Source organism: Acinetobacter bouvetii DSM 14964 = CIP 107468 (assembly GCF_000368865.1).
Lineage (GTDB): Bacteria > Pseudomonadota > Gammaproteobacteria > Pseudomonadales > Moraxellaceae > Acinetobacter > Acinetobacter bouvetii.
On the sequence record NZ_KB849730.1, the window covers coordinates 26,594 to 82,598 of the forward strand.

General features: G+C 47.6%; 65 protein-coding genes, 4 tRNA genes and 1 pseudogene (1 of these 70 only partly in view). 16 read left to right on the forward strand and 54 right to left on the reverse strand.

Annotated elements, in window-relative coordinates; genetic code table 11:
- Positions 1–127 precede the first annotated feature (127 nt).
- From F941_RS14665 to F941_RS14685, 5 genes are all read right to left on the reverse strand, one after another.
- Positions 128–204: transfer RNA gene (locus tag F941_RS14665), tRNA-Arg, on the reverse strand.
- Positions 205–447: 243 nt separating this feature from the next.
- Complete coding sequence (locus tag F941_RS14670) at positions 448–1,047, reverse strand: dihydrofolate reductase family protein (protein ID WP_005012928.1); 600 nt, start codon at positions 1,045–1,047, stop codon at positions 448–450.
- Positions 1,048–1,178: 131 nt separating this feature from the next.
- A tRNA-Arg gene (locus F941_RS14675) sits at positions 1,179–1,255 on the reverse strand.
- 48 nt (positions 1,256–1,303) lie between these two features.
- Positions 1,304–1,380: transfer RNA gene (locus F941_RS14680), tRNA-Arg, on the reverse strand.
- Positions 1,381–1,395: 15 nt separating this feature from the next.
- Positions 1,396–1,485 (reverse strand) — tRNA-Ser (locus tag F941_RS14685).
- A 266-nt stretch (positions 1,486–1,751) separates the two neighbouring features.
- Here F941_RS14685 and rnr point away from each other — a divergent pair.
- The 4 genes from rnr to F941_RS14705 all read left to right on the forward strand — a co-directional run bounded on the left by rnr (position 1,752) and on the right by F941_RS14705 (position 7,382).
- On the forward strand, positions 1,752–4,211 hold the full coding sequence (rnr, locus tag F941_RS14690; protein ID WP_026253389.1) for a ribonuclease R: 2,460 nt from the start codon (positions 1,752–1,754) through the stop codon (positions 4,209–4,211).
- Between the two features lie 441 nt (positions 4,212–4,652).
- A complete protein-coding gene (locus tag F941_RS14695; RefSeq protein WP_005012932.1) occupies positions 4,653–6,683 on the forward strand; it encodes a M3 family metallopeptidase in 2,031 nt (676 codons plus the stop codon).
- Between the two features lie 48 nt (positions 6,684–6,731).
- Entirely contained in the window at positions 6,732–6,941 is a 210-nt protein-coding gene (locus tag F941_RS14700) for a YheV family putative zinc ribbon protein (protein WP_171065538.1), read from the forward strand.
- 15 nt (positions 6,942–6,956) lie between these two features.
- Entirely contained in the window at positions 6,957–7,382 is a 426-nt protein-coding gene (locus F941_RS14705; RefSeq protein WP_005012936.1) for a hypothetical protein, read from the forward strand.
- Between the two features lie 358 nt (positions 7,383–7,740).
- On the opposite strand, the gene F941_RS14715 is transcribed toward F941_RS14705, so the two are convergent.
- From F941_RS14715 to F941_RS14735, 5 genes are all read right to left on the reverse strand, one after another.
- Positions 7,741–9,939, reverse strand: coding sequence for a TRAP transporter large permease subunit (locus F941_RS14715; protein WP_005012938.1), 2,199 nt, complete (start codon positions 9,937–9,939; stop codon positions 7,741–7,743).
- Positions 9,940–10,163: 224 nt separating this feature from the next.
- Complete coding sequence (rrtA, locus tag F941_RS14720) at positions 10,164–10,748, reverse strand: rhombosortase (protein WP_005012940.1); 585 nt, start codon at positions 10,746–10,748, stop codon at positions 10,164–10,166.
- Between the two features lie 75 nt (positions 10,749–10,823).
- A complete protein-coding gene (locus tag F941_RS14725; RefSeq protein WP_005012944.1) occupies positions 10,824–11,867 on the reverse strand; it encodes a hypothetical protein in 1,044 nt (347 codons plus the stop codon).
- Positions 11,868–12,382: 515 nt separating this feature from the next.
- Positions 12,383–12,766, reverse strand: a complete 384-nt coding sequence (locus F941_RS14730) for a hypothetical protein (RefSeq protein ID WP_005012946.1) — start codon at positions 12,764–12,766, stop codon at positions 12,383–12,385.
- Complete coding sequence (locus F941_RS14735) at positions 12,759–13,016, reverse strand: FAD assembly factor SdhE (RefSeq protein WP_005012948.1); 258 nt, start codon at positions 13,014–13,016, stop codon at positions 12,759–12,761. The genes F941_RS14730 and F941_RS14735 overlap by 8 nt, the downstream gene beginning before the upstream one ends.
- 183 nt (positions 13,017–13,199) lie before the next feature.
- On the opposite strand from F941_RS14735, the gene F941_RS14740 reads away from it, so the two are divergent.
- Positions 13,200–14,372, forward strand: a complete 1,173-nt coding sequence (locus F941_RS14740) for an acyl-CoA dehydrogenase family protein (RefSeq protein WP_005012949.1) — start codon at positions 13,200–13,202, stop codon at positions 14,370–14,372.
- A gap of 31 nt (positions 14,373–14,403) precedes the next feature.
- Here the strand turns inward: F941_RS14740 and F941_RS14745 are convergent, their stop codons facing one another.
- The 32 genes and pseudogenes from F941_RS14745 to F941_RS14895 form a co-directional block, all read right to left on the reverse strand.
- Complete coding sequence (locus tag F941_RS14745) at positions 14,404–14,934, reverse strand: alpha/beta fold hydrolase (RefSeq protein WP_228128334.1); 531 nt, start codon at positions 14,932–14,934, stop codon at positions 14,404–14,406.
- Complete coding sequence (locus F941_RS16780; protein WP_005012951.1) at positions 14,889–15,068, reverse strand: hypothetical protein; 180 nt, start codon at positions 15,066–15,068, stop codon at positions 14,889–14,891. Before F941_RS16780 ends, F941_RS14745 begins: the two co-directional genes overlap by 46 nt.
- 157 nt (positions 15,069–15,225) lie before the next feature.
- Positions 15,226–16,716: a flavin-containing monooxygenase gene (locus F941_RS14755; protein WP_005012952.1), complete on the reverse strand. Its 1,491-nt coding sequence runs from the start codon at positions 16,714–16,716 to the stop codon at positions 15,226–15,228.
- A 199-nt stretch (positions 16,717–16,915) separates the two neighbouring features.
- Complete coding sequence (gene rplQ, locus F941_RS14765; protein ID WP_005012953.1) at positions 16,916–17,281, reverse strand: 50S ribosomal protein L17; 366 nt, start codon at positions 17,279–17,281, stop codon at positions 16,916–16,918.
- Between the two features lie 18 nt (positions 17,282–17,299).
- Positions 17,300–18,307, reverse strand: a complete 1,008-nt coding sequence (locus tag F941_RS14770) for a DNA-directed RNA polymerase subunit alpha (protein ID WP_005012955.1) — start codon at positions 18,305–18,307, stop codon at positions 17,300–17,302.
- A 17-nt stretch (positions 18,308–18,324) separates the two neighbouring features.
- Positions 18,325–18,951: a 30S ribosomal protein S4 gene (rpsD, locus tag F941_RS14775; protein WP_004691294.1), complete on the reverse strand. Its 627-nt coding sequence runs from the start codon at positions 18,949–18,951 to the stop codon at positions 18,325–18,327.
- A gap of 12 nt (positions 18,952–18,963) precedes the next feature.
- Complete coding sequence (rpsK, locus tag F941_RS14780) at positions 18,964–19,350, reverse strand: 30S ribosomal protein S11 (protein WP_001040166.1); 387 nt, start codon at positions 19,348–19,350, stop codon at positions 18,964–18,966.
- Positions 19,351–19,369: 19 nt separating this feature from the next.
- A complete protein-coding gene (gene rpsM, locus F941_RS14785; RefSeq protein ID WP_005012957.1) occupies positions 19,370–19,726 on the reverse strand; it encodes a 30S ribosomal protein S13 in 357 nt (118 codons plus the stop codon).
- A gap of 107 nt (positions 19,727–19,833) precedes the next feature.
- Positions 19,834–19,950, reverse strand: a complete 117-nt coding sequence (gene rpmJ, locus F941_RS16325) for a 50S ribosomal protein L36 (RefSeq protein ID WP_000867907.1) — start codon at positions 19,948–19,950, stop codon at positions 19,834–19,836.
- A 20-nt stretch (positions 19,951–19,970) separates the two neighbouring features.
- Positions 19,971–21,290 carry a preprotein translocase subunit SecY gene (secY, locus tag F941_RS14790; protein ID WP_171065540.1) on the reverse strand — a complete coding sequence of 440 codons (1,320 nt, stop codon included), beginning with the start codon at positions 21,288–21,290 and terminating at the stop codon, positions 19,971–19,973.
- Between the two features lie 45 nt (positions 21,291–21,335).
- Entirely contained in the window at positions 21,336–21,776 is a 441-nt protein-coding gene (rplO, locus tag F941_RS14795; protein WP_005012960.1) for a 50S ribosomal protein L15, read from the reverse strand.
- A 3-nt stretch (positions 21,777–21,779) separates the two neighbouring features.
- The gene (gene rpmD / locus F941_RS16330) at positions 21,780–21,956 is read right to left on the reverse strand and encodes a 50S ribosomal protein L30 (protein WP_005012961.1); all 177 of its coding nucleotides are present in this window, start codon (positions 21,954–21,956) and stop codon (positions 21,780–21,782) included.
- Positions 21,957–21,962: 6 nt separating this feature from the next.
- The gene (rpsE, locus tag F941_RS14800) at positions 21,963–22,460 is read right to left on the reverse strand and encodes a 30S ribosomal protein S5 (RefSeq protein ID WP_005012962.1); all 498 of its coding nucleotides are present in this window, start codon (positions 22,458–22,460) and stop codon (positions 21,963–21,965) included.
- 2 nt (positions 22,461–22,462) lie between these two features.
- Positions 22,463–22,813: a 50S ribosomal protein L18 gene (gene rplR, locus F941_RS14805; protein ID WP_005012963.1), complete on the reverse strand. Its 351-nt coding sequence runs from the start codon at positions 22,811–22,813 to the stop codon at positions 22,463–22,465.
- 14 nt (positions 22,814–22,827) lie between these two features.
- Positions 22,828–23,361 carry a 50S ribosomal protein L6 gene (rplF, locus tag F941_RS14810; RefSeq protein WP_005012966.1) on the reverse strand — a complete coding sequence of 178 codons (534 nt, stop codon included), beginning with the start codon at positions 23,359–23,361 and terminating at the stop codon, positions 22,828–22,830.
- Positions 23,362–23,374: 13 nt separating this feature from the next.
- Complete coding sequence (gene rpsH / locus F941_RS14815; protein WP_005012969.1) at positions 23,375–23,770, reverse strand: 30S ribosomal protein S8; 396 nt, start codon at positions 23,768–23,770, stop codon at positions 23,375–23,377.
- 10 nt (positions 23,771–23,780) lie between these two features.
- Positions 23,781–24,086: a 30S ribosomal protein S14 gene (gene rpsN / locus F941_RS14820; RefSeq protein ID WP_005012971.1), complete on the reverse strand. Its 306-nt coding sequence runs from the start codon at positions 24,084–24,086 to the stop codon at positions 23,781–23,783.
- A 9-nt stretch (positions 24,087–24,095) separates the two neighbouring features.
- Entirely contained in the window at positions 24,096–24,632 is a 537-nt protein-coding gene (gene rplE, locus F941_RS14825; protein WP_005012973.1) for a 50S ribosomal protein L5, read from the reverse strand.
- Between the two features lie 16 nt (positions 24,633–24,648).
- Positions 24,649–24,966: a 50S ribosomal protein L24 gene (rplX, locus tag F941_RS14830; RefSeq protein WP_005012975.1), complete on the reverse strand. Its 318-nt coding sequence runs from the start codon at positions 24,964–24,966 to the stop codon at positions 24,649–24,651.
- Between the two features lie 9 nt (positions 24,967–24,975).
- Positions 24,976–25,344, reverse strand: coding sequence for a 50S ribosomal protein L14 (rplN, locus tag F941_RS14835; RefSeq protein ID WP_005012978.1), 369 nt, complete (start codon positions 25,342–25,344; stop codon positions 24,976–24,978).
- A gap of 94 nt (positions 25,345–25,438) precedes the next feature.
- Positions 25,439–25,696 (reverse strand): 30S ribosomal protein S17, encoded by a 258-nt coding sequence (rpsQ, locus tag F941_RS14840; RefSeq protein ID WP_005012981.1) that lies wholly within the window; start codon positions 25,694–25,696, stop codon positions 25,439–25,441.
- Positions 25,693–25,890 carry a 50S ribosomal protein L29 gene (gene rpmC / locus F941_RS14845; protein ID WP_005012982.1) on the reverse strand — a complete coding sequence of 66 codons (198 nt, stop codon included), beginning with the start codon at positions 25,888–25,890 and terminating at the stop codon, positions 25,693–25,695. The genes rpsQ and rpmC overlap by 4 nt, the downstream gene beginning before the upstream one ends.
- Positions 25,890–26,303: a 50S ribosomal protein L16 gene (rplP, locus tag F941_RS14850; protein WP_005012983.1), complete on the reverse strand. Its 414-nt coding sequence runs from the start codon at positions 26,301–26,303 to the stop codon at positions 25,890–25,892. The genes rpmC and rplP overlap by 1 nt, the downstream gene beginning before the upstream one ends.
- A pseudogene (rpsC, locus tag F941_RS14855) lies at positions 26,243–27,059 on the reverse strand (30S ribosomal protein S3). The gene rplP and the pseudogene rpsC overlap by 61 nt, the downstream one beginning before the upstream one ends.
- A 1-nt stretch (position 27,060) precedes the next feature.
- Positions 27,061–27,390 carry a 50S ribosomal protein L22 gene (gene rplV, locus F941_RS14860; RefSeq protein WP_001982638.1) on the reverse strand — a complete coding sequence of 110 codons (330 nt, stop codon included), beginning with the start codon at positions 27,388–27,390 and terminating at the stop codon, positions 27,061–27,063.
- A 9-nt stretch (positions 27,391–27,399) separates the two neighbouring features.
- A complete protein-coding gene (gene rpsS, locus F941_RS14865; protein WP_004281508.1) occupies positions 27,400–27,675 on the reverse strand; it encodes a 30S ribosomal protein S19 in 276 nt (91 codons plus the stop codon).
- Between the two features lie 19 nt (positions 27,676–27,694).
- On the reverse strand, positions 27,695–28,519 hold the full coding sequence (rplB, locus tag F941_RS14870) for a 50S ribosomal protein L2 (RefSeq protein ID WP_005012990.1): 825 nt from the start codon (positions 28,517–28,519) through the stop codon (positions 27,695–27,697).
- A gap of 11 nt (positions 28,520–28,530) precedes the next feature.
- Positions 28,531–28,851, reverse strand: coding sequence for a 50S ribosomal protein L23 (gene rplW / locus F941_RS14875; protein ID WP_005012992.1), 321 nt, complete (start codon positions 28,849–28,851; stop codon positions 28,531–28,533).
- Positions 28,848–29,450, reverse strand: coding sequence for a 50S ribosomal protein L4 (gene rplD / locus F941_RS14880; RefSeq protein ID WP_005012993.1), 603 nt, complete (start codon positions 29,448–29,450; stop codon positions 28,848–28,850). Before rplD ends, rplW begins: the two co-directional genes overlap by 4 nt.
- 11 nt (positions 29,451–29,461) lie before the next feature.
- A complete protein-coding gene (gene rplC, locus F941_RS14885) occupies positions 29,462–30,100 on the reverse strand; it encodes a 50S ribosomal protein L3 (RefSeq protein WP_005012994.1) in 639 nt (212 codons plus the stop codon).
- Between the two features lie 59 nt (positions 30,101–30,159).
- Positions 30,160–30,471, reverse strand: coding sequence for a 30S ribosomal protein S10 (gene rpsJ, locus F941_RS14890; protein WP_004725677.1), 312 nt, complete (start codon positions 30,469–30,471; stop codon positions 30,160–30,162).
- A 269-nt stretch (positions 30,472–30,740) separates the two neighbouring features.
- On the reverse strand, positions 30,741–31,478 hold the full coding sequence (locus F941_RS14895) for a type 1 glutamine amidotransferase (RefSeq protein ID WP_005012995.1): 738 nt from the start codon (positions 31,476–31,478) through the stop codon (positions 30,741–30,743).
- Between the two features lie 160 nt (positions 31,479–31,638).
- Between F941_RS14895 and F941_RS14900 the strand changes: the two genes are divergently transcribed.
- The 7 genes from F941_RS14900 to F941_RS14930 all read left to right on the forward strand — a co-directional run bounded on the left by F941_RS14900 (position 31,639) and on the right by F941_RS14930 (position 38,975).
- On the forward strand, positions 31,639–32,841 hold the full coding sequence (locus F941_RS14900) for a PLP-dependent transferase (protein ID WP_005012997.1): 1,203 nt from the start codon (positions 31,639–31,641) through the stop codon (positions 32,839–32,841).
- Between the two features lie 18 nt (positions 32,842–32,859).
- Entirely contained in the window at positions 32,860–34,410 is a 1,551-nt protein-coding gene (locus F941_RS14905; RefSeq protein ID WP_005013001.1) for a helicase HerA-like domain-containing protein, read from the forward strand.
- A gap of 150 nt (positions 34,411–34,560) precedes the next feature.
- Positions 34,561–35,769: an NO-inducible flavohemoprotein gene (gene hmpA, locus F941_RS14910; protein ID WP_005013003.1), complete on the forward strand. Its 1,209-nt coding sequence runs from the start codon at positions 34,561–34,563 to the stop codon at positions 35,767–35,769.
- Positions 35,770–35,857: 88 nt separating this feature from the next.
- Positions 35,858–36,301, forward strand: a complete 444-nt coding sequence (locus F941_RS14915) for an RrF2 family transcriptional regulator (protein WP_005013006.1) — start codon at positions 35,858–35,860, stop codon at positions 36,299–36,301.
- A 99-nt stretch (positions 36,302–36,400) separates the two neighbouring features.
- Entirely contained in the window at positions 36,401–37,285 is an 885-nt protein-coding gene (gene yihA, locus F941_RS14920) for a ribosome biogenesis GTP-binding protein YihA/YsxC (RefSeq protein ID WP_005013008.1), read from the forward strand.
- A 163-nt stretch (positions 37,286–37,448) separates the two neighbouring features.
- The gene (locus F941_RS14925) at positions 37,449–38,393 is read left to right on the forward strand and encodes a metal-dependent hydrolase (RefSeq protein ID WP_005013010.1); all 945 of its coding nucleotides are present in this window, start codon (positions 37,449–37,451) and stop codon (positions 38,391–38,393) included.
- A gap of 168 nt (positions 38,394–38,561) precedes the next feature.
- Entirely contained in the window at positions 38,562–38,975 is a 414-nt protein-coding gene (locus tag F941_RS14930) for a VOC family protein (RefSeq protein WP_005013012.1), read from the forward strand.
- On the opposite strand, the gene F941_RS14935 is transcribed toward F941_RS14930, so the two are convergent.
- On the reverse strand, positions 38,972–40,231 hold the full coding sequence (locus F941_RS14935) for a dicarboxylate/amino acid:cation symporter (RefSeq protein ID WP_005013014.1): 1,260 nt from the start codon (positions 40,229–40,231) through the stop codon (positions 38,972–38,974). The two genes, F941_RS14930 and F941_RS14935, sit on opposite strands and share 4 nt — an antisense overlap.
- 393 nt (positions 40,232–40,624) lie before the next feature.
- Complete coding sequence (locus tag F941_RS14945) at positions 40,625–41,497, reverse strand: acyl-CoA thioesterase (protein WP_005013018.1); 873 nt, start codon at positions 41,495–41,497, stop codon at positions 40,625–40,627.
- Between the two features lie 289 nt (positions 41,498–41,786).
- Between F941_RS14945 and plsB the strand changes: the two genes are divergently transcribed.
- Positions 41,787–44,363: a glycerol-3-phosphate 1-O-acyltransferase PlsB gene (gene plsB, locus F941_RS14950; protein ID WP_005013020.1), complete on the forward strand. Its 2,577-nt coding sequence runs from the start codon at positions 41,787–41,789 to the stop codon at positions 44,361–44,363.
- Positions 44,364–45,044: 681 nt separating this feature from the next.
- On the opposite strand, the gene F941_RS14960 is transcribed toward plsB, so the two are convergent.
- Complete coding sequence (locus F941_RS14960) at positions 45,045–45,278, reverse strand: DUF6500 family protein (RefSeq protein ID WP_026253392.1); 234 nt, start codon at positions 45,276–45,278, stop codon at positions 45,045–45,047.
- A 50-nt stretch (positions 45,279–45,328) separates the two neighbouring features.
- Positions 45,329–46,102 (reverse strand): NAD-dependent epimerase/dehydratase family protein, encoded by a 774-nt coding sequence (locus F941_RS14965; protein WP_005013025.1) that lies wholly within the window; start codon positions 46,100–46,102, stop codon positions 45,329–45,331.
- Positions 46,103–46,152: 50 nt separating this feature from the next.
- Between F941_RS14965 and recG the strand changes: the two genes are divergently transcribed.
- Positions 46,153–48,198 carry an ATP-dependent DNA helicase RecG gene (gene recG, locus F941_RS14970; protein ID WP_005013027.1) on the forward strand — a complete coding sequence of 682 codons (2,046 nt, stop codon included), beginning with the start codon at positions 46,153–46,155 and terminating at the stop codon, positions 48,196–48,198.
- A gap of 131 nt (positions 48,199–48,329) precedes the next feature.
- Complete coding sequence (locus F941_RS14975) at positions 48,330–48,959, forward strand: ComF family protein (RefSeq protein ID WP_005013029.1); 630 nt, start codon at positions 48,330–48,332, stop codon at positions 48,957–48,959.
- Positions 48,960–48,981: 22 nt separating this feature from the next.
- On the opposite strand, the gene F941_RS14980 is transcribed toward F941_RS14975, so the two are convergent.
- Together F941_RS14980 and F941_RS14985 are read right to left on the reverse strand one after the other, a co-directional pair.
- The gene (locus F941_RS14980) at positions 48,982–49,383 is read right to left on the reverse strand and encodes an NUDIX hydrolase (RefSeq protein WP_005013030.1); all 402 of its coding nucleotides are present in this window, start codon (positions 49,381–49,383) and stop codon (positions 48,982–48,984) included.
- Positions 49,380–49,976, reverse strand: a complete 597-nt coding sequence (locus F941_RS14985; protein WP_005013031.1) for an LOG family protein — start codon at positions 49,974–49,976, stop codon at positions 49,380–49,382. Before F941_RS14985 ends, F941_RS14980 begins: the two co-directional genes overlap by 4 nt.
- Before the next feature lie 154 nt (positions 49,977–50,130).
- On the opposite strand from F941_RS14985, the gene F941_RS14990 reads away from it, so the two are divergent.
- On the forward strand, positions 50,131–51,144 hold the full coding sequence (locus F941_RS14990) for a CorA family divalent cation transporter (protein ID WP_005013032.1): 1,014 nt from the start codon (positions 50,131–50,133) through the stop codon (positions 51,142–51,144).
- Between the two features lie 93 nt (positions 51,145–51,237).
- Here F941_RS14990 and F941_RS14995 read toward each other — a convergent pair whose 3' ends face one another.
- The 6 genes from F941_RS14995 to F941_RS15020 form a co-directional block, all read right to left on the reverse strand.
- Positions 51,238–51,525, reverse strand: a complete 288-nt coding sequence (locus F941_RS14995) for an STAS domain-containing protein (protein WP_005013042.1) — start codon at positions 51,523–51,525, stop codon at positions 51,238–51,240.
- 12 nt (positions 51,526–51,537) lie between these two features.
- Positions 51,538–52,173, reverse strand: coding sequence for an MlaC/ttg2D family ABC transporter substrate-binding protein (locus F941_RS15000; RefSeq protein WP_005013044.1), 636 nt, complete (start codon positions 52,171–52,173; stop codon positions 51,538–51,540).
- An 18-nt stretch (positions 52,174–52,191) separates the two neighbouring features.
- Positions 52,192–52,875, reverse strand: a complete 684-nt coding sequence (gene mlaD / locus F941_RS15005) for an outer membrane lipid asymmetry maintenance protein MlaD (RefSeq protein ID WP_005013045.1) — start codon at positions 52,873–52,875, stop codon at positions 52,192–52,194.
- A complete protein-coding gene (gene mlaE, locus F941_RS15010; RefSeq protein WP_005013047.1) occupies positions 52,875–53,654 on the reverse strand; it encodes a lipid asymmetry maintenance ABC transporter permease subunit MlaE in 780 nt (259 codons plus the stop codon). Before mlaE ends, mlaD begins: the two co-directional genes overlap by 1 nt.
- Positions 53,654–54,469 carry an ABC transporter ATP-binding protein gene (locus F941_RS15015; protein ID WP_005013049.1) on the reverse strand — a complete coding sequence of 272 codons (816 nt, stop codon included), beginning with the start codon at positions 54,467–54,469 and terminating at the stop codon, positions 53,654–53,656. Before F941_RS15015 ends, mlaE begins: the two co-directional genes overlap by 1 nt.
- Before the next feature lie 383 nt (positions 54,470–54,852).
- On the reverse strand, positions 54,853–56,005 hold the 3' portion of the coding sequence (locus F941_RS15020) for a DEAD/DEAH box helicase (protein ID WP_005013051.1). It continues 695 nt past the right edge of the window; 1,153 of the gene's 1,848 nt are visible here — the last part of the coding sequence; the start codon falls outside the window, past its right edge — the gene reads right to left on this strand; the stop codon is at positions 54,853–54,855.

Sequence of the window (56,005 nt, forward strand, 5' to 3'; positions counted from 1 at the left end):
CTGGATAACTGGATAACTGGATAACTGGATAACTGGATAACTATAATATTTATTTCCGATAGGTCGACGCATAAATGACAGGCACAAAAAAACCGCAGCATGTGCGGTTTTTCAGTCTTGATCAAGTTGGTGCGCTCAGAGAGATTCGAACTCCCGACCCCTTAGTTCGTAGCCAAGTGCTCTATCCAGCTGAGCTATGAGCGCGACGTCTTGATGGAATGCATTATACGTGATTTTCAACTTTTGTTAAGCGCTTATTTGTATAATTCCAACTGACCGTCTAGTATTTAGGCGCATCCGCTAAGAATCCCCGCTAAACCCTGCAAATTCACCGATTTCAAAGCCATGCATGACAGCAGCATTTAATTTGAATCCACGCAGATCCGGCTAAAACGGCGTCTGCGGTTCCGCTATTCAGCAAAACCCATGCGTATTTTCAACAGCGCTTCAGCCCAAATGGCCCGTTTCCACGGCGCCGCCGCGGACATAGTGCGCAAAAATCACGCCGCTGGCTGTCACAGCATGATCTTTCAATACATAGGCCGCTGGAACTGCATTGGCTGCAAATAAGCGCTTGCCTTGACCCAGCAGCAATGGAAAAATCATCAGCTGCAGCTCATCGGCAAGGTCATGCGCCAGCAAAGCCTGAACCAGCTGCGCGCTGCCATGGACTTTAATCGCGCCGCCGCGGCCGGCTTTTATTTTCCGCACATCTTCCAGCTGTTGCAGGAAAACCGTATTTTGCCAGTCTGAATGCGCTAACGTCCTGGACAGCACATATTTGGCCACCTCATTGATTCCAGGCCACAGCGCCGCATGCGCTGGCCAGTATGGCGCCCAAATTTCAAAGGTTTTGCGGCCCAGCAAAATATCCACCGGCTGCATCCACGCGTGCATAACCGCAGCAAGTACGGCGTCATTCTCTGCAAAATAGGGCGCTGCCCAGCCGCCATGCTGAAATCCGCCCGAGGAGTCTTCCTCTGCCCCGCCCGGCGCCTGCATCACGCCATCCAGCGTGATGAATTCCTGCACAATGAGTGTTCTCATGCGATGCACTCCCCCAGTATTGAAGGGTCAGCGTTCAATTCTTTTTATACTAATCTTATTTTCAACATAAAGGGCAAAAGCCAAAATTCAGACACAAAAAAACCGCAGCATGTGCGGTAATTTGTTCAAGTTGGTGCGCTCAGAGAGATTCGAACTCCCGACCCCTTAGTTCGTAGCCAAGTGCTCTATCCAGCTGAGCTATGAGCGCTAAACTTGTGTGCCTTAACGGCTTACGTTACTTTTCGTGTTTACTTATTGGTGCGCTCAGAGAGATTCGAACTCCCGACCCCTTAGTTCGTAGCCAAGTGCTCTATCCAGCTGAGCTATGAGCGCGACATAAGTAAAGCGTGGCGGTGAGAGAGGGATTCGAACCCTCGATACAGTTACCCGTATGCGTCCTTAGCAGGGACGTGGTTTCAGCCACTCACCCATCTCACCGTAACGTGGCGCCATAATACAAACTTAACCGCTGCACTGCAAGCAATGCGCACTGTTTTTTTGCTTTTTTTTGCTCAATTAAATATTTTTTAAACGATTTTCAGAAACTTTAACAGTAATCGCTGGAAAAAGACGCGATTCACCAGCCATAAAAACTGCAAACGTCGTAAAATGCCAACTTAGAACACAATATTGCAATCATTTACGTGCAGTATCCTGCTGCATGTCTTATGCTAATCCTAATCTTCTGACTTGAAGCCAAAGACATTATGAAAAATTGGGTCGACCCTGAAGCAAAAGCTGAAGCCGAACGTTACGAAAATCCAATTCCCAGCCGCAAGCTGATTTTGGAAACCATTGAGCAGCGCGAAACTGCGCTGTCGCATGCAGATCTTGTCGAGCATTTTGAAATTGCCGATCAAAAAAGCATTGACGCCCTGAGCCATCGCTTAATTGCCATGGTGCGTGACGGACAGCTGATGAAAGACGGCTTTAAATTTCAGTTGGCTGAAGAACAGCCGACCCATGAAGCAACGGTGTACATTAACAGTAAAGGCTTGGGCACAGCCAATATCTCAGGTCAGGATGATCTGCTGCTGCCGGAGCGTGAACTGCGCCAAGTCTTTAACGGCGACCGGGTTAAAGTCCGCCAGACATCGGTAGACCGCAAAGGCAAAGCCTGGGGCTTTATTACCGAAGTTCTGCAGCACCGGGTGAAAGAAATTATCGGAAAAGTATCAATATACGATGGCGAATATTTTATCCAGCCCGCCAATCCCAATGCGCATCAGCCCATTACCTTAGAAAAAGAGCTGATTGAGCATGCCAAAGTCAAAGTTGGCGACTCTATCCGTGTCGCCATTGACACCTATCCAACCAAAGATGAATTTGCCACAGGCCATATCGTGCAGTCGATGGCGGATAAAGCCGATACTGAAATCATTATTCCGCAAACCATTTTAGAGTTTGGCTTGCCGTATGAGTTTCCTGAAGCGGTGATTAAAGAAGCCGAAAGCTTTAAAGAGCCGTCAGATCAAGACCGCAAAGGCCGCATCGATCTGCGCGATTTGCCATTGGTGACCATTGACGGCGAAGATGCCCGCGACTTTGATGATGCGGTGTATGCAGAAAAACGCGCTGGCGGAGGCTACCGCGTCGTGGTGGCGATTGCCGATGTCAGCCATTATGTGCGTGTAGGCAAGCCGCTGGATGATGAAGCGCAAGAACGCGGCACGTCGGTGTACTTCCCGCACTTTGTTTTGCCGATGCTGCCGGAAGCGCTGTCCAATGGCCTCTGCTCGCTGAATCCAAATGTTGACCGCTTATGCATGGTCTGCGACTTGAAACTGTCGCGCGCTGGCCGGGTAACGGGCTATGAATTCTATCCGTCGGTCATGCACTCTAAAGCGCGCCTGACCTATACGCAGGTTGCGCAGTATTTTGACGGCGACAGCAAAGCGGTCACCGAAGACCGGGATGTGCGCAAATCATTGAATACGCTGTTCCAGCTGTATCAAGTCTTAAAAGGCCTACGGGCAGAACGCCATGCGATGGAATTCGAAACGGTCGAAACCTACATGACCTTTGATGAATTGGGCGGCATTAAAGAAATTCTGCCGCGTTCACGCAATGAAGCGCACAAGCTGATTGAAGAATGCATGCTGCTGGCCAATGTCGCTGCAGCGGACTACGCATTGAAAAATGAAATTCCGATGCTGTACCGTGTGCATGAGCCGCCAGAGTTTTCCCGCATTCAGAAAGTCCGTGATTTTGTGAAGCTGCTGGGCATGAACTTCCCGGAACAGCCGACTCAGGCGGATTATCAGGCCGTCATTGAAGCCACCAAAGACCGCATTGATGCGCCAAGCATTCATGCCGTGCTGCTGCGCTCAATGATGCAGGCCTACTATGGCCCGGACAATGCAGGCCACTTCGGTTTAGCCTATGAAGCATATACGCACTTCACATCGCCTATCCGCCGCTACCCGGACTTGCTGCTGCACCGCGCGATTAAAGCGCATCTGCAGAAGAAACCGTTCCCATTATCGGGCCAGTCTTTGAGTGATGCCGGTGAGCATTTCTCCGCCACCGAACGCCGCGCAGATGAAGCATCCCGTTCTGTGACTGCATGGCTGAAATGCCATTATATGCAGCAGCATTTGGGTGAAGAATTTACCGGCACGATTTCTGCTGTCGCGGAGTTTGGCTTATTTGTTACCTTAAAAGACTTATATGTTGACGGCATGGTGCATGTCAGCCAATTAGGCGATGACTTTTTTGTCTTTGATCAGCCGAGCCAAAGCCTGATTGGCAAAGGCCATGGCCAAACGTTCAGCCTAGGTGATGAAGTCAAGGTGAAAGTTGCCGGCGTAAACCTGGAAGAGCGCAAAATTGATTTTGAATTGCTGCAGCAGCTGACACACGGAGGCCGCGCTGTACGCAGCCGGGCGCCGCGCGTCGCTAAACCGGCGCAGCGCGCCGATGCCAGACCGGCCCCGCGCGGTGATGCCAAGGAAGAAGTCTTTTCTGAACAGGGCAAAGCCACTGTCAGTGAAGACGGAGAACGTCCCATTCGAAAGAAAAAGCCCAAATCAAAACCAAGCTCTTACGGCGCAAAGTCTGATAAAAAATCTGCAGCTAAATCTGAAGCAAAGGCTAAAGATAAAGTAAAGAAAAAAGCCAAGGCCAAAAAGAAAAAGGCCAATGCCAAAGCAAAAACTGAGTAATTGCGGCAACCATTCAAAGAGCGCTTCGGCGCTCTTTTTTATTTATGCAGTGAATGCAAATAAAAGTCACCTGCTTGGAAAATACCGTTTTCATTTGCGCCAGCCATAGTTTATGCCGCAGTATTGGCAAATGCTAAGCATCTTTAAAACAGCGTTCTGAAACATCCAGCAAATCGAAGCTGACTTGCCAGCGCGATTTGTAAACTGCCCAATACAATCTCCCGAATTATGATGCAACGCCTGCCGAATCCCAGCAGCGCCAGCATTAAAATAACCTGCGTCATCTCCCTGCCCCTGCAAGTTCGATCTATCTTGAGCATGCGGTCAAAGCACTTCAAACCCTGCCGATCTTTGAATAAATTCCGGTTCTGCCTTGATTTCCCTGCACTTAAGCCTTACATCTACACATAACACAGAATATTTTTATACGGCATTAGCATCATGGCATTAGAAAAGGCGACTCTGCCCGTTCCGCAATTCGATCAAATTCAATTAGATCAGCTGAAATTAAAAATTGAACAGGCCATTCAGCATGGACAGGATTTTTTAAATGAACTGACGGCAGTTCCAGACAGCATTCAAGCGCAGCTGCAGGTTTTAGACACCGTCGACCATCTCGAAAACAGCATGAGCGAGTCTTGGGGCGTACTGTCGCATTTAAATGCCGTAATGAACAATGCAGAGACTCGTGAAGTGCATCAAGCGCTTTTGCCTGCGCTCAGTGAATATTACACAGCGCTTGGCCAGCATGCTGCGCTGTATCAAACCTATCAGCAGGTCCATGACAACAGTATTTTCAGCACGTTGCCTGCGGCGCAGCAAAGCGCAGTTAAACTTGCCCTGCGTGACTTCAAACTGTCTGGTGTCGCTTTAGAGGGTGAAGCCAAAAAACGCTATGCAGAGATCTCTTCGCGCCTGTCGCAATTGTCTTCTGATTTTTCCAACCATGTTTTAGATGCAACACAGGCCTACTTCAAGCCTTTGACCGAAGCGCAGCTGGAAGGCCTGCCGCAAAGCAGCATTGAATTATTGAAGCAGTACGGCCAGCAGCGCGAGCTGGAACAGCCCGCAGCCACTTTGGATATCCCATCCTATTTGGCTATTATGACTTATGCAGCCAGCCGTGAACTGCGTGAAGAACTGCATAAAGCCTACACCACCAAAGCCTCTGAATTAGGCGGCCACCCTGAATTTGACAATACTTCCGCAATGGAAGAAATCCTCAGCCTGCGTCAGGAAATGGCGGAGCTACTGGGCTTCCACAATTACGCAGAATTGTCACTTGCCAGCAAAATGGCGCCGGATGTGGAAACTGTCAATCAATTTTTAGTCGATTTGGCAGAACATGCGCGCAAGCCGGCAGAAAAGGAAATTGCAGAACTCAAAGCGATTGCGGCGGCTGACGGCATCACAGAGTTGCAGCCATGGGACACTGGCTACTACAGCGAAAAGCTGAAAATGCAGCAATTCAATTTGTCACAGGAGGCCCTCAAGCCCTACTTCCCTGCGCCAAAAATCCTGCAAGGCTTGTTCAGTATCGTGAACCGTTTATACGGCATCAATATTGTCGAACGTGAAGCGCCGGTCTGGCATCCAGACGCCCGCTATTTCGAACTGGAAGATCAGGGCGCTGTGGTCGGCGGATTCTACTTCGATTTATACGCGCGCAGCGGCAAACGCGGCGGCGCATGGATGAGCGGTTTCCGTTCGCGCATGCAAACCGCCAGCGGCCTGCAAAAACCGATTTGCTACATGGTCTGCAACTTTACCCCGCCTGTGGGCGATCAGCCTGCGCTGCTTACGCATGATGAAGTGAATACGCTCTTCCATGAATTTGGACACGGCCTGCATCATATGCTGACGGAAGTCGACAATATCGCAGTCGCAGGCACACACGGCGTCGCCTGGGATGCCGTAGAATTGCCTAGCCAGTTTATGGAATTTTGGACCTGGGATAAAGACAGCTTAGACCTGCTGAGCGAGCACATCGAAAGCCATGAGTCCCTGCCGGAAGACCTGCTGAAAGCGCTGCTGGACGCCCGCCATTTTCAATCCGGCATGCAGTCGCTGCGCCAGGTAGAATTTGCCTTATTTGACTTGAATATTCACAAAACCGCACCGGCGCTAAACGCGGCGCAAATTCAGGCCACGCTGGATGAAATCCGTCAAAAATACGCAGTTGCGCCCAATGCCAGCTATAACCGCTTTCAGCACGGATTCAGCCATATTTTTGCAGGCGGCTATGCGGCCGGCTATTATTCATATAAATGGGCAGAAGTTTTGGCCAGTGATGCCTTTGACCGTTTCGAAAAAGAAGGCATCTTCAACACAGAGACTGGAAAACAGTTTCGGCAGTTTATTCTAGCAGTTGGCGGAAAAGATACAGCCCTTGACGCATTTATCAATTTCCGCGGACGCGAGCCAAAAATAGATGCTTTGCTTCGTCATCAAGGTTGGACGAACGCATCATAAAACGCTTAAACTAGTTGCCTTAGTTTGATTGAGGGTAGCAGGATGACCATTAAACGCCGTTTCATTGCTGGAGCAAAATGTCCAAAATGCCAGGCGTTAGATCGAGTCGTCATGCTGACTTCAGGCGACGATGAATGGATTGAATGCATTGACTGCGGTTACAGTGAAAACCGCCCGACGCATGTGGAAGAACCGGAAACGCCGGCTGTTCCAGATGACATCGGCGTCATTCAATTCAAGCCTCGCCAGCCGAAATAACAACAAGGCTTTTATATGTTTGAAGATCAAAGACATAGTCCGAAACTTTTAATCGGGATTGTTGGGGGATTAATTGCTGTCATCGCACTGTTCTTAACCTATCAGTGGATGATGGCGTCCAATGCAGAAGATTTGCCGCCGCATCAGGCTGATGCCGCGCCTGTAAAAGCAGCGCCCGCGGAAACGGTAAAACCTCCTGCGGCGGCGCCTGAAGCCGTTTCCACTGCAGCCAAATTGGCTGATGAAGATATTCTGCAGGCGCCTGTGCCTGAAAATGCGGCTTTAGCCAAAGAAGAAATTGCAAAATTGGAAGATATTCAATCGCAGCTGAATGAACAGGAAAAAACGCTGAAAGCGCAGCATACCGATGCTGACCAGCTGATTAAGCTCAAAGAAGAGCAAATTAAACTGCTCGAAGCGCAGCTGTCCCAAAAGCCATAATTTTATCAATTCAATTGAGGCTAGAATTTCTGCAGCTTTCTAGCCTTTTTTTATGCTGCATGTTCCCGCAAAGCGCGGCCTGTTTAAGGCTCTTGGCCTGTGAACACTAGCCGCCCTTTTATATTCCATGATGGGCATCATTTGCATCCGTTTTGCCTCCCATAGCGCAACTACGCCGCCAGCATCTTTTTCCGCAACCGTTATACGGCTTTCAATCAGCTGTTCATCCTTGGCTTAGGCGCCTGCTTACTGTGCAGCCCGCCACCTCAAAAAGTTCAGACAGTTCAGAGCATCAAAAAGAAGCGCATAAAAAAGCGCCCGAAGGCGCTATTTTCAGTTCATTTCCTAATGCTGTAGCTTAATGGTACCAGCCGAACAATTTGAAAATATAAGGCGCGTAAGTCACCACCAGCAGCGACGGGAACAAGACCATAATCGGCAGGATCCAGCGTTCATAGCGGTAGTAGAAATTGGTGTACATTGCTTTGGCTTCCGCATCAGCAGCCCGCACTTCTTCATCGCCAACCGACAGCCGCGTCAGCAAATGATTCAGCGCAACCGGCGGCGAGACGTACCCCAGCTCAAACGCCACCAGCACAATCATCCAGAAGTGGATCGGATGAATGCCATTTTCATACGCCACAGGCGCAATGGTGGCCGCCACTAAAATGACCGCGCCAAACGGGTCGGTGGTCATGCCGACAATCGCCAGCAGCAGCGCGATAAAGGCCAAGGAAATATAGATATTGCCCAAATGCGTTGGCAATAATTCGACAATTTCAGTTCGCTCAATCAGCCCGCCGACGCTTGCTGAAAGCGCCATCAGAATAATCAGCGCACCAATATGGCCAACCGTTTCAGAAGAAGCGAACCAAATTGAATTGCTGAAACTGCGGCGGTTGGCGCCATGTCCGCCATGCTCGCGCATAAACTCAGAACTTTGCTCATGCTGCAAAGTAATCGCAGCATGCTTATCAATCGGCTCTTTGATAAAGCGGTCTGCAAACCAGCGGTCAAACATAATATAAGCAATGAGCAGAATTGGCAGCACGACTGGCGCAGTGAATTCATCCATCTGCGTGTCTAGACCATACTTGTAGAAGGCAATCACAATGAAAGTCAGCACAATATAAGGAATCACAGGAATAAAGGCTTTCAGCATGCCGGGCACAGCAACTTTTGGCGAATTGACGCGGAAGCGGGTTTCCGCCAAGAACAGCGAAATGCCTAAGAAAATAAAAGCCGTCAGCCAGAAAACATAAATGCCGTGATCAAACAGCTCATCCGAGGTGACATGGCGGCTGTCTAGCATTGAGATTAAAATAATCAGCAAGCATGGACGGATAACTACGCCTAAAGAACCGGACATAGCAGAGACAGCCAAAGCGAATTGACGGCGTGAACCCGAGTTCCAGACTTCCTTATAAATGATTGCGCCGGCTGCGACGACAAAAATGCCCGATGCACCGGTATATGCGGTAGGAATTGCTGCCGCAATTAAAATCAGCCAGGTCAGTGTTTCAGGCGCCAAATTCCATGGGCGCAAAACCCCAAGAAACAAATCCATAATACGGGTTTGCGTCAGCAGCATACCCGCCCAGATAAACAGCGCCAGGTTTAAGAAGATGCCGGAGAACTCAACCAATTGGCCCAGGTAAATGCCCTGTCCCATCGGATAATCCATGAAAAAGGTAAAGGCGACGCCGGTAATAATGGCCATATAGGCATACAGCGGCACACTCAATAAAGCAAAGCCAATATTGCCTGGACCCGGTTCTTTCACCGCTGGGGTTTTAAAGAATTGGAAAATGCTGATCAGCATGACTATGCCAAATAGCGCCAGCCAAAGCCAGTAAATCGCCAGCGTTTCACCCGTCGATTTGACCCCTGAATTCAATACAGAATTGAATTGACTGTAAACTGAAAAGGTCAGCAGGCCATTACCAATCGCCATAAACAAAGCATAAACTCTGTAATCCAGCTTAGTCGTTGGCGCCCGCAGGCCGATATGATGGAATTTGACCGAAGCCGTAATCGCAGAAACCAGCACCATCAGCAGTAAAATCAGCACCCGGTTTTCGGAGCCGAATTTAAAAATACCGAAGAAAGTGGTTTCAATCGCGCGGTAGGTGCGGATGCTTGGATGGTCATCCAAATATTTCTCCGCTTTGTCGTAAAACTGGTATTTCTCTTCGCACTGCTGTACGCCAGCCTGCACTGATGCGCGCACATCCGCTGCCGATGCTGTACCGAAAATATCAGCAAACTCATCATTGGCATTCTGTTTCATTTGCGCCTGCACCAAAGCATCCACATTCGGATGGCGGTCACAGTCCGGCTTTACCGGCTCTGCGCGCAGGAATGAATACTGCATGCCAATCGCTTCATTGCCATAGAGGCGTTCGCCTGTCCGCAGCAGCTGGCCATGAATCATTTCACCCGTGCCAATAATGAGCGTCAGCAGCAATAAAATTAAAACTACGAAGGTCGAAATCCACTCGTTCCATATGTAACTTAACAGACCCAGTCCTGATCTGCTGTGTTCATTATTTTGCATGAGCTGTCCTATTTTTATTTTTGGCTGCAAAGCACAGAGGCGCTGCATCCTTGTCCTGTTGGCTGGAAAAGATCCTTTCTCCGAGCCTATTGCTTTTTATTCATTGCAAATTTGCATGACTTTTCAGTTTTTGAAAATGACAATATCTATTTTCTTTTCTGTTTAAAATGTCAACTTGGTCACTAGCCACCTTAAATTATATTTAAATTCAATCCTCAACAGCATTAATCATGCATATAGCGGTCTGCATAATACTCCATGATTAAATACACGCTGGCAGCGCCAATTCCCCAAATCACCCCCAGCAGATGCGCCTCAACCAAGACCGGGCTGCCAATCAGCTGCGCAGCCCCTGTACCGCCTACGGTATTTTCCCAAATCAGTTTTGCCAAAATAAGAAAAAGCACCAACGCTGCAAAATTGCGTTCGCGCTTATAAATTAAATGCACGCAGGCGATGGCGGCATAGGCGCCATGCAGCACGCCAGACAAACCTGCATAAGCTTCAATGTCTGGTAAAAAATAGTAAAAACTGAGGCTAATCAAAGGCGGCAGCACAATCAGCAAGGCGGTGAAATGCCATACTGAGGCCCGCGGAAAAATAAACGGCAGGCACATAAAAGCCAGCATATTTAAAAAATAATGCATCCAGCCAACATGCACCCAATGCCCGGTCCAAAGACGCCAAGGCTCTGCGAACAGAGCCTGATGCAGATAAAAAAAAGAGTCTTTAAAGATCTGCAGGCAAGCGCAGACAGAGAAAACCGCAGCGATAAAAACAATTTTCCGTTTCAGATAGTGATCTTTCATGCGCACTCCCTGTGTGCGTCCTAAAACAGAAGCCTTAAGAACCAGCAGGCGATTCAGGCTTCTGCTGATTCAGATTCATTCACTCTTTGCATCAAACAATTCATCCAAATCTGATGAGTTTCCTGACTCGTCCCAGAACTGCTCCATGCCGTCATCCGCTGTGCGCACGCCAGTATGTTCTGTCCAATAGCGGTCTGAAATGCCTTTCACCATGGATGCTGCCATACTGTCAATTAATTTGAATTGCGGATTAACCGGCTTTTCATCACTGCGCGCTTGAGCAAAAGTTTTAAGCGCATCACGGATTTTCGCATCATCACCGCTGGCTTGCGCGGCCACGGCATACATCGCATGCGACAGGCGCACGCCTTTTTTCTCGCCGATTTGCGTCGACTGCTTCAGTGTTTGATACGGGTCTGGCTTGCCGTCTCCGGCGCCCGGCAGCAATGTCCAAATCACTGCGCGGGTCGCTTCCGGCGCGCCCCAGAATTTCTCATTATTCAGGCAAGTCATGCCGCGCTCGACCACTGCTGCAATATCTTTCGGCACATTCACAGCGCCGCCCGAGTTAATGTCATTGGTCATAGACTGCAGGCCGCTCAGCAGGCCCAGCAGATAAACGGTTTGCTCTATGTCGCTGTTCATTTTTGGACAGCTTTCACCCAAAGCTTTCTTGTATTTTTTTTCATAGCGATTTTGAAAGAGCTGATAGCCTGTGTACTGGCGCTGCGCCGCCAGCGCCGCCCAGCGCTTCTGTTCAATGCGGGCGTCCTGCGCTTCAGAGACTTGATTGGCTTTGGACGCACGCAGGTAGCGCAATTCTGAATCCAGCGCCTTTTGCTCCGCGCAAATGCCGGCGGCAGAATACATCAGTACCGCGACACGGGTTGGATCAGCTCCCATATCTTTCGTCGCCATAATGGCTGGGGTCAATGAATTGCCTGAATTGCAGACCATTTCAGCATCATCCATGGCTAAAATAGGCGGTACAATATGATTTTCGGTAAATCCGAGCGCAACATTGGCGCCTGTTTTCACAACCTGTGAACAACCCGATAATAAAGTCGTTGTTATTACTATTGCAGCCATACCTTGGCCTATTTTTTGGACGCTCGACATTTTCCTGTCCTCTATAATTGTGTTTATGTCCATAACGACAAACATATCAGAAGCAATTTCTGAATTAAAGAGTATTTACTCTAATTTAAGACTACACTTTGCCATGAATTCCAAGGTGTGAAATTGACTGTTTTTTGATAAATGCCAAATTTTAGGCAAAAAAAAGCAGCATTGCGACGGTTCAGCACATGCTGCTTATTAAAGGGTAAAGTGCCTAAACACTTAATCTGATGCAAATCGTTCCTTCAGCACCGTTCCTAGCCGTCCTACAACAATCGCTAACACAATTGCTGCTGCCAGAAACATCCAAGTTGGATAATCCATCTCGATCTCCGCTTGCTGTTGGTAAAGATAATGTACATAAAATGGGCGGACAGCAGATTCGATCTTGTCTGACAATCGGCATTTTATGCCAATAATTTAAAATTATGTCTGACAACAGCAATTCAATATCTACTTAATATACTGTTATTATTTATCTTTTTATTATTGCAAAATCTTAAAGTGTCAGACAATCAGATCATTTTGGCCAATACTTTAAAGGATTTCCATTGCCGGAATGGCATCTGATCACACCAGACGATGATCGGTTTCGCGCGTGCATGCTGAAAATAAACCACAATATAAGCCTGATGATCCACAATATGGCTGATATGCGCCCGATGCTGAGCGCCCGCCGCTGAGATGGTCCATTCTTTGCCGTCAAGGTAATCCAGCGCGGTAATTTTCGGCGCTTTACGGTAAAACAGCAGGTATATGACAGCGCCGAGCAATAAAAAGCCGCACCATAATGCGAATGACAGCAGCTGATGCAAAACCGTCATCAGTACACTGAAAATACACAGCTGAAACAGCAGCGCCAAATAGCTGCGCTGCAGCTGAAAACTGCATTTATCCATGAATGTAATGCTTTAGCTTCTGAATAAAAGTTTTCAATTCAGGACGGGGCGGTTCGCTGACTTCCATAAACCAGTCCAGCAGGTCTGGATCTTCCTGTTCAACGAGCTCTGCAAACATTGCTTTTTCAAAAGGATCCGCCTGCAAATAATAATTTTTCACATAGGGATCAAAGTACACATCAATTTCTTTTAAGCCGCGGCGCGCACGATAAATTACTTTACGTTCTTCTAACGTGATTTCATCACTCATCTTATTCCCCAATCATTTTAAATCCCGCGTATTTTACCCCATCCAAAGCGCTTTGTTCGCATCTATTCTGCAAATTGGCGAAATCCGCCAGCAATTCCTCCTGTTTTGAACATTCAGCTCATTGCTGTGCTGCAGCGCTTCTTATAGTTTGTTTGCATATTTATAAAAACAAGGAAGATCACAATGCAGTCAGGCGCTATACGCCCCATCCCTAATATGCTGCCGCGTAAACTGCTGAATGAAGAGCATGAAGCATTCCGCGATACTGTGCGCAAGTTTTATGAAAAAGAAGTCGTGCCGAATATTGCCCGATATGAGCAGCAGCAGCATGTAGACCGGGACTTATGGAATAAGGCCGGTGAATTGGGCCTGCTCTGCACGACGATCTCCGAAGCCTATGGCGGATCGGGCGTTGACCGCCTGTACAGCATGATCTTAATTGAAGAGCAGGCTTATGCCATGGATTCCGCTACCGGTTTTTCGCTGCATTCAGATATTGTCGCCAATTACATCAGCAACTTCGGCAATGAACAGCAAAAGCAGTCTTGGCTGCCGAAAATGGCCAGCGGCGCATGCGTGACCGCCATCGCCATGACTGAACCCGGCACAGGTTCAGATTTGCAAGCCGTCAGAACGTCTGCTGTTTTGGATGGCGATGACTATGTGATTAATGGTTCAAAAATTTTCATTACCAATGGCTACTTATGCGATATGGCCATTGTGGTCTGCAAAACAGGGAACAATGAAAAAGGCTCCGCCAACTTATCACTGATCATGGTGGAAGCCGGCCGCGCAGGCTTCAGCAAAGGCAAGCCGTTAAATAAAATCGGCATGAAAGGCCAAGATACCTGCGAGCTGTTTTTCGATAATGTCCGTGTACCTAAAGAAAACCTGCTCGGCATGGAAGGCATGGGCTTTATGATGCTGATGAAGGAATTGGCCTGGGAACGCATGCTGGTCGCAATTATCTGCCAAGCCGGCGCAGAAGCGGCATTTGCGCATACCGTGCAATACACCAAAGACCGTAAAGCCTTTGGCAAAAGTATATCCAGCTTTCAAAACACCCGCTTCAAGCTGGCAGAGCTGCGTACCGAAATTGATTTCTGCCGCGCCTATTTAGACCGCTGCATGGAGCTTCAGCTTTCAGAAAGCCTCGGCGTTGACGCTGCCGCCGCAGCCAAATACAAAATTTCAGAGATGTTTTCTAAAGTTGTCGATGAATGCCTGCAGCTGCATGGCGGCTATGGCTATATGCTGGAATACCCGATTGCCCGCGCCTATATTGATAACCGCGCCAATCGCATCTATGCCGGCACCAATGAAATTATGAAAGAACTGATTTCCCGAAGCCTATAGCCGTAAAACCAGCCTTCTCACGAAGGCTTTTTTATTTCAGAGGCGCTAAAAACTCGGCAATCAAGTTCACGGCCCATTCCGGGTTTTCCTTATGCGGCATATGATGCAGGCCTGGCAGAATATAAAGCGCCGAGGGTCCTTGGGTTAATTCCGCAAAGCGTTCAGCCTGTACAGAACTGCCATATTCATCCAGCTCGCCATGCAGGACCAGATTCGGACAATACACGTGCTCCAAATATTCAGCTAAATCCCAATCTGCAAACAATGGGTCACACCATGTTTCCGTCCATGCATCGAGCAACCATTGCGCTTTATCTCCATGATATTTCGCCAGCCGATCCAGCTGGCCTGGCTGCGCAAAGCCCTGTTTCGCTTCTTGAATGCCCCGCACCGTTAGATCCTCCAGCATCGACTGCGCAGAAATCGTAATCAGGCCTCTGCATTGATCCGCATAGTCCGCTGCAATGCATGCTGACATTCCGTCGCCTACACTGTGCCCCATGACGATGAAATGCTCTAAAGCCAGCGATGCCGCGACTGCAGCAGTGGAAAATCGCGCCATAAGTCGACACTGCCCAGCGAATCATGCAGCAATATGATCGGCGCCAATTCAGCATGCAGCTGAACCCACGATTTTACATAGACGCAGCCATAGGCTGTCTGCAAGTCAGTGGATTGAACCCTTAAGGTCATCATGCTTCCCTAACCAACGCTATAGCGAATCTAGCAAATATTTTGACAAATTTTAATCTTCAAAACCTGACCACTCGGGTCATAGATTGAAAGCATTTTCGAACTTATAAATAAAAAAAGGGAGCCTTGAGCCTCCCTTTAAAATACAAACATACTACGATTAAGAAGCTATTCGAGGCTTAGCAGCGGCCTTAGATGACTTCTTTTTAAACTTCAAAATACGGTCTTCAAAACTGGCCTTTTTAAGCGCTTTGCGGTCAGCCAAATAATTATTGGTCACATGCCAAGGCCCGCTTTTGCCCTGTTTCGGCATAGAGTCCGCGGCACGGGCAATATAGCCAGAGCTCAAACTGCCCATCACCGTATCCTGTTCAAGCTGCGTAGCATCCCCTTCCGCAATCACCTGATCATACTGATTGGCATCCATATAGTTCAGCAAGCGGCAAATATATTCAGATGCGATATCCACTTTCAGCGTCCACGACGCATTGATGTAGCCAATAATCATCGCCATATTCGGCACATCACTCACCATAATCCCTTGATACAGCATATGCTGCGAAGTATTCAGCGGCTTGCCGTCAATTGAAGCCTGAATGCCGCCTAGGATCTGAATATTCAGCCCTGTGGCCGATACAATAATATCAGCGTCCAGATGCTTGCCGGACTTCAGCAGAATGCCATGTTCAGTAAAGCGCTCAATTTGATCCGTTTCAACACTGGCGCGCCCTTCACGCAGGATTTTAAACAAATCGCCATCAGGCACAACGCATAAACGCTGATCCCAAGGGTTATATGTTGGAGTAAAGTGTTTCATATCCACTTTGCCTTTTAGCTGCAGCTCAATGGATTTCAGTAAAAATTTACGCAACAGTTTGGGCTGCTTCTGCGCAACGGCATAAACAGCCCGCTGTACGCCGATGTTGCGGGCACGCGTTAATTTATATGCGGCATCTTCAGGCAAAATTTTACGCATTTTGTCGTAAATCATATCTACAGATGGAATAGATGCAATATAAGTTGGAGAACGCTGCAGCATGGTCACATGCCCCGCGCCCCCTTTGGCCATAGCAGGCACAAGCGTAATCGCAGTCGCGCCGCTGCCGATAATCACCACCTTCTTGCCGCTGTAATCCAGATTTTCAGGCCAATGCTGCGGATGAATAAACTGGCCTTTGAATTGCGCTTGATTTGGAAAATCGGGCTGAAAACCCTGATCATAATTATAATAGCCGGTACAGCCCAGCACAAAGTTCGCAATCCATGTTTCTTTTTGCTGCTTGCTGTTTTCAATCTCAACCTGCCACTTGCGGCTGGCGGAATCATAGTTCGCTGATAGCACCCGGTGCTGAAAATGAATTTTCTGCTTTAATCGAAACTCATCTAAAACTTCTGCCAAATAGCCTTTAATTGCGGAACCATCCGCTAAAACACTGGCTTTTTTCCATGGCTTAAAATTAAAGCCAAACGTTGACATGTCAGAGTCAGAACGGATGCCTGGATACTTAAACAAATCCCATGTGCCGCCAAAGCTTTCGCGGCGCTCAATAATTTCAAACGATCTCTGCGGGCAGCTTTTTGCCAAATGCGCGGCAATACCAATACCCGAAATACCGGCACCGACAATCAGAATATCAACATTTTTTTGCATATTGTTCTTTTAACCTGTTTCAACTTTATGATTTTATTAAAGCACAATTTTGACAATACACAATGTCAAGTTGATATAAAACAGCGCGTTTTTCTTATCATTTTGGGACAAAATAAAGAATTGCCTGACAATCGGGCAATAAAAAAGGCTGGTTTTGCAACCAGCCTTCTAGAACAGCAAACGCTATTCTTGGGCGAAATTAGTTAACTTCGCGATCTACAAGCTCAACGTAAGCCATCGGTGCAGCATCACCTGCACGGAAGCCCGCTTTAAGCACACGTAGATAACCGCCGTTACGTTCTTTGTAACGAGGGCCAAGAACGGTAAATAATTTACCAACAGTTGCTGCTGAACGAGTACGAGCAAACGCTAAACGGCGGTTTGCTACAGAATCGACTTTAGCTAAAGTGATTAAAGGCTCAGCTACACGACGCAACTCTTTCGCTTTAGGCACAGTTGTTTTAATCAACTCGTGCTCAAACAAAGAGTTTGCCATGTTTTGGAACATCGCTTTACGATGACTGCTTGTACGGCCTAATTTCACACCACTATTACGATGACGCATGGTGATAGTCCTACTTAATTAACGGCTGCGGTAGGCAAAGCGGTCGTCCATGCGTAAACTAGCTGGTGGCCAGTTTTCTAAACGCATGCCGAGCTGCAAGCCCTTCGAAGCTAGAACATCTTTAATCTCAGTCAACGATTTTTTACCTAAGTTAGGAGTTTTTAACAACTCAACTTCAGTGCGTTGAACAAGATCGCCAATGTAGTAAATATTTTCTGCTTTCAAACAGTTAGCAGAACGAACAGTAAGCTCTAGATCATCTACTGGACGAAGCAAGATTGGATCAACTTCTTCACGAGGCTCTTGAGCAACTGGCGCCTGGTCTTTCTGAAGGTCAACGAAAATCGCAATTTGCTGCTGCAAAATAGTCGCAGCTTTGCGGATCGCTTCTTCAGGATCAACAGTACCATTTGTTTCAAGATCAATGATCAATTTATCAAGATCCGTACGCTGTTCTACACGAGCATTTTCAACTGTGTAAGACACGCGCTTGATCGGGCTGTAAGAGGCATCCAGCTGCAGGCGGCCCACTGGACGAGTTTCGCCCTCTGGGAAGCGTGAGTCAGAAGTCTCATAGCCGCGGCCTTGAGCAACTTTCAGGCGCATCTTAAGATTGCCTGAGGCACTTAGAGTGCCGATCACATGTTCAGGGTTAACCACTTCAACATTATGAGGTAAACGAAGGTCGGCAGCAGTTACGTCGCCAGGACCTTGTTTTTCTAATGTCAAATAAGCTTCATTTTGATCGAACAGCTTAATAGACAATCCTTTCAGGTTCAGCAAGAGCTCGACGATGTCCTGCTGCAAGCCTTCCAAAGTACTGTACTCGTGCTCGACACCTTCAATTTCAACTTCAACCACGGCAGCGCCAGGTAAAGAAGAAAGTAGGATGCGACGTAAAGCATTGCCCAGAGTGTGGCCAAAACCACGCTCTAAAGGTTCTAGAATAACTTTTGCCGAGGTCCCGCTTGCCGCTTCGACTTTAATCGCTTGCGGTGTTAGAAACTCATTTGCAGTACGCGTCATTATTGCTACCTCAAGGATTATTTAGAATACAATTCTACAATCAAGCTTTCGTTGATTTCAGCAGGTAAATCAGAACGATCTGGTGCAGCTTTAAAAGTACCTTCCAGCTTAGAATGATCAATTTCCATCCAAGAAGGAATACCACGTTGAGCGGCTAATTCAACAGCGTTTTTGATACGCAATTGCTGTTTAGCGCCTTCGTGAACTGCAATCACGTCACCCGCTTTAACTTGGATAGACGCGATGTTAACGCGGCGGCCATTTAAAGTGATTGAACGGTGAGATACCAGCTGACGAGCTTCTGCACGTGTAGAACCAAAACCCATGCGATAAACAACGTTATCCAGGCGGCTTTCAAGCAATTTCAACAAGTTCTCACCTGTTGCGCCTTTAACACGAGCAGCTTCTTTGTAGTAGTTACTAAATTGACGCTCTAAAACACCGTACATGCGACGTACTTTTTGTTTTTCACGTAATTGTAGTGAATACTCAGACTGTTTTCCGCCACGAGCTCCGCCATGCTGGCCAGGAGCTTTAGCAGCTTTTTTAGTTTTGACGTCAAAAGGTTTAACGCCAGATTTTAATTGCAGGTCTGTCCCTTCGCGGCGAGAGAGTTTGCATTTTGGACCAATATAACGAGCCATGAATGTTTCTCCTTACACGCGACGTTTTTTAGGTGGACGGCAACCGTTGTGCGGGATTGGCGTCACATCGGTAATGCTGTTAATTTTATAACCCACTGCACCTAAAGCACGAACCGCAGATTCACGACCAGGACCAGGACCTTTTACAAGGACGTCCAAGTTTTTCAAACCGTAGTCTAAAGCAGCTTTACCAGCAACTTCAGCAGCTACCTGAGCAGCAAACGGAGTTGATTTACGTGATCCACGGAAGCCTTGTCCACCAGAGGTAGCCCAAGCCAGTGCATTACCTTGACGATCGGTAATAGTCACAATGGTGTTATTAAAAGAAGCGTGAATGTGTGCAACACCTTCAGAGACGGTACGAGTGACCTTCTTGCGTGTGCGAGTATCTTTAGCCATCTTTTAGCTTCCAGAAATCTTATTTCTTAATTGGTTTGCGCGGACCTTTACGGGTACGTGCGTTAGTTTTGGTGCGTTGACCGCGGACAGGCAAGCTGCGACGATGACGAAGACCGCGGTAGCAGCCTAAATCCATTAAACGTTTGATGTTCATGGAAATTTCGCGACGTAAGTCACCTTCGGTCGGAACCTTAGCAACTTCTGCACGAATCGCATCAAGCTGAGCGTCGTCTAATTCACGGATCTTAGTAGTAGTAGCGATGCCAGCAGCAGCTAAGATGTTCTTAGCAGTGTGACGGCCAATACCGAAGATATACGTGAGAGAGATAACAGCATGCTTGTTATCCGGAATGTTTACACCGGCAATACGAGCCATTCAATTTTCTCCAAAAAGGCAGTTAAGACAATCAACCGCCCCACAAAAATCTTGAGGGGCGGATAATAACCTAATTAGCCTACTGAAATCAACAGGTCTTGATCAGATTAACCTTGACGCTGCTTATGACGAGGTTCTGCGCTGCAAATTACGCGAATAACCCCATTACGACGGATAACTTTACAGCTACCACAAATTTTCTTTACAGAAGCTTGTACTTTCATGATGAAACCTCTAAGTGCGCTTATCCCTTAGGATGAGCAGTCGTTTTTCTCATTAACGATTGATTGTCGTACTGATGCGAAGTCAAATGGGCTTGAAGCTGAGCCATGAAGTCCATAACAACCACCACAACGATCAGTAAAGATGTTCCGCCCAAGCTGAATGGAATACCAAACGAGCTTTGCAAGATCATCGGCATTAAACAGATGATTGTGATGTAAATCGCACCGATAAACGTCAACCGGTTGAGAATATGATCTAAGTAACGAGCAGTTTGCTCTCCTGGACGAATACCCGGCACATAAGCTCCGCTGCGTTTAAGGTTCTCTGACACTTCTTTCGGGCTGAAAACCAGCGCAGTATAGAAATAGCAGAAGAAGATAATTAACGCACCAAAGAGCACCAAATATAACGGCTGTCCAGGTGACAATACGAGCGCCAAATCTTGCAGGCTTCGCTTGATAACTCCAGCATTCGGATCAGCGCTTCCTACCCACTGGCCTAAGCTCGCAGGGAACAAAAGCAATGAGCTGGCAAAAATTGCCGGAATTACACCCGCCATATTAATCTTTAATGGCAAATGTGACTGCTGAGCAGAAAATACGCGGCGGCCTTGCTGCTTTTGCGCATAGTTTACTGGGATGCGCCGCTGCGCCTTCTCAATAAACACAATCGCAGCCAGCACAGCTAAGGACAGCAGGCCAAAAATAGCCAGCCCAATTAAGCTGGTTTGGCCATTGTCTGTAGAGGATAAAGACCGCAGAACTAAGTTCGGCAGGCCTGCAACAATACCGGCGAAGATGATCATGGAAATACCATTCCCGACTCCGCGTTCAGTAATTTGCTCACCCAGCCACATCAGGAACATTGTCCCTGCCACCAGTGAAGTGACTGCTGGAACGTAGAAGGCCAAACCAGAGTTCAAGGTAATCCCTTGACTGATTAAGCCTGCACACATTCCGACAGCCTGCACGAGTGCAAGAAACAGCGTGCCTTGACGCGTATACTGATTAATCTTGCGCTTGCCCTGTTCACCTTCTTTTTTCAAAGCTTCAAGTGACGGAATCACTGTAGACATCAGCTGCACAATAATAGACGCTGAAATATACGGCATGATTCCCAAAGCAAGAATTGACATCCGCTCTAATGCGCCGCCAGAAAACATGTTAAACAAACCAAGGATTGTTCCCTGGTTTGCATTAAACAGATTTTCTAGAGCCGCATTATTAATGCCCGGCACTGGAATATGCGCTCCTAGCCGAAAAACCAGCAAAGCACCAATGAGGAACATCATTCGGCGTATGATTTCACGGTATTTCACATGAAACGGCTGACCTTTCATCATATTGACATGACCTGAAGAACTAGGAGTCATAGACACTGGGAATTACTCCTCGACTTTACCGCCAGCAGCTTCAACAGCAGCTTTAGCGCCTTTAGTCAATGCAACACCTTGAACAGTGAAAGCACGAGTAATTTCACCAGAAAGTACGATACGCGCACGCAACATATCTTTACGCACAACGTTAGCAGCTTTTAAAGTTTCAAGTGAAACAAGATCACCTTCAACTTTAGCAAGTTCTGATAAACGTACTTCAGCAGTTTTCAAAGCCAACTGGCTAGTGAAACCGAACTTAGGCAAACGGCGATATAGCGCAGTTTGACCGCCTTCGAAACCAGGACGTGTACCACCGCTCTTACGTGAGTTTTGACCTTTGACACCACGGCCACCAGTCTTACCAACGCCAGAACCGATACCACGGCCTAGACGAAGGTTGTCACGCTTAGCGCCTTCTGCTGGCGCAATTGTATTTAAACGCAGAGTCATGGCTTATTCCTCTACACTAACCATATAGTAGACTTGGTTGATCATACCGCGGTTAGAAGGTGTATCTTGAACTTCTACAGTATGACCAATACGACGCAGACCTAAACCTTTAAGGCTAAGCTTGTGATTTTTCAAGCGGTGCGATGAAGATTTAGTCTGGGTAACTTTAATCGTTTTCATGATTGATTACCCTTGAATTTGTTCTACAGAAAGACCGCGTTTAGCAGCAACTTTCTCTGGAGAAGTCATATCGCGCAGACCGTTAAAAGTCGCGTTTACAACGTTCGCAGCGTTTGTAGAACCATAACATTTTGTCAACACGTTACGTACGCCAACAGCTTCTAAAACTGCACGCATAGCGCCACCAGCGATTACACCAGTACCTTCAGAAGCAGGCTGCATGTAAACACGGCTAGCACCGTGACGAGCATTAATAGGATGCTGAACAGTACCGTCAACAAGATCAACAGTAATCATGTTGCGACGAGCAGCTTCAAGCGCTTTAGAAATAGCAGCCGGAACTTCACGCGCTTTACCGCGACCAAAACCTACGCGACCATTACCGTCACCTACCACAGTCAATGCTGTGAAAGAGAAGATACGACCACCCTTAACAACTTTGGCTACACGATCAACGGCAACCAGCTTTTCAACAAGACCTTCGTTTTGTTCAACTTTAGCCATGATTAGAACTCCAAGCCGTTTTCACGAGCAGCATCAGCCAAGGCTTTGATACGACCATGATATTTAAAACCAGAACGGTCAAATGCAACTTTAGTAACGCCAGCTGCTTTAGCACGTTCTGCGATTAAAGCACCTACTTTTTGAGCTGCTTCAACATTACCAGTTGTACCAGCACGTAGAGTAGCGTCTAAAGTAGAAGCTTGCGCTAATACTTTGCCACCATCTGCTGAAATAACTTGAGCATAGATGTGACGCGGAGTGCGGTTTACACACAAACGAGTCGCACCCAATGCACGGATGTGCAAGCGTGTGCTTTTCGCACGACGCAAACGGGTTTGTTTCTTTTCGTTCATAAGAACCTCGCGCCTTATTTCTTCTTAGCTTCTTTACGAAGTACAACTTCGTCAGAATAACGAACACCTTTACCTTTATAAGGCTCTGGCGGACGGTAACCACGGATTTCTGCAGCAACTTGACCCAAAGCAGCTTTATCAGCTGATTTAAGCACGATTTCTGTTGCAGTCGGAGTTTCAGCAGTTACACCTTCTGGAAGGTTGTAATCAATCGGGTGAGAGAAACCAAGGTTAAGGTTAACAACATTACCTTTAACCGCAGCTTTATAACCTACACCGATAAGCTGCAACTTACGTTCGAAGCCTTCGCTAACACCTTTTACAAGGTTGTTTAACACAGCGCGAGCAGTACCAGCTTGCATCCAAGCGTCTTTCGACTCAGCTTTTGGAGCAATCGCTAAAATACCGTCTTCCTGTTTAAGCTCGACCAGCGCATGCAGGTTGAAAGACAACGTACCTTTGCTGCCTTTCACTTCGACCTGCCGGCCGTTCTGAGTAACTGTTACACCGTTAGGTACAGTTACTGGGGCTTTAGCCACACGAGACATGAGGAATCACCTATTAAGAAACAAAAGCAATAACTTCACCACCGATACCTGCAGCACGTGCAGCGCGATCAGTCATGATGCCTTTGCTTGTAGAAACAATTGCAATACCCAAACCTTGCTTAACGCTCGGAAGTGCATCTTTACCGCGGTATTGGCGAAGGCCTGGACGGCTTACGCGCTTAACAGTATCGATTACTGGCTTGCCTTCGAAATATTTTAAAGTAATAGTCAAAGTAGCTTTGCCTTCATTGTCAGCAACTTCTACATTTGAAATATAACCTTCTTGTTGAAGTACGTTCGCAATCGCAACTTTCAACTTAGAATTTGGCATAGAAACAGTTTGTTTCTTCGCCATTTGTGCGTTACGAACACGTGTTAGCATGTCGGCAACGGTATCTTGCATACTCATATATTGCTCCTTACCAGCTTGCCTTAACAACGCCCGGTACATCACCTTGCATTACTGTTTCACGCAGTTTGTTGCGGCTTAAGCCGAACTTGCGGAAAAAGCCATGAGGACGACCAGTTAAACCACAACGGTTACGCAGACGTACTGGAGATGCATTACGTGGTAATGCTTGAAATTTCATCATCGCTTCGAAACGTTCTTCGTCTGATGCATTTACGTTTGCAATAATTGCTTTTAATTCAGCACGTTTTGCAGCATATTTAGCAACAGTTTTTTCGCGTTTCAATTCGCGATTAATCATGCCTTTCTTAGCCATATCGACCTCTTATTTGAACGGGAAGCCGAATGCACGCATAAGCGCACGGCCTTCGTCATCGGTGCGAGCAGTCGTAGTAATGGTAATATCCATACCACGAATACGATCAATCTTATCAAAATCGATTTCAGGGAACATGATTTGTTCCTTGAGACCCATTGAGTAGTTACCACGACCATCGAATGATTTCGCAGAAAAACCGCGGAAGTCACGAATACGAGGGATCGCAATAGAGATCAAACGGTCTAAGAATTCATACATGCGTTCGCCGCGTAAAGTAACTTTACAGCCGATCGGCCAACCATCACGGATTTTAAAACCAGCGATAGATTTGCGCGCTAATGTAAGAACTGGTTTTTGACCAGCAATCGCTTGCATATCAGCAAGAGCACCATCAAGGAGTTTTTTGTCAGCAGACGCTGCGCCAACACCCATGTTGATGGTGATTTTAGTGATGCGAGGGATCTCCATCACATTTTTAACGGCTAAAGTCTCTTGTAGCTGAGCTTTAAGTTCGTCGTTGTAACGTGTTTTAAGTCTGGCCATTGCCTATTTCAACCTATTACTTCGCTACCGCCACTGATTCACCATTTGACTTGTAAACGCGAGTTTTCACGCCTTCAGTCACTTGGTAACCAACACGGTCAGCCTTTTGGGTTGCAGCATTAAAAATTGCCACGTTTGAGATGTGAAGCGAAGCTTCCTGTGTAACTACAGCGCCTTCAGCACCTGTTGCACGGTTCGGCTTTTGATGCTTCTTAACCAAGTTAAGGCCTTCAACCATAACACGGTCATTAGAAACAGACAAAACTGTACCTTGTTTGCCTTTTTCTTTACCTGCGATCACAATTACTTGATCGCCTTTTTTAATCTTAGCCATGATCGCCTCTTATAGAACTTCAGGAGCCAGTGAAATAATTTTCATGAACTGTTCAGTACGAAGTTCACGAGTCACTGGTCCGAAAATACGAGTTGCAATCGGCGCTTTGTTGTTGTTCAAAATAACAGCTGCGTTATCGTCGAAACGGATAACAGAACCATCTGCACGACGGATGCCGAATTTTGTACGTACAACAACAGCATTCATCACGTCACCTTTTTTAACACGTGCGCGCGGAATAGCTTCTTTTACAGTAACTTTAATAATGTCGCCAACAGAAGCATAACGACGATGTGAACCACCAAGTACTTTAATACATTGTACGCGGCGAGCACCACTGTTGTCTGCTACGTCTAGCATACTTTCGGTTTGAATCATTGCCCTACTCCAAAACCGAGTCGCATCACCGGTCGCAATTTCGAAAGGCTCAAAGAGTACTCGAAATTGACCAATGATGCAACCAGAACGTTAATTACTCAGCTGCAGCTTCAATAACTGAAACTAAAGTCCAAGACTTAGTTTTAGACATTGGGCGGCATTCTTTGATGGTTACAACATCGCCAGTTTTAGCAGTGTTGTTCTCATCATGAGCGTGTAATTTAGTTGAACGGCGGATTGATTTGCCATACAACGGGTGTTGAACGCGGCGTTCGATAAGTACAACGATAGACTTGTCCATCTTGTCGCTTACAACTTTGCCGGTTAACGTGCGAACTGTTTGTTCACTCATTGTCCGTTCCCCTGTTTTTCGGTTAGGAGTGTCTTGATGCGAGCAATAGTTTTACGAGTAAGCGCAACTTCGTGCGATTTACCCAATTGACCAGTTGCTTTCGCCATACGAAGACGGAATTGGTTAAGCTGTTGCTCATCAAGCAAAGCTGTCAACTCTTCTACCGACTTTTCACGTAGATCATTAGTTTTCATTACATTACCGTCCGAGTCACGATAGTGGTTTTAAACGGAAGCTTAGCAGCTGCAAGCGTAAACGCTTCGCGAGCCAATTCTTCGCTAACACCATCAATTTCGTACAAGACTTTACCTGGTTTGATTTGGCAAACCCAGTATTCCACAGAACCTTTACCTTTACCCATACGAACTTCTAATGGTTTTTCAGTAATTGGCTTGTCAGGGAAAACACGGATAAAGATCTTACCACCACGCTTAATACGACGGCTGATTGTACGACGCGCTGCTTCAATTTGACGCGCTGTCATTTGGCCGCGCTCAATTGATTTAAGCGCAATAGTACCAAAAGATACAGAGCTACCGCGGTGCGCTAGGCCAGTGTTACGGCCTTTTTGCACTTTACGGAATTTAGTACGTTTAGGTTGCAACATGGATTATTCTCCTTTTTCAGCAGAACGATCATTGCGACGACCACGACGCTCTTGACCTTCACCACGACCGCGACCGCGTTTAGCTGGACGTTCTTCAGCTGGAGCCGGGTTCATGACTTGTTTCATGCCACCCAGGATCTCGCCGCGGAATACCCATACTTTAACGCCGATCGTACCGTAAGTAGTCTCAGCACGCATAGTAGCATAGTCGATGTCAGCACGAAGCGTATGCAAAGGAACACGTCCTTCACGATACCATTCAGTACGAGCAATCTCAGCACCGCCAAGACGGCCTGAAACTTCAACTTTGATACCTTTAGCGCCAGCACGCATAGAGTTTTGCACCGCACGCTTCATAGCGCGGCGGAACATTACGCGTTTTTCCAATTGAGAAGCAATTGCTTCAGCAACTAAACGAGCGTCTAAGTCTGGGCGATCGATTTCGTTGATGCTTACTTGCGCAGGAACACCCATAATGGCTGTTAATTCGCGTTGTAATTTCTCAATGTCTTCGCCTTTTTTACCGATCACGATACCTGGACGGGCAGTGCTAATCGTAATTTTAGCAGCGCCTGTAGGACGTTCGATAAGAATATTGCTGATCATTGCATTCTTAAGTTTTTTAGTTAAAAACTCACGAACTTGAAGATCTTTAAGCAAGTATTCAGCGTATTGTTTCGGACTCGCATACCAGTTGGCGTTATGACGTTTTACAACACCAAGGCGGATACCGATTGGATGAACCTTCTGACCCATATCAAACCCCTACCTTAACGGTAATGTGACAAGTACGCTTAGTAATACGATCTGCACGGCCTTTAGCACGCGGCATAATACGTTTCAGGCTCATGCCTTCATCAACGTAAATCGTAGAAACTTTAAGGTCGTCTACATCTAAACTGTTATTGTGTTCAGCGTTTGCAATCGCAGATTCCAATGCTTTTTTAACCAAAACCGCAGCTTTTTTGTTGCTGAAGTTTAAGATATTTAAAGCATGCGCAACAGATTTGCCGCGAATAAGGTCTGCAACCAAACGTGCTTTTTGTGCCGAGATAGCGGCACCGCGTAATTTAGCAGTAACTTCCATCATAGCACCTTAACGTTTAGACTTCTTGTCAACACCGTGACCACGATAGGTACGAGTTGGCGCGAATTCACCTAGTTTGTGACCAACCATGTGTTCAGATACGATCACTGGAACATGGTTACGGCCATTATGGACAGAAATTGTTAAACCAACAAAATCCGGGAGGATCATCGAACGACGCGACCAAGTTTTGATCGGCTTACGGTTATTAGCCGCGATAGCCGCTTCAACCTTAGCGAACAAGTGCGCATCGACGAATGGGCCTTTTTTCAGAGAACGAGGCATTGTCAGATTCCTTTACTTGTTACTTAACGCGACGGTCGCGAATGATCATCTTAGTCGTACGCTTATTGGTACGTGTCTTGTACCCTTTAGCTTTTTGACCCCATGGGCTTACAGGTTGAATACCTTTGTTACGCCCTTCACCACCACCATGTGGATGGTCAACTGGGTTCATCGCCATACCGCGAACAGTAGGACGAACGCCACGCCAGCGTGATGCACCTGCTTTACCAAGTGAACGAAGGTTGCTTTCTGAGTTAGAAACTTCGCCTAACACAGCACGGCATTCAACATGTACTTTACGCATTTCACCTGAACGAAGGCGAATGATTGCGTAAGAACCGTCACGACCCAACAATTGAGCAGAAGTACCAGCAGAACGTACTAATTGTGCGCCTTTACCGATTTTAAGCTCGATGTTGTGAAGAGTAGAACCGATTGGCATGTTGCGAAGCGGCAAGCAGTTACCTGGACGAATTGGAGCATCGTTACCAGACTGAACTGAATCACCAGCGCGAAGGCCTTTAGGTGCAATAATATAGCGACGCTCACCGTCAGCATATTTCAAAAGAGCAATATGCGAAGTACGGTTAGGATCGTATTCAATACGTTCAACTACAGCTGGGATGCCGTCTTTGTTACGTTTGAAGTCAACAAGGCGGTAGTGCTGTTTATGGCCACCACCAACGTGACGAGTCGTAATGTGACCATTGTTGTTACGGCCGCCAGTACGTTTTTTAGCTTCAACCAACGGTGCATAAGGAGCGCCTTTGTGAAGATGGTCGTGAACGACTTTCTCTACAAAGCGGCGGCCCGGAGACGTTGGCTTACATTTTTGAATAGGCATAATTTTCGTCCTTATTCCGCTGCGTTTTCAGCGGTATCGCCCAAGTCAGCCATTTCAACATCTTGGCCAGCTTTCAGGGTGACGTATGCTTTTTTAACATCAGAACGGCGTCCTAATGTCTTACCAAAGCGCTTAGTCTTACCTTTAGTGATCGTCGTGTTAACTTTAACAACTTGAACACCAAATAGTTGCTCTACTGCTTTTTTGATTTCAAGTTTGTTTGCATCAAGTGCAACTTTAAAAACTTGAACACCAGCAGTTTCGCCTAAAACTTGTGCTTTTTCTGAGAATACAGGCCCTTGCAGGACTTGATAGATACGTTCGTTGTTCATCCGAGTTCTACCTCAATTTTCTTAGCAGCAGCTACAGACATAACAACTTTGTCAAACGCAATCAAGCTAACAGGATCAATTGCAGCAGCATCAACCACATCAACGTGTGGAATGTTGCGAGCAGCAAGATACAAGTTCTCATCAACAGCATCTGTAACGATTAATGCGCGAGTTGCATTTAAGTCGTTAAGTTTTGCAAGCAATTCTTTAGTTTTCGGAGCAGCTACAGCAAACTCTTCAACCAAAACTAAGCGATCTTGACGAACAAGTTCAGCTAGGATGCATTGCATAGCACCGCGGTACATTTTACGGTTAACTTTTTGAGACCAGTCTTGTGGACGAGCAGCAAAAGTTTTACCGCCGCCAACCCAGATTGGGCTACGAATAGAACCGGCACGTGCACGGCCAGTACCTTTTTGACGGAATGGCTTTTTGCCGCCGCCAGATACATCGCCACGTGACTTTTGAGCTTTAGAACCTTGACGGCCGCCAGCTAAGTAAGCTGTAACTACTTGGTGTACAAGAGCTTCGTTAAACTCACGTCCGAAAGCAACTTCTGACAGTTCAACAGCAGAGCCGGAAACAGTATTTAAATTCATAATATTTCCCCTCAGGCCTTGATCGTAGGGCGAACAGTTACGTCGCCGCCAGTAGCACCAGGAACCGCGCCTTTAACAACTAGAACTGAACGTTCAACGTCGATAGCAACGATCTCAAGACCCTGTGTAGTTACGCGTTCAGCACCTAAATGGCCAGCCATTTTTTTGCCTTTGAATACGCGACCAGGAGTCTGGTTTTGACCAGTAGAACCTAAAACACGGTGAGAAACTGAGTTACCGTGTGTAGCATCTTGCGTACGGAAGTTCCAACGCTTAACACCACCTTGGAAACCTTTACCTTTAGATGTACCAGTTACGTCAACAACTTGACCCACTGTGAACAACTCAACGGTAAGCGTGCTGCCAACTTCACGACCTTCAAGATCAGCTTCTGTAGCGCGGAATTCTTGAACCAAACGGCCAGCAGCAACACCAGCTTTCGCGAAGTGGCCTTTTTGAGCGTTAGTTACGCGAGATTCGCGACGTTCACCAGTAGTGATTTGAATCGCTTGATAACCATCAGTTTCAAGCGTTTTGATTTGAGTGATGCGGTTAGGATCAACCTCAATCACTGTTACAGGCACAGAAACACCAGCATCTGTAAAGATGCGTGTCATACCGCACTTGCGACCGACTAAACCAATAGCCATGTGCATAAACCTCTAAAAAAGCGGCTTAATTAACTTAGAGCGTTAATTAACCGAAAGCCTTAACCCAATGCGATCTGTACGTCAACACCAGCTGCAAGATCCAACTTCATCAATGCATCAACAGTTTTATCTGTAGGTTGAACGATGTCGATCAAACGTTTGTAAGTGCGGATCTCGTATTGGTCACGCGCATCTTTGTTAACGTGTGGTGAAGTAAGAACGTTAAAACGCTCGATGCGTGTAGGCATCGGAATAGGACCGCAAACTTGCGCGCCAGTACGTTTTGCTGTTTCTACGATCTCTTGAGAAGATTGATCAATTAGACGGTGATCAAAAGACTTAAGACGGATACGGATTCTCTGGTTAGACATACCAGTTAACTCCAAGCCAAAAATATAAAGAATCACCCTTGACGCATCTCACCCCACTAAAAATAAGGCAAGTGTCAAAGGCAGTGAATTATCACTAAGGTCACGATCGATGCCGCGACTGTCACGATGTTAACTGCTTTATTCGCAGCCAACCCCCTTTCATTAAAGGGTCGCTCATTATATCCATTGTTTAATGCATAAGCAAATATCTTTTCCTCTTTTTACATAATTTTAGAAATCTCTTTGCAGAAGAATCGCCTGTATTTTGCTCAGCATGCCGTTTTTCTCAGCACGTATTCTATTGCTTTATTTAATAATTGATTTCCTTGAAGAAATTTCTCTTTGGCAGATTTTTTAAGTTCATCCTCGCTTTGCTGGCAGACGCCATTAAATAGAGCCAACTCTTCATCATCTTCAAGAAATAGCGCCAAAGCCTCAGGCGTAATTTCCGGGTGAAACTGAAAGCCCAGCACATTTTTTCCAATTTGATACATTTGATTGCGGCAGGCTTCATTTTCCGCCAAATGCACTGCCCCTTTAGGAATTTCAAACGTTTCAGAATGCCACTGCATCACATTGAATTGTTCCGGCAACTGAAAGCACTCATCCGGGACAAAATTTATCTTTCGAACCGTGGTCCAGCCCAATTCCTGCGCGGCGCTCTTACTGACCGCCGCGCCCAGCGCATTGGCAATCAGCTGCCCGCCTAAACATAAGCCTATCGCCGGCTTGCCTAGCGCCAAATAGCGCCTGAGCCAGCGTTTTTCTATCTTCAGCCAAGGATAATTGGCTTCATCATTCACGCTCATTGTTCCGCCCATAATAATGAGCAGGTCTACATCCTCCACATGCGGCAACGCCTCGATGTCGAGCGCCAAATCGACAGGAAGCGCAAAAAACTCTGTCGCCGTCATGCGCGCATTCATTTCCTTCAAATATGAATAACAGCTTCCGAACCCTTCACCAGCAATATGCTGAAAATAATGTACTTTCAAATGCGGCTTCATGCGCCATCCCTATTGTTGTAGCTATAGGGTTGCTTTTGCAAAAATGAAGCCAACTTTATCCCGGCTTTGCCGTTTTTAAACAATTCAAACAATCAGTGGCGAAAATCAGAGTGATCTCTTAAGCTTAGAATGAATATTCACCCTATTTTAGAGCTGTACTGTGAAAAAAACCCCTCAAACTGCATTAATCCATGCACCACGAAAAGCCCCGCAATTCATCTCTACAGTACAGCCTCCCCTATTTCGTGCATCCACCATCATTTTTGACAATACCGATGCCCTATTTAATCGCCATTGGACTGAACGCTATGATTACAGTTACGGCACGCACGGCACACCAACCACTTTTACGCTAGGCGATAATATTGCGCAGATTGAAGGCGGTGAATTCAGCCTTTTGGCGCCCAGCGGACTGTCCGCCATCAATTTGGTGAATTCCTGCTTTCTCGCGCAAGGCGATGAAGTCTGGGTGGCGGATAACATCTATGGGCCGAACATGGAGCATCTGCGCAATCTGCAAACGCGATACGGCATTGCGGTGAAGGTCTATAATCCAATCGACGCAGAGACTTTTCAGCCCTCAGCAAAAGCCAAACTGATCTGGCTGGAAGCTGCAGGTTCGGTGACTTTAGAATTTCCAGACTTAACTGGCCTGGTTAAAAAGGCCAAAGCACAAAGCATCCTGACCGCACTGGACAATACCTGGGGGGCGGGCCTCGCCTTCAATGCCTTTGATTTTGGCAATGAACACCTGAATGTTGATATCAGCGTGCATGCCCTAACCAAATACCCAAGCGGCGGCGGTGATATTTTAATGGGTTCCGTGGTCACCCGAGATGAAAAACTCCATCATCAGCTCTTCCGCATGCATGCGCTGCAGGGCATTTCCATCTCAGGCGATGACGCAGCGCAAATCCAGCGCAGCCTAGCCTCGATGCAAATCCGCTATGAGCATCAATCGCGCAGCGCAATGACCTTGATGCATTGGCTGAAACAGCAGCCCGAGTTTATTCAGATCCTGCATCCCGCGGATGAAGCTTCTGCAGGACATCCATACTGGAAAGAAATTTGCGCTATAGGGCAAAGCGCAGGCTTGGTCAGCGTAATTTTCAAGCCTGAATATGACTTAAAGGCGGTCCGCGCTTTTTGCGATGCCCTTACTCTATTTAAACTGGGTTTCAGCTGGGGCGGCCCGGTCAGCCTTGTCATGCTCTACGACCTGAAAGACATGCGGGTATTGGCGCATACACATTTACAACAAGGTTTATTGGTGCGCTTCTGCATAGGGCTGGAACATCCGCAAGATTTAATTCAAGATATAGAAAACGCGTTAAAACAAATGAAAACACCGCAAAACGAATAAATCAAAACAGGACTATTTATGGGAACACCTATCGCCATTGCCAAAAAAACCGCCAATACGCAGCAGGATATTGTCCTGCATTCACAATTCGCCAACCGCCATGGCCTAATTGCCGGTGCAACAGGTACAGGTAAAACTGTGACCCTGAAAGTATTGGCGGAAAGCTTTTCCCGCATCGGTGTTCCTGTATTTTTAGCCGATGCCAAAGGCGATGTTTCCAGCCTCGCCAAAGCCGGCGAAAGCAATGCTAAATTTAATGAGCGGCTCAAAATACTGAATATTGAGTCCATCCCGTTCTCCTCTTCCCCTGTGGTGTTCTGGGATCTGTTTGGCGTGCAGGGCCATCCCATCCGCACCACCGTGTCTGAGATTGGCCCGCTGCTGTTGGCGCAAATGCTGAATTTGAACGATACGCAGGAAGGCGTGCTGTCCGCAGTATTCCGCATTGCCGATGATCAAGGCTTACTGCTGATAGATTTCAAAGATCTGAAGTCCATGATCAGCTATGTGACGGAACATGCTGCTGAATTTAAAGCGGAGTACGGCAACCTGTCTCCGGCCAGCCTTGGCGCGATTCAGCGCAATCTGCTGGCGCTGGCCGATCAGGGCGGCGATCAGTTCTTTGGCGAACCCAGCCTGAATATTCTGGACTTCATTCAAACTGACAGCCAGGGCCGCGGCAACATCAATCTTTTGGCCGCAGACAAGCTGATGAACACCCCAAAACTGTACGCCACTTTCCTGCTGTGGATGCTGTCCGAACTGTTTGAACAGCTGCCGGAAGTGGGCGATATGGACAAGCCCAAACTGGTCTTCTTCTTTGATGAGGCGCATTTGCTGTTTGATAATGCCAGCGCGGCGCTGCAGGAAAAAATTGAACAGGTGGTGCGCCTGATCCGCTCCAAAGGCGTCGGCATTTATTTTGTTACGCAAAACCCGCTGGATCTGCCGGAAAGTGTTTTAGGCCAGCTGGGCAACCGGGTGCAGCATGCGCTCCGCGCTTTCACTCCAAAAGATCAGAAAGCGGTCAAAACGGCTGCGGATACCTTCCGCGCCAACCCTGAATTCAAAGTGAATCAAGCCATTACCGAGCTGGGGGTTGGTGAAGCCCTGATCAGCTGCCTGGATGAGCAAGGCACGCCGCAAATGGTTGAACGCGGCTGGGTGATGCCGCCGTACTCATCCTTTACCCCCATCAGCCTCGAAGAGCGCAAGGCCCTTATGGCGCAAAGCATCGTGACAGGCATTTATGAACAGCACCTGGACCGTGAGAGCGCATTTGAATTATTGCAGCAAAAAGTCGCTGACCGCCAGCAGCAGGCTGTTCAGGCCGAACAGGATAAAGCGCAGGCCAAAGAACAGGAAGCCTTAGCAAAGCAGCAGGCGCGCGAACAGGAGCGCATTGCCCGCGAACAGGCTAAGGAAAATGAACGCGCCGCCAAACAGCGTGAGAAACTGATTCAGGATACCGTGGGCACCTTTGCCAAAAGCGCAGCCAGAAGCCTGGGCGGCTCAACAGGACAGAAAATTGTCCGCGGGCTGCTGGGCTCCCTATTCGGCAGCAAATAATCTAAAAGCTCAATCAATAAAGGTAAAATTATGGGATATTTTTATATCCCATAATTTTTTTATGGTTTTTATTAAAAGATGTATTGCCAATACATCTTTTAATATGTATTTTAAATACATCTTATAAATAACCGCCATGAGAGATCAGCTATGACTCCGCAGCAAATTGACCTTGTAAAAGCTACCGTTCCTGTACTGCGTGAAAATGGTGTCGCGCTGACAGGCTATTTCTATAACCGCATGCTGGGCAACAATCCGGACTTGAAAGAAACTTTCAACATGGGGCATCAGCGCAGCGGCGCTCAAGCGCAGGCCTTGGCAGGTGCTGTGTTGGCTTATGCAGAAAACATTGAAGATCCATCTGTGCTTTTACCTGTGGTTGAGCTGATTGCGCATAAGCATGTCAGCCTGAACATTCAAGCGCCTGATTACAATATTGTCGGTGAAAATCTGCTGCACTCCATCAGTGAAGTGCTCAGCATCTCCATGGAAGATCCGCTGATTGACGCATGGGCTGCCGCTTATGGCCAGCTGGCTGACTTATTCATCAGCACTGAAAAAGCCATTTACGATCAGCACGAACAAACCAAAGGCAGCTGGCTAGGCTGGCGCAATTTTAAAATTGCCAAAAAAGTGAAGGAAAGCGATGAAATCACTTCATTCTATTTGGCGCCTGCCGATGGCGGCGATTTGCCCAAATATGAAGCGGGACAATATATTTCTGTGCGTGTCCTTGTGCCTGAACTGGGCTTAAAGCAGCCGCGCCAATACACCCTTTCTACCAGCCCTCAGGCAGACTATTTGCGCATTTCGGTAAAGCGCGAAGATGAAAAAGCCGGCTTGGCGGCAGGCTGGGTCTCAAATACCCTGCACAGTCTGGCAGAAGGCGCTGAAATTGAAGTGTCTGCGCCGACGGGCAACTTCTATCTGATTGACCCGAATAAGCGCAATGTGTTTATCAGCGGCGGCGTAGGCCTGACCCCAATGATTGCCATGCTGAATCAGCTGGTGACTTTAGATATGCCGCAGCCGGTGACCTTTATTCATGCCTGCCGCAGCAAGCAAGTGCATGCCATGAAGCAGCATATTCATGACTTGAAGGCAAAATACCCACGCTTAACAACAGTGACTGCCTACGAGTTCCCGCATGCCAGCGACACATTAGGTGAAGACTACGAAATCGAAGGCCGTTTAGACCTCAGCAAAATTGACAGCGCTTTACTGCCGGCCAATGCAGACTATTACCTGTGCGGCCCGATGCCGTTTATGGCTGAACAGCACAAGGCCCTGGTTGCCCGCGGCATTCCAGCTGAGAACATCCACAGCGAGGCTTTCGGCACGGGCGGTGTTAAACACTAACCTGCGCGTCAGCCTGAAATAGACAGAGGGTTAGTTTAGGTGTGCTAGACTAACCCTAATTTATTTCCCCTAAATTTACAGTATTATCATGCAGCTGAATAAATTCACCGATTACGCGCTACGCCTTTTGATGTATATCGCTCAGCCCAAAGAAATGCCGTACACCATTGCCGAAATTGCAGCAGATCTGCATGTTTCGCAAAATCATCTGGTCAAAATTGTGCATTTTATGGGAAAGCAGAATTGGCTGATTACCACCCGCGGCAAAGGCGGCGGCATCCGCCTCAACCCGCAGGCGCTTACCCTCCCCTTAGGGGAAATTGTGCGCATCCTGCAACGTGAAACACCAATCGTCGAATGCAACACGCCGCCTTGCGTCCTGCGCAGCAACTGCGGACTGAAAGGCATTTTAGATCAGGCCATGGAACAGTTTTATCAAAGCCTCGACCAATACACTTTGGCCGATGTGCTCAGCGCACCGCCGTCATCCAAATACACCACACATTCACCGATTCAGCTGATCAATCTGTAACTGCAGCTGCAGCCGTTTTCTTCGTTAAGATCAAAGTTCGCTTGCCCGAACGACTTCCTTTATAATAGCTGCTTGTAAATCAGTCATTGAAGTTGAGTTATGCATCAGCACAGAGGAAAATCCAGAAACAGTAAGACAGCCAATGCGCCTAAGCAAAAGATCAGCTATGAGAAAAAAGTGGATCCGGCCATTACTGAATACTCTGTACGCGCTTTAAATTGGCTGCGTAAAGCTGAATTCTTAATGAGCGCGCCGAAACTGAATTTATGTGTCGAAGATACCGGCTATGAAATTGCCTTTGCCGGCCGCTCCAATGCCGGAAAATCCAGTGCCATCAATGCGCTGACCAACCAGAAGCAGCTGGCGCGCGCATCGAAAAAGCCGGGCCGCACGCAAATGATCAACTTTTTCAGCTTAGGCAACCCAGACCAGCGCCTGGTCGATTTGCCGGGCTATGGCTATGCTGCCGTGCCGGAAGCCATGAAAATTGTGTGGCAGAAAGAGCTGGAAAACTACCTGATTCACCGTCAAAGCCTGCAGGGCCTTGTCCTGCTGATGGACATCCGCCACCCGCTGCAGCATTTTGACATTATGATGCTGGAATGGGCGCATTCACGTAAATTATTCGTGCATGTGCTGCTGACCAAATCCGATAAATTGAACCGCGGCCCTGCGTCCAAAGCGCTGCAGGAAGTGAAAGCGCAGCTGAAAAAAATGAAGCTGCAGTTCTCTATTCAGCTGTTCTCATCCCTGAACAAAGAAGGCCTGCAAGAACTCGCCAGCGTGATGGGCGGACGCTTGAATTTCACGCTGGAGCAATCGGCAGAGTTTGATTTAGACAGCATTCCTGATGCCGAAGCCGATGACGGCGAGATGGACAATGACGAATTTGAGCATGATGCCGATGATGAATTTAAGGATCAAGTTCTTGGCGATGCCGCAGCCTTAGATGAAGCGCAGATGCCAGAGGCTGACAGCAAATAAGCCTTTCCGGCGTCTTGTCTGACAAAAAGCATCATGTTTTGATATTAAATGTCCTGTATTGCTAATCACAATGCAGGATTTTTTTTTCATACTGAGCCCATGATACTCAGCGTCACAATTGAATCACTCAATGCACGGCGCGCAAAATAATAAGGATATTTTCATGACCCTGCTCTCCCGCCTTAAAAAATCAAAAATCGGCTCTTCTATCCGCTACAGCATCAAACCGCGGAAAGTTAAATTTGAATGGCAGGATACCCCTGTCGACTGGATTCCGAACCAGCCTTTTGTCAGCTACTTCGTTAATGAAATCAATATGATTTTGCCTGCGGGTGAGTTTTGGTTCTGCCGCCTGTATAACAAAGTCCTGCCTAAAATTACCGATGAAAAACTGGCTGAAGACGTCAAGGCCTTTATCCGCCAAGAGGCGATGCACGCTCAAGCCCACAACTCGGCCAACAAAGAATATCTCACCCTTCACAATATTGACGTCAGCCGCAATCTGAAAGTCATGGATTATCTTTTTGGCACCATGCTGGCGGATCAGCCGATGGGGCTGAATGTGCCAAAAGCATTGGAGCATCAATGGGATCTATTCCGCCTGGGCATTATTGCCACGGTTGAACACATGACCTGTGTACTGGGCAAATATGTACTGCAGAATAAAGAATGGGAACGCTTAGGCGCAGATCCAAACATGCTGGATTTGGTGAAATGGCACGGCGCAGAAGAAATTGAGCACCGCACGGTCGCATTTGACCTGTATCGCCATTTAGGCGGCGGCTATGTCTCGCGTTATTATCAAAGCGTCATTGTGATTGCTGCCGTGCTGGGCCTTTGGGTGGATGGCGCAGCGCATATCATGGGGCAAGACCCGCGTTATGCATCAATTAAGCCGGCCGTGTACAAGCCTTGGATTTGGCGCGAATGGGCGCGCATTGCCCAAAAAGACAATGGCATGATGCCGCATCCGCTCTGGCTGGTTTCGCAGCAGCTTGGTTATCTCATGCCGTGGTACGATCCAGTGCATGAAGCCAAAACAGAAGATGCCATTGCCTATCTGGACAGTTCGCCAGCCGCCAAGCGCGCTGCGTTGAAGGTCGCTTAAGGCGCTAAATATGCCAATTAAAAAAAAGCAGGCGGAAGTCCTGCTTTTTTTGCGCTTGAAGCCTGCACATTTTTTGAAACAGATGCAGGCATCACGGCTCTGGATAAAGCGCGCTATGATAGCGGCATAGAATAACCCTGCACAGAATTGCAAAGAAAGGATCCGCCAATGCAGCCGCATATCACCGTCATCACCCTCACCGTCAGAGATTTAAATGCTGCATTTGAGTTCTATCATTATGGCTTGGGACTGCCGAGCCAAGGCATTATCGGCACAGAGTTTGAATACGGCGCCGTGGCTTTTTTTGAGCTGCAGCAGGGTTTAAAGCTGGCGCTTTGGCCGCAAGCCAGCCTGAGCCATGATACCGGTTTAACAGCGGCGGCATTCTGCGCTGCGCAAATGTCTTTAGGCCATAATGTAGCCCGCCCCGCAGAAGTTGATCAGCTTATGCTGCAGGCAAAACGGGCGGGCGCAAAAGAAATCAAGCCCGTGCAGCCCACCTTTTACGGCGGCTATGCAGGCTATTTTCAGGACTTGGACGGACATCTGTGGGAAATTGCCTACAATCCCTGTTTTCCTTAAACATGCATTTTATGCTGCAGCGCAGGCTGTTCCAGATCTTTGGTATGGCGGTCAACCACCACGCTGATCATCATGTCACCCTGCACATTGACCACAGTACGCACCGTGTCCAGCAGGCGGTCGATTGGCAGTAAAATCGCAATGGCTTCGGCAGGCAGACCCACAGACTGCAAGACCATAATCATCGTTACCATGCCCGCACTCGGAATGCCCGGCGCGCCCAATGAGGCAATCATCGCTGTGGCGCACACCACCAGCTGCTGACCCAGGCTTAAATCCAAGCCCATTAGGTTGGCAATAAACAATGCAGCCGCCGCTTCATACAGCGCAGTGCCATCCATATTCAATTGCGTTCCCAACGGAATGACAAAACCTGCCGTTTGCGGGCGCACGCCTAAATTTTCCTGTGCGCATTTCATGGACAGCGGCATGGTGGCGGAACTGGAGCTGGTGGCAAAAGCGGTAATTAACGCAGCCCGCGTCCCTTTGAAAAAAGTGATGGGATTCATTTTTCCAAAAATCCACAGCAGTGCTGGCAATACCACGGCGCCATGAAAAATTGTAGTGCCAGTCACCACGGCGGCAAACTCCGCCAAACGGCTCAGCACCGAAATATCTTCTGTGGAAATCAGCTTGGCCAGCAAGGCAAAAATGCCCAGCGGCGCCAGTTTCATCACCCAGCCGATCATCAGCATCATAATGTCAAAAAACTGCTGGCTGAGCTTGCGCACACTGCGGAACTTCTCTCCGCCTTTCACCAAAGCGGCGCCTATAAATAAGGCAAACACCACCACAGCCAGCACATTGCCTTCTGCAAAGGCCTTAAAGGGATTAATCAGGGTGTTTTGAATAAAATTCGTAAAAAATGATGCTGGGGTTAAAGTATCCGGGGTTTGATGCTGATTCATCGCATCCTGAAACATCACAACATCTACGCCCTTGCCCACCTCAAAAATATGCGCGCAGGCTAAGCCTAAGATCAGCGCTAAAGTGGTGGTGGTGACACAGCAGGCCAAAGTAATTTTCCATGTTCTGCTGAGCTGCCCGCCTGCCTGCAAATTCGCAACGCCAACGACAATGGAACTGAAAATCAGCGGGATCAGCAGCATTTTCAGCAGGCCGATAAACACACTGCTGATGATGCCTAAACCATACAGGCTGGCATTAAAAAATGAAGTTTGCGGAAACAGGTTGAGTAAAAAACCAAAGGCCACACCCAGAATTGCGGCAATTAAAATCTGTGTATTCAAGCTCATGGCGTATGCTTATTGATATCTTCCTGCTGGCACTATGCCATGCCGCCCCTGCGGAATCGAGGATTTTTTTGTCACAAGCTCAGCACAAATAGCGCAAAATGCAGCGCTCACTTTATCTGAATCAGCAATACTTTGCGGAACTCATGGCATAAAATATGCTTCATCAGAGACTCATCTAAGCAAATAATTATAAGAGGTTCACAATGAAAAAAATTATTCTGATCGCTGTCCTGCTGCTGAACATCGGCGCGGCATTTGCCCACCCCAGCCACGGCTGCCATAAAGACGTCTCCGACGATATCCCCCATTGCAGATAAGTAGCGGATCAAGGGCAAAGCCAGCCGCATAAAAAAACTGGACACATGGTCCAGTTTTTTTATGGCATGCAAGCGCTTATTGCGTTTCAATTTCACGCAAACGGATCAAGCCTTCCTGCGTGGTGCTACAGACCAGCTGGCCATTTTGCCACATGCGGCCAAAATTCAAGCCGCGTGAATTGGCGCTGACCGTTGCGTCCATGTCATACAGCATCCATTCATCGACACGGAAGGGCTTATGGAAATACATGGCATGATCAATGCTCGCGCATTGCAGGCTGGGCGACAAATAGCTCAGGCCATGCGGACGCAGCGCCGTCGTCATTAAGGTGAAGTCCGAATAAAAGGCCGCAATCGCCTGATGCAGTGAAATCTCATCCACTTCAGGCGCAATCGGATCGTGCGTGCGCAAGTAATGCGCATAGGTCGGCGCTTCAGGCTGCGGCTGATAAGGATTGCTCGGGTTAATTGGACGGATTTCAATATGGCGGTCGCGCATAAAGCTGGCGCGGACATTTTCCGGCACAAATTCCACCATTTGCTTTTTCAGCTCGGCTTCATTTTTCAAGCTTTCCGGCGCAGGCAATTCAGGCTCAGAAATTTGATAATTCAAGCCATCTTCCTGCCCTGCAAAAGAAATCATTGCGGTAAAGATGGTGCGGCCATGCTGAATGGCGCGCACTTGGCGGCTGGCAAAGCTTTTGCCGTCCCGCAGGCGGTCGACTTCATAAATAATCGGCGCATTGATATCACCGCCATACAAAAAGTATGCATGCAGTGAATGCGCTGGGCGGTCTGCCGTATATGACGCAGCTCTTAAAGCCTGCCCTAAAACCTGGCCGCCGAATACCCGCTTGCCCACCAAATTGCGGCTTTGCCCGCGGAAAATATTTTCTTCCAGCTTTTCCAAGCTGAGCAGTTCTACGAGTTCCTGTGTTAAGGCATTCATAAGCAACCTATCAAATGTTTGGGATTGCCCAAAATCAGGCAAAAATAGCATGCATGCAGAATACGCTTATATTGCCATAAATTCAGAGTAAATCCCTAGAGATTGGCTGACTGCCGTGTCACGGCGATTTTTTTCAATAATCTGCTCAAAACATGCTTTTTAACGATAAAATCTTACACTTAGCCTGTGATTTATCAGAAAATGGCAGGCTGTTTTTCAGTACAATTATGCAAAATAACCGGCCGCCCCTGCATTTTAAAAAATTCCGGCCGTTTAACGAGGAGTTTGTATGTCCAAAAGTGGTTTTGGTCAAATATATAGAAAGCTTTCCAGCAAGCTGCTTGACCTTGTCGTAACCCCGCACGTTCTGGGAGAGATTCCTGCAGAACCGGCAGTTCTTGCCGCCCAGAGCGAAGACAGCACAAGCCCCCCGCAGAAAATTGTCTGTTATGTCATGCTGAACCACTCGCGCAGCAACGCGCTGGTGGTGGACGGCGAAACCCGCCGCCTGAAGCTGCATCCAGCGCTGAATCCGCTGGTGCTGGGCAATCACACCGAAAAAGCCTCTATGCTTTTTCTGCAGCACCGCGATGAAAACAATCTGCTGAATCCGCCGCCGCATGCCTTTCCGCCGCGGTTATTGCGCTTAATTGAAGCTTTAGAGCAGCAGCCGGATTTAGATGTAGAACTGATTCCCGTGACTCTGCTGTGGGGCCGCGATCCGGAAAAAGAAGATTCATGGCTGAAGCTGTTGTTTACGGATACATGGTCTACACCAAGCAAAGTGAAGCAGCTGGTGAACATTGGCCTGCATGGCCGTCAAACCTATATTGAGTTTCACGAAGGCCAGTCTTTGCGTAATTTGATTGATTACGCCAAAACCACACATCCGAATTCCTCTCCTGCAACGTATATCACCAGCACTTTAAATGATTATTTGGATGCGCAGCGTGAAGTGGTGCTGGGCCCGGATTTATCTGACCGCCGCAATGTGATGCATGGCCTGATTAAAGCGCCGGATGTGCAGGATGCCATCCGCCGCGAAAGCATCCGCGGCAAAGTCAGCATGGTGGAAGCTGAACGCCGTGCCATCGGCTATTTAAAGGAAATCGTATCGGACTATTCGCATTCAACTGTGCGTTTTGCCGATGTTGCGCTGACCCGCTTATGGACGCAGCTGTATGACGGCGTAGAAGTGCACAATTTCAGCACCGTGCGTGAGCTGGCCAAAGATTACGAGATTATCTATACCCCATGCCACCGCAGCCATATTGACTACTTACTGCTGTCTTATGTGATTTATAAGCGCGGCCTGATGGTGCCGTATATTGCCGCCGGCGACAACCTGAATATGCCCTTTGTCGGTCAAATTCTGCGCGGCGGCGGCGCCTTCTTCATCCGCCGCACCTTCCGCGGCAACGGCCTCTACACCACCGTGTTCAAAGAATATCTGTACAGCATTCTGTCGCGCAATACGCCTATTGAATACTTTATTGAAGGCGGGCGTTCACGCACAGGCCGCTTATTGCCGCCAAAAACCGGCATGCTGGCCATGACTGTGCACAGCCACTTGCGCGGGCGCGCGAAACCGATTGTGTTCCTGCCAACCTATGTTGGCTATGAACGCCTGATGGAAGGCGCAACCTATGTCGGTGAAATGAACGGCAAGCCGAAAGAAGGCGAATCCATTTTAGGCATCGTGAAAACCTTGCGTAAAATTGAACGTATTTTTGGCAAAGTGCATGTGAACTTCGGCGAACCGGTATTTTTGGATGATATGCTGAAACAGCACGGCGCAGATCAAATTACAGTAGAACGCAATGACGCGCCAATTCCGCAGGAAGTTTCTGATGCCGTGAACAGTGCTGCGCATGCGATTATGGAAAATATCAACCGCGCTGTCGTGATTAATCCGGTCTCTTTGCTGTCGCTGATTTTACTGGCCACGCCAAAGCATACGCTGGATGAAGAGATCTGCGTGAAGCAGCTGGACACTTACCGCAAGCTGCTGACTGCCCTGCCGTATGATGCGCGCATGCAAGTGACGCCGCTGTCCGGCAAGGAAATTATTGCTTACGGCTTGAAGCTGAAACTGATTAAGCGTGTGAAGCATGTATTGGGCGATATTATTGCCATTGCGGATGATCAAGCTGTGCTGCTGACCTACTTCCGCAATAACATTCTGCATGCCTTTGTCTTGCCGTCGTTAATTGCCGCCTTGGTTGAACACAACGGTTCAATCCGCCGCGGTGACTTGATCAATGTGATCCGCACGCTGTATCCATTCTTAAAAGCTGAACTGTTTTTAAAATGGCAGGATGAAGAGCTGAAAGATCAGATCTGCGCCTATGCAGATGCACTGATTCACGCTAAGCTGATTTCAGAAGATGCCGAAGGCAATCTGCTGTCACCTTTGCCGAACAGTGAAAACCACAATCAGCTAGTGGTATTGGCTGCGCCTGTGATGCAAAGCCTAGAGCGCTATTACATGACGCTGGCGCTCATCACCCAGCGCGGTTCGGGCAATATTTCGACCCGTCAGGTGGAAGAGCTGAGCCATTTAGTGGGCCAGCGCCTGTCTGTGCTGTATGAGTTCAACTCGCCGGAGTTCTTTGATAAAGCGCTGTTCCAAAGCTTTATTAAGGTGCTGACGGAGCAAGGCTATATTGGCAAAAATGAAGAAGGTTCGATTGTCTTTGATGACAACTTCAAAAATGTCGCGCAGTACGCCAATTTGGTCTTGGATGATGTGACCCTGCAAATGCTGCAGCATATCACCACCTTCAGCGATGAAGAGCTGAAAGAGACTTTAGATAAAGTGGCAGCTGAACAAGCGAAGAAACGCTTAAAGCGCAAGAAAAAATAAAAGTCTAACCCTCTCCTTTTACGCCATTAAAAGCTCAGGAATATGGGTAAGATACAGGGGCAAGTTTTATAAAAGACTTGCCCCTTATTTTACTTCGAAAAAAATGGATATTTCTATTTAGGGTTTACAAAAGGATTTTGTATAAGAGATTTTATGTTAAATGTTCTTTTGCCTAGAACTACTTTTATTTTTCAATATAAGTTGTCAATAAAATCGGTGACTATTCAGAGTTACTTGATAATATGATTTTTAATCCTTCCATATTCATCTGTATATAAAAAAATACGAACTGTACCAGATTTTTTATTACCATTAATATAAACCGTATAATAAACTTCACCATTTATAGAGTAACTTGCCTTAACAATATAATAATCTTTCACCACACCACATTTACTTCGAACTAAAGAGTCACTCGAAATAATATTGCCCACATATTCCTCGTTTCTCATATTGTCTGGACTATACTTCCAAATGAACAAAGATATGAATATTATTAGAAAAATCAAAGATAGAAACCTATATTTTTTTAAAAACTCTCTCACAGAATCAATCATCAAATAAAATCTAAAATTAACACAATGCAGCTTGTTTGAAATGCTTAAAATGATTTTATTGTACAGGTTTTTAAATTTTAAAGCTTAGATTTTATCTAGGCTTTAAAATTTCATATAATTGCCATTATGTTAAATTAGGCGAAGACTCACTTAAAACAAGTGCTTTAATTTTTACGGCTTTTTCAAAATGATCTAATTTATGCTGCATGATCCACCAATCAGCCGCTTCCATTAAAAGCTCAGGATTATCATTTTTATTCTTAAAAAAAGCATAGAAAGACAAACCTACGCTATCTCCTTTTTTCGCAATTTTCTCATTACACCCATGAATAAATATTTCTCTTAACTCTTTTCTCATATTTTTAAATTTCCCTAAAATCAACATAAACGGCACAAGCTGACAAAACATTAACTATCCCTATACTCTAACCTAAACCCGCACGCCACCATCCGCTCTGCAAAAATCCGTTTCCCCGTTTCCCTGCCGCTTTCCAGCACCAGCTCGGGCAAACTTAATGAGCGTTGAATTGCCAAAATCCGCTCATGCAAAGGCTGCGGCTGATTATTGGTGCAAATATATGATTTTTCTGCATGTTCCACGTGAAGCAGGTGCACTAAGAATCTCGCAAGATCATCAATGTGAATGCGGTTTGCCCAGTGAATATTTGGATAGCTCTTTGTCGTCTCAGCCAGCTTATGCATGCGTGCAGCAGATGTCCCATAAATTCCTGCCGGGCGGACAATCACGCACTGTGCAGGGAAAGCGGTTTGATACAGCTGCTCCATCTGCAAGAGCAGCCTGCCCTGCACATCCATAGGCATTGGCAGCGTTTCATCATCCACACGCTCACCCGCATTTTCGCCATACACCCGCGTAGACGACACCACGATGATTTTTTGAATCGGATGCTTTTTTAAAGCCTGGGCAATGGGCTGAACGCTATCCACATAGGTCTGCTGATAAGCTTCTGCAGTCGATGCATTTGGCGACAGCAGCACATAGGCTGCATCTACAGGCGCCATGCCGCTTAAATCCAATTGATGCACATCCTGAATCAGATGATTGGCATGCGCATCAGTTTTCGGGCTTCGGCTGATTGTGGTAATTTGGTGGCCCTGCGCAAATAACAGTTTTGCCGCGCGCTGAGATGTTTTACCATAACCGATAAATAAAATATGCATTTAACACCTAATCACAGATCTATTTCTGTTTGAATATATGCTGAGGGAAAATGGCTGCCGTTCATCAATTGCAAGGCGTAGGAAATGCTGCGGCCGCATTGCTCGAAAAACTCCACATTTTTACCACCGATGACTTGCTGTTTCATTTGCCGCGCGACTATGAAGACCGCAGCACTATTATACCGATGAATCAGCTCACGGCCGGACGCAGCTATTTACTCGAAGGCATGGTGAAAAGTGTGGACTTCCCGCCGGGAAAACGCAAATCCATGGCAGTCTTGCTGGATGATGATACGGGCAAAGTTACCTTACGTTTTTACCATATTTATAAAGGCATTACCGACCGCGCGAAAATGGGCGCCCGCCTGCGCATCTTTGGTGAAATCCGCGTTGGCGCGCGCGGGCTGGAAACCTACCATCCCGAACTGCAGCTGATTACAGAGCACACCCCGCTGCCGCAGACCCAGCTGACCGCCATTTACCCTGCCACCGATGGCCTGACCCAGCCCAAGCTGCGTGAATACATTAAGCAGGCTTTAGAAAATCACAGTGATCATCTGCCTGAACTGCTGCCGCAGAAATTTACCAATGGCTATGCGCTGAAACAAGCGCTGGATTATATTCACCATCCGCCGGTAAATGCCAATATGCTCCAGCTGACGCAAGGCTCGCACCCTGCTCAGCAGCGTTTGATTTTTGAAGAACTGGTGGCGCATCAAGTCAGCCTTTTGACCCGCCGCGCCTATGTGCAGCAGATTGAAGCGCCCTCGTTCAGCCCCAGTCAAACTTTTGCTAAAGCCCTGCTCAGCACGCTGCCTTTTGAAATGACCGGCGCTCAAAAGCGGGTATCCAAAGAAATTGTTAAAGATTTAAAACAAAACAAACCCATGCTGCGCCTAGTGCAGGGTGATGTCGGCGCGGGTAAAACCTTGGTGGCAGGTGTGGCTGCCTGCCATGCGCTGGAGGAAGGCTGGCAAGTGGCGCTGATGGCGCCCACTGAAATTTTGGCTGAGCAGCATTATTTAAATTTTAAAAAATGGTTTGAGCCTCTGGGCCTGACCGTGTCTTGGCTTTCAGGCAAGCAAAAAGGCAAAGCCCGCGCAGCAGCCGAACAGAGCATACAAGACGGCAGCGCCAATTTAGTGGTCGGGACTCATGCGCTGTTTCAAGACAATGTCGCCTTTGCCAAACTTGGCCTGGTGATTATTGATGAACAGCACCGCTTTGGGGTCGATCAGCGTTTGGCGCTGCGCAATAAAGGCCTGAACGGCATGACGCCGCATCAGCTGGTGATGACCGCAACGCCTATTCCGCGCACATTGGCCATGTCGGCCTATGGCGATTTGGATACCTCGGTGATTGATGAACTGCCGCCCGGCCGCACCCCGATTCAAACTGTAACCATCCCGCTGGACCGCCGTGAAGAGGTACTGCAGCGCATTGCCACCAACTGCGCCGAAGGCAAACAGGCCTATTGGGTCTGCACCTTGGTGGAACAGTCCGAAACCTTAGATGCGCAAGCTGCTGAAGCCACCTTTGCCGAAATTAAAGAGCGTTTTCCTGAACTGAATATCGGACTGGTGCACGGCAAAATGAAAGCCGATGAAAAACAGGCCGTGATGCAGCAGTTTAAAAACAATGAACTTCAATTGCTGATTGCCACTACCGTCATTGAGGTGGGTGTAGATGTGCCGAATGCCTCGATTATGGTGATTGAAAATGCGGAACGCTTGGGCCTTTCTCAATTGCACCAATTGCGCGGACGGGTGGGACGCGGCGCCAAAGCCAGCTTCTGCGCCCTGCTGTATAAAAATCCGCTGTCGCAAAATGGGCAGGAACGGCTGCGCATCATGCGTGAAACCAATGACGGCTTTATGATTGCGGAAAAAGATTTGGAACTGCGCGGGCCGGGTGAACTCTTAGGCACCAAGCAAACCGGCGATATGGGCTTCCGGGTTGCCAAATTAGAACGTGATGACCACCTGCTGAATCAGGCGCATTATGTGGCGCAGCAGATTTTAAAGGATGATCCGAAAAATGCAGAGGCTCTGCTGAAACGCTGGCTGCCGGAAGCGCCGAGATATGCCTATGTTTAAGCAGTGCAACAGCAGAAAAATCTTTTTAAATCTGAAATGAGCCGCCGGCATCATCAGCGGCAAGTGTTAATGATGCGGCATAAATAACCACAAAAGCAATTCAACAAAAAAACAAAAAGAACGAGAAAAAGATGCTAAAAATAATCAACAGCGTCATGCGCCACGGCTTAAAGCAAATGTTGCCTTGCGTGCTCTGCGGCATCGATGCACAGCACAAACATACATTATGCAAAGACTGCTGGAACAGCCTGCCTTGGCTGAAAGAACCCGTTTTGCGTCAGGAAATGCAGGTTTTTAGCGCCTGCCATTATGCCTATCCTTTAGACCGCATCATTCAGCAATTTAAATATCAGCAGCATCTGCATTATCAAACGGCGCTGGCAGGTTTATTGCGCGAATTAAAGCTCCCTAAAATTCAAGCCATCGTGCCGATGCCGATCTCTTTGGAAAAATTGACTGAACGCGGCTATAACCAATCCCTGCTGCTGGCCAAAGGATTGTCTGCGCATTTGAATGTCCCCATTTGGCAGCCGGTTCAGCGCTTGCAGCAGCATTCGCAGAAAGGCCTCAGCCGCTTAGAGCGCTTGCAGGATATTCAGCAGCAGTTTGTAATGAATGAAAAACCAAGAGTGCGTTACCGAAAAGTCTTGATTGTAGATGATGTGGTGACCACCGGCAGCTCCATTCACGCCCTAAAACAGTGTTTAGAGCAGCTGAACTGCCGGCAGATATCCGCGGTATGCTTAGCTGCCGCTCAATAGCGGCAGCACAGAAAAAGGACTGTTAAGCTGATGCCACCAGATACTGCTTAACCCATGGCATCACAATTTCTGAGGTTAATGGCGCTAGCGCTGTTTCTGCATCATTCAAATCCACCCATTTCATTTCTGCAATTTCCGCCTGAACTTCCGGGTTTCGGTCTAAAGTGACATGGTAAACATAGCTGACCAGCAGATGATCTGGCTCATTGGCTGCCGGCGTCTCAAAACGGCCTAAATAATGCTGAATTTGCGCCGTGCAGCCAATTTCCTCTTCAATTTCCCGAATAATGGTGCGTTCAGGCAATTCATTCGGCTCCAGCTTGCCGCCCACCTGCATAAAGCATGACGTATTTTTCTTGCGCACCAAGAGCAATTGATGCTGATCATTCAGGACAATGCCTGCCGCGACAGTAATGACTTTCATGCACGTTTCACTAAATTTTGCTGATCGGCCATGCCCCATTTAGGCTGCGGCGGCACATACGCTTTAAACTGCTGCAGAATTTCTTCAATGCCGTCCGATGCAATCAGGCTGCTGCTGAAACGCTGATGGGTAAAGCCTTTATCTACAGTAGTTTGAATGAATTTCAGCAAATCATCATAAAAGCCATCAACATTTAAAAATGCGCACGGTTTTTGATGAATCCCCAGCTGCGCCCAAGTCCACTGTTCAAAAATTTCTTCCAGTGTTCCAGCACCGCCCGGTATCGCAATAAAGCCGTCAGCCAGTTCTGACATTTGCGTCTTGCGTTCATGCATATTTTCAACAATATGCAGTTCTGTGAGATCCGGATGCGCCAATTCACGGTCAACCAGCTGCTTTGGAATCACGCCGATCACCTTGCCGCCCGCCTGCAAGGCGCTGTCCGCCACCATGCCCATCAATCCCGAACGGCCGCCGCCATACACCAGCGTAATTTGATGCTGAGCCAGTGTTTGTCCAACCAATTGCGCCATCTTTAAATAAATCGGGTCTGTTCCTAATGCAGAACCGCAAAAAATTGCTATAGATTTCATTCAGTATCACCGTGTTATCAATCTGTCATGCCGCTAAAATAAACTTCATGGAGTTTTTTTAATAAAATAACCATTCGAACAGTGTATTTCTTCAAATCCTTGTCTAAAATACACGCATTCATTTACACGCACTGCGCAAGGGAGAAAAGACGGCATGCTTGAAGCCTTTTACGCCACAGAGCGCGGTAGCTTGGAAGACGCCACCATTAATGGCGACTTTGATTTACATCCTGATTTAGTCTGGCTCGACCTCATTGCCCCCTCTCAAGAAGAACAGCAATGGATTTTAGATGCCTACGGTCAAAATATGCCGACCCTGAAATCGCTGGAAGATATTTCATCTTCTGCACGATTCTACCGTGATGATGACGGTATTTTGCATATCAGTACGTATTTTTTAACGAAAAATAAAAATTTTCAAGTTGACGGTGAAGCGGAAGAAAATTCCAACATTTTAGCGACAGTGCAAACAGTTGCATTCATTTTGCATAAAGAGCGCTTATTCACCCTGCGCGGTGAAAAGCTGGTAGCTTTCCGCGCTTTTCGCGCGCGCGCGCGCCGCAATGACTATGAAATTGATTACAAAGATCCGACCTGGATTTTACTGGGCCTGCTGGAAGCCAAGCTGGATGAGCTTGCGGATATCTTGGAAGATATCCACAAGGACTTGGAAAAGTATTCCACAGAAGTGCTGAATAACCGCCACCGTGAAATGATTTTAGATCTGGATGACATGATCACGCGCTTAGCGCAGCTGGAAGATATGCTCGGGAAAGCCCAGCTCTGCCTGATTGACTTGCGCCGCGTGCTGACCTTTCTGTCGCGTCCGCGCGCCTTGGGCAGCCATATTTACGATGCGGATATTCGGGAACTCAGTGAAGATGTGCGCTCACTGGTTGAACATGACGCTTTCTTGTTCCAAAAAGTGCGCTTCCTGCTGGACACCACCTCTGGATTCATTAACACTGAGCAGAATGATACGATCCGCCGCTTCTCCATCCTGCCAAGCATGCTGGCGCCGCCCATGCTGATTGCCAGCATCTACGGCATGAACACCGATGTGCTGCCGTTTGCGCACGGCGCAACCAGCTTTATTGTGGTCAGCTTGATTCTGATCGCATTCTTGGTCGGCCCGATGATTTACTTCCGCTGGAAAAAATGGATTTGATAAAATCCCTCCCAGCCTCCCTTTGATAAAGGGAGGAGTTTACCCCAATAAAAAAGCGCCCGAAGGCGCTTTCTTTTACAAACATCGATTATATTAAATCAGCTGCAAGTCATGTTCTAAGTGGCATGCCTGAATGATTTTCATCATTTTTGCAGGTACAGCCTTAAACTGCAGCCCTTGCGCATCCGGTGTCTGGCGCAGCCAGCGCACCAATACCGCCAAAGCCAGCGTACTGCCCTGTTCCAGCTGTGATAGATTCACCACAACAGGAAACTGGGATTGCGCTTGAATCACGTTCAGGCCCTTCTGGTAATATTGCTCGGCATTGCTGTAGTCAATTTTTCCAGAAACCTGCATTTCCTGCTGATCAAACTTAATCATATAAGGCCTGTCTTATTTTTTCTTATCAACCGCGGCTTCCGCATCTGGCTTGAAGTTGGCAATGGCTTTATCCAAGTTGCCTCCATTGCGCTTTACGGTTGCTGCAAACTGGTTGCGGAATTGCAAGCCAAGGTCAATGCCTGACACATTGATATTGCGGATTTTCCATTGCGAACCTTTATCCGCCAATTGGAAAGATACAGGAATTTTTTCGCCGTTGTTGTTGAAATCAAGGGTCACCACCGGATTCTTGCTGCCATTGTCTTTGTATGGACGCATGCTGTAAGTCTGGTTGGTAAATTTCGCAAACGCGCTGCCGTAATTCTCAATCAGCGTCTCGCGGAAGTTCTTTTCAAACTGAGCGCGCTGGGCAGCTGAACTGTATTGGTTCGTTGCATACGTCCCCATCACAATCCGGGTAAATGCTTGTGAATCAATATAAGGGTCAAGATTTTGACGGATAATCGCTTTGACCGCTGCAGGGTTGTTTTGCAGTTTGCTGTGATCTGCTTTTAAGCGTGAAATTAAGCCATCTGCGACTTTTTTAACAAATGCAGGCGGGGCTTCAGACGGCGCAGCAAAAGCAGTTCCCGCAATCACGGTTGAAAGAATGCTTGCTGTAAGCGTCTGTTTAAATAAAGTATTCACGCAATATCTCCTTAGTAATTATTCAACAAATGCAGGTTCTGCATCTGCTGGCTCTGCAGATGCTTTATCCAATGATGCTGGCGCACTGCCTGTGTTTTCTGACGATTTGCCGGCGCCGCCAGTCACAAATTTAGTCACTAAATCTTCAATTTCCATCGTACCTTGGGTATTGGCAATGCGGTCACCGCGTTTCAGGTAATTCAAGCCGCCGCCCGGTATGATTTTCAAATACTTTTCACCCAATAAGCCATTGGTTGCAACCATAATATAAGCATCTTCATCAATATTCGTGATGGATTTCATGTTATCAATCAGCTGCTTTTCCATTGCTTTTTGTTGCGCGGCATCTGCTGCTGCATAGTCGCTGCTGTAGCGCAATTCTTCCAAGGCCTCTTTCTGCACATGCTTCAGCTGTTCCGGATTAAACGTCGTCAGACTGCCGTCTAATGTGATATGCACCGTTGCCAAACGGGTCACAGGATCCAAGGTTATGGCATCGACCTGGCCGATTTTCACACCGCTCATCGCAACTTTTGCGCGCGGCTTGATGCCATTGACGTTTTCAAAGACCGCGGTCATTTCATAAGGGTCTTTCGTGGTATTGCCCACTAGACCGCTGACGCGCATCGCTAAGAAAAACAATGCAATTCCAAATAAGATAACAAATACACCGACGGCCAGTTCACTTGCACGTGATTTCATTAAACACCTCCAAACATGACCGCAGTCAGCACAAAATCAAAACCTAAAACACACAGCGACGAGTACACCACGGTACGGGTCGTCGACGTTGCAATTCCCTCGGATGTCGGCTCACAGGCATAGCCCTGATACACGGCAATTCCAGTACAAATAAATGCAAACACAAAACTTTTAATAATTGTGCCGTTAAAAATATCTTTATAGAACTGTACGGCATTTTCCATGCCGCTCCAGTAAGAGCCTTCATCGGCGCCCAAAAAGTCCACCCCAACCATTTTCCCGCCCATAATGCCGACGGCGGCAAAGATCACTGAGAGCATCGGCAGGCTGAAAATACCCGCCCATAAGCGCGGCGAAATCACCCGCTTTAAAGGATCCACCCCGATCATTTCCATGCTGGACAGCTGTTCAGTGGCTTTCATCAAGCCAATTTCCGCGGTCAAAGCAGAACCGGCGCGGCCGGCGAAAAGCAGCGCAGCCACTACTGGCGCAAGCTCCCGCAGCAATGTTAGAGAAACCGCAGCGCCCAGCATCGCTTCACTGCCAAAAGTGACTAAAATGCTGTACATCTGCAAGCCCAGCACCGCGCCGATAAATAAGCCTGAGACCACAATAATCAGCAGCGACATCACGCCAACACGGTACATCTGGTAAATAAACAGCTGCACGCCAAGCCAGGTCGGCAAAGAAAATAAAACCTGCAGCAGCATCAGCGTAGCTGTGCCTATGCCGCGGACGCGCTCAATGACGCGCCTGCCTAATGAGGCAATTGCATTCATTAATGCACCTCATGATTTAAATAAGGTTGATGACTGAACTGATAATCCACAGGGCCTTCGATTGAACCCGTCAAAAACTGCTTCACAAAAGGCGATGCATGCTTCTTCAGCTGTTCTGGCGTACCTTCGCCCTGCACTATGCCTTCTGCGACCACATAAATATAGTCGGCAATTGACAGGGTCTCCGCAACATCATGCGACACAATAATCGTGGTTAAATCCAAAGCATCCCGCAGCGAACGGATTAGACGGGTCAGCACGCCCATGACAATCGGGTCCTGCCCGGCAAAAGGCTCATCATACATGATCAGTTCCGGGTCCAGCGCAATCGCGCGCGCCAAAGCCACGCGGCGGTTCATGCCGCCCGACAGTTCAGAAGGCATAAATTGTTCCGTACCGCGCAACCCGACGGATTCAAGTTTCAGCGCCACCATTTCGGCAATTAAGTGCTCTGGCAGCTGAGTATGCGCGCGGATCGGAAACGCGACATTTTCATAGACAGACATATCGGTAAACAGCGCGCCGCTTTGAAACAGCATGCCCATTCTGGCGCGTGCGGCAAAAAGTTCCTGGCGGGTCATTAATCCAATGTTCTTGCCATCCAGCAGCACTTCACCCTGATCAGGCGTCAACTGTCCGCCAATCAATCGCAATAGCGTGGTCTTACCCGTACCGGAAGGTCCCATAATCGCCGTAATTTGTCCGCGGCGTATGTTTAAACTCACATTGTCATAAATAACACGCTCGCCCCGCTTGAAGCTCAAATTTTTCACTTCAATCAGTGATTGAGCTTGCTGAGGTGTTTGATTATTCATAGCTGAGCGTTTTCCTGCATTTTTTCAGCATGCATACTATAAAGGATTAGAGTTTAAAATGTTACCATTCGATGTAATCAGTTTTACTGGAATAGCGCAGTATTGTATTTGTTCTTTAAGCTCTATTTTTTATTGCACTTCAGTTTTGATCAATTGAAACGGTTATAAATGTAGTAAAGAATATTAGATAAGAGCAATGCCAGCCCGATGTAAGGCAGAATAACGATCAATGCCGTTTTTTTCAACTCAACAGATTTGCTATTCATAATCATCAAAAAATATTGAAAATATGACTCAGTATACATTTCATTAAATAAAATGTGCAATAAAAAAAAGCCAGTGGAAACACTGGCTTTTTTTCAATTTAGGACTAAACCCGAGATTTAGTCGTTAAATTTACGACGCGGACGGTCTGAGTTGAACTCACGCTTTGGACGGTCTTCGCCAAAAGTGCGTTTTGGACGGTCATCACCAAAAGAACGCTGCGGACGGTCACCGAAACCGCCTTCACGGCGCGGCGCTGGACGGTCGCCAAAATCACGTTTTGGACGGTCACCGAAAGAACCTTCACGGCGCGGTTTGTAATCTACGCTGTTGCCACGGTTGTCATCATTCGAGTTAAAACGAGGTTTATCGTTAAAACCGCCTTCACGGCGCGGACGGTCAGAGTTGAATTCACGCTTTGGACGGTCATCAAAAGAACGCTGCGGACGGTCACCGAAACCGCCTTCACGGCGTGGACGGTCGCCAAAATCACGTTTTGGACGGTCATCAAAAGAACGCTGCGGACGATCACCGAAACCGCCTTCGCGGCGTGGACGATCTGAATTAAACTCACGGCGCGGACGGTCTTCACCACCAAATGATGGACGATCACCGCGAGGTTTGTCATCGTAGCTGCGACGTGGACGATCATCACCGCCTTCACGGCGTTTAAAGTTGCTTTCGCCTTCAAAACGACGACCGCCACCGAAACCGCCACGGCCGCCATCACGACCGCCACGGCCACGACCACCGCCATCACGGCCACGACCGCCGCCATCACGGCCACCGCGTGCAGGAGGTGGAGATGGCTCAAGGCCTTCAATTTCAGATACTTCTAAACGTGCATCTAAATAGTCTTCTAAAGCACGGATTTTACCGCGTTCACGGTAAGTCGCTAAAGTAATGGCTTTACCAGTACGGCCAGCACGGCCTGTACGGCCAATACGGTGTACATAGTCTTCGTTCTTCATTGGAAGACCGAAGTTGATGACGTGTGAAATTGTCGGTACGTCAAGGCCACGCGCTGCAACGTCTGTCGCAACAAGAATTTTTGCACGGCCTTCACGAATAGAACGCAAACGGCGGTTACGTACAGTTTGCGGCATTGCGCCATGAAGAGCTACAACTGAAAGACCTGCTTCTGCAAGCTCTTCAGCCAGCATATCTGTATCTTCTTGGGTTGAAGCGAAGACAACCGCCTGATCTAAATCTTCAGCACTTAACCAATGCGTCAGCAATTTTTTCTTATGTTCGAAACCATCAGTCCAATGC

Coding starts and splice junctions, on each gene's coding strand:
- F941_RS14670 (WP_005012928.1), bottom strand. CDS start 1,047: ATGAGAACACTCATTGTGCAGGAATTCATCACGCTGGATGGCGTGATG.
- F941_RS14695 (WP_005012932.1), top strand. CDS start 4,653: ATGGCATTAGAAAAGGCGACTCTGCCCGTTCCGCAATTCGATCAAATT.
- F941_RS14705 (WP_005012936.1), top strand. CDS start 6,957: ATGTTTGAAGATCAAAGACATAGTCCGAAACTTTTAATCGGGATTGTT.
- F941_RS14715 (WP_005012938.1), bottom strand. CDS start 9,939: ATGCAAAATAATGAACACAGCAGATCAGGACTGGGTCTGTTAAGTTAC.
- rrtA (WP_005012940.1), bottom strand. CDS start 10,748: ATGAAAGATCACTATCTGAAACGGAAAATTGTTTTTATCGCTGCGGTT.
- F941_RS14725 (WP_005012944.1), bottom strand. CDS start 11,867: ATGTCGAGCGTCCAAAAAATAGGCCAAGGTATGGCTGCAATAGTAATA.
- F941_RS14730 (WP_005012946.1), bottom strand. CDS start 12,766: ATGGATAAATGCAGTTTTCAGCTGCAGCGCAGCTATTTGGCGCTGCTG.
- F941_RS14735 (WP_005012948.1), bottom strand. CDS start 13,016: ATGAGTGATGAAATCACGTTAGAAGAACGTAAAGTAATTTATCGTGCG.
- F941_RS14740 (WP_005012949.1), top strand. CDS start 13,200: ATGCAGTCAGGCGCTATACGCCCCATCCCTAATATGCTGCCGCGTAAA.
- F941_RS14745 (WP_228128334.1), bottom strand. CDS start 14,934: ATGGCGCGATTTTCCACTGCTGCAGTCGCGGCATCGCTGGCTTTAGAG.
- F941_RS16780 (WP_005012951.1), bottom strand. CDS start 15,068: ATGATGACCTTAAGGGTTCAATCCACTGACTTGCAGACAGCCTATGGC.
- F941_RS14755 (WP_005012952.1), bottom strand. CDS start 16,716: ATGCAAAAAAATGTTGATATTCTGATTGTCGGTGCCGGTATTTCGGGT.
- rplQ (WP_005012953.1), bottom strand. CDS start 17,281: ATGCGTCATCGTAATAGTGGTGTGAAATTAGGCCGTACAAGCAGTCAT.
- F941_RS14770 (WP_005012955.1), bottom strand. CDS start 18,307: ATGACGCGTACTGCAAATGAGTTTCTAACACCGCAAGCGATTAAAGTC.
- rpsD (WP_004691294.1), bottom strand. CDS start 18,951: ATGGCTCGTTATATTGGTCCAAAATGCAAACTCTCTCGCCGCGAAGGG.
- rpsK (WP_001040166.1), bottom strand. CDS start 19,350: ATGGCTAAAGATACTCGCACACGCAAGAAGGTCACTCGTACCGTCTCT.
- rpsM (WP_005012957.1), bottom strand. CDS start 19,726: ATGGCTCGTATTGCCGGTGTAAACATTCCGGATAACAAGCATGCTGTT.
- rpmJ (WP_000867907.1), bottom strand. CDS start 19,950: ATGAAAGTACAAGCTTCTGTAAAGAAAATTTGTGGTAGCTGTAAAGTT.
- secY (WP_171065540.1), bottom strand. CDS start 21,290: ATGAAAGGTCAGCCGTTTCATGTGAAATACCGTGAAATCATACGCCGA.
- rplO (WP_005012960.1), bottom strand. CDS start 21,776: ATGACTCTGCGTTTAAATACAATTGCGCCAGCAGAAGGCGCTAAGCGT.
- rpmD (WP_005012961.1), bottom strand. CDS start 21,956: ATGAAAACGATTAAAGTTACCCAGACTAAATCTTCATCGCACCGCTTG.
- rpsE (WP_005012962.1), bottom strand. CDS start 22,460: ATGGCTAAAGTTGAACAAAACGAAGGTCTTGTTGAAAAGCTGGTTGCC.
- rplR (WP_005012963.1), bottom strand. CDS start 22,813: ATGAACGAAAAGAAACAAACCCGTTTGCGTCGTGCGAAAAGCACACGC.
- rplF (WP_005012966.1), bottom strand. CDS start 23,361: ATGTCTCGTGTGGCTAAAGCCCCAGTAACTGTACCTAACGGTGTAACA.
- rpsH (WP_005012969.1), bottom strand. CDS start 23,770: ATGAGTATGCAAGATACCGTTGCCGACATGCTAACACGTGTTCGTAAC.
- rpsN (WP_005012971.1), bottom strand. CDS start 24,086: ATGGCTAAGAAAGGCATGATTAATCGCGAATTGAAACGCGAAAAAACT.
- rplE (WP_005012973.1), bottom strand. CDS start 24,632: ATGGCCAGACTTAAAACACGTTACAACGACGAACTTAAAGCTCAGCTA.
- rplX (WP_005012975.1), bottom strand. CDS start 24,966: ATGGCTAAGATTAAAAAAGGCGATCAAGTAATTGTGATCGCAGGTAAA.
- rplN (WP_005012978.1), bottom strand. CDS start 25,344: ATGATTCAAACCGAAAGTATGCTAGACGTAGCAGACAACAGTGGTGCT.
- rpsQ (WP_005012981.1), bottom strand. CDS start 25,696: ATGAGTGAACAAACAGTTCGCACGTTAACCGGCAAAGTTGTAAGCGAC.
- rpmC (WP_005012982.1), bottom strand. CDS start 25,890: ATGAAAACTAATGATCTACGTGAAAAGTCGGTAGAAGAGTTGACAGCT.
- rplP (WP_005012983.1), bottom strand. CDS start 26,303: ATGTTGCAACCTAAACGTACTAAATTCCGTAAAGTGCAAAAAGGCCGT.
- rplV (WP_001982638.1), bottom strand. CDS start 27,390: ATGGAAGTTACTGCTAAATTACGCGGTGCCGCTATCTCGGCACAAAAA.
- rpsS (WP_004281508.1), bottom strand. CDS start 27,675: ATGCCTCGTTCTCTGAAAAAAGGCCCATTCGTCGATGCGCACTTGTTC.
- rplB (WP_005012990.1), bottom strand. CDS start 28,519: ATGCCTATTCAAAAATGTAAGCCAACGTCTCCGGGCCGCCGCTTTGTA.
- rplW (WP_005012992.1), bottom strand. CDS start 28,851: ATGAACAACGAACGTATCTATCAAGTCCTGCAAGGGCCTGTATTCTCA.
- rplD (WP_005012993.1), bottom strand. CDS start 29,450: ATGAATTTAAATACTGTTTCCGGCTCTGCTGTTGAACTGTCAGAAGTT.
- rplC (WP_005012994.1), bottom strand. CDS start 30,100: ATGGCTATTGGTTTAGTCGGTCGCAAGTGCGGTATGACACGCATCTTT.
- rpsJ (WP_004725677.1), bottom strand. CDS start 30,471: ATGTCTAACCAGAGAATCCGTATCCGTCTTAAGTCTTTTGATCACCGT.
- F941_RS14895 (WP_005012995.1), bottom strand. CDS start 31,478: ATGAAGCCGCATTTGAAAGTACATTATTTTCAGCATATTGCTGGTGAA.
- F941_RS14905 (WP_005013001.1), top strand. CDS start 32,860: ATGGGAACACCTATCGCCATTGCCAAAAAAACCGCCAATACGCAGCAG.
- hmpA (WP_005013003.1), top strand. CDS start 34,561: ATGACTCCGCAGCAAATTGACCTTGTAAAAGCTACCGTTCCTGTACTG.
- F941_RS14915 (WP_005013006.1), top strand. CDS start 35,858: ATGCAGCTGAATAAATTCACCGATTACGCGCTACGCCTTTTGATGTAT.
- yihA (WP_005013008.1), top strand. CDS start 36,401: ATGCATCAGCACAGAGGAAAATCCAGAAACAGTAAGACAGCCAATGCG.
- F941_RS14925 (WP_005013010.1), top strand. CDS start 37,449: ATGACCCTGCTCTCCCGCCTTAAAAAATCAAAAATCGGCTCTTCTATC.
- F941_RS14930 (WP_005013012.1), top strand. CDS start 38,562: ATGCAGCCGCATATCACCGTCATCACCCTCACCGTCAGAGATTTAAAT.
- F941_RS14935 (WP_005013014.1), bottom strand. CDS start 40,231: ATGAGCTTGAATACACAGATTTTAATTGCCGCAATTCTGGGTGTGGCC.
- F941_RS14945 (WP_005013018.1), bottom strand. CDS start 41,497: ATGAATGCCTTAACACAGGAACTCGTAGAACTGCTCAGCTTGGAAAAG.
- plsB (WP_005013020.1), top strand. CDS start 41,787: ATGTCCAAAAGTGGTTTTGGTCAAATATATAGAAAGCTTTCCAGCAAG.
- F941_RS14960 (WP_026253392.1), bottom strand. CDS start 45,278: ATGAGAAAAGAGTTAAGAGAAATATTTATTCATGGGTGTAATGAGAAA.
- F941_RS14965 (WP_005013025.1), bottom strand. CDS start 46,102: ATGCATATTTTATTTATCGGTTATGGTAAAACATCTCAGCGCGCGGCA.
- recG (WP_005013027.1), top strand. CDS start 46,153: ATGGCTGCCGTTCATCAATTGCAAGGCGTAGGAAATGCTGCGGCCGCA.
- F941_RS14975 (WP_005013029.1), top strand. CDS start 48,330: ATGCTAAAAATAATCAACAGCGTCATGCGCCACGGCTTAAAGCAAATG.
- F941_RS14980 (WP_005013030.1), bottom strand. CDS start 49,383: ATGAAAGTCATTACTGTCGCGGCAGGCATTGTCCTGAATGATCAGCAT.
- F941_RS14985 (WP_005013031.1), bottom strand. CDS start 49,976: ATGAAATCTATAGCAATTTTTTGCGGTTCTGCATTAGGAACAGACCCG.
- F941_RS14990 (WP_005013032.1), top strand. CDS start 50,131: ATGCTTGAAGCCTTTTACGCCACAGAGCGCGGTAGCTTGGAAGACGCC.
- F941_RS14995 (WP_005013042.1), bottom strand. CDS start 51,525: ATGATTAAGTTTGATCAGCAGGAAATGCAGGTTTCTGGAAAAATTGAC.
- mlaD (WP_005013045.1), bottom strand. CDS start 52,875: ATGAAATCACGTGCAAGTGAACTGGCCGTCGGTGTATTTGTTATCTTA.
- mlaE (WP_005013047.1), bottom strand. CDS start 53,654: ATGAATGCAATTGCCTCATTAGGCAGGCGCGTCATTGAGCGCGTCCGC.
- F941_RS15015 (WP_005013049.1), bottom strand. CDS start 54,469: ATGAATAATCAAACACCTCAGCAAGCTCAATCACTGATTGAAGTGAAA.